Origin of the sequence: Xanthomonas hortorum (genome assembly GCF_040279205.1) — a bacterium.
Lineage (GTDB): Bacteria > Pseudomonadota > Gammaproteobacteria > Xanthomonadales > Xanthomonadaceae > Xanthomonas > Xanthomonas hortorum_F.
Genome location: NZ_JBEOLS010000036.1, coordinates 1 through 51,903 on the forward strand (window position 1 = coordinate 1; position 51,903 = coordinate 51,903).

Here is a 51,903-nt window from a genome sequence, read left to right on the forward strand (position 1 = left end):
TTTGTGGTGGGGTGTCCTCACGTTTGGGCGGACGGTGTGGCGGCATGGATGCCGCCACCGAGCCTACAGGGACGTACTTGCGGCGTGTCCCGCGAGCGGTGAGGGCACCGCGCGCTCGACTAACCAGGCTTTTGACCTAAGCATTTGACTGCATCGATGACGACGCACCGATCGAAAGATTGGTTGGCTTTGAGTAGTTGAACAATGCGGATAGATCGCTTGTAGAGCCGACGATCTTCGGCTTGGCTGCAGGGCCCTTGCCCGCCCACCATCGCGGGACACGCTGCAAGTACGTCCATGTAAGCTCTTACGTGGCATCCATGCAGCGTAAGCCCCGCGACGGTGGGCGGGCAAGGGCCAGTCGAGATGGTCGGTGTGCATGTTGAGAAAGTCGACGTGCATGGTTGCATGCAAACAACCAGCAACTTTCTTAGTCAACGGGTGGCGCTTGCGCCGTTTCGCGCTGCGCATGCGCTGCCAACCCGGCAGGCGTCAGCAGCGCGAATTGCCGCTCGCCGCGGTCTTCCACCTGGATCCAACCCGGACCAGGTTGGCCATCAAGACTGGCGCTGCCCAGCCAGGCCAATGTGCGCAGCAGCACGCTCATGCGCACGCCCAATTGCTTGCACAACCGCGCCAGCGACACGCCGTCGGGCGTGTCGGCCAGCGCGGTGAGCAGCTGCGCGGTGAGCTGTGGATCAGCGGACAAGCACGGCCCCGATATCGCGTGATGCGGCATCCGCAGTCTCGGCGCGATGCGGCAGCACTATCACCGGAATCGACTTGGAGGTGGGCGTACGCGCTTCGTCGGCGAAGCTGGAAAGCGGCACCAGCGCGTTGGTTTCCGGGTAGTACGCCGCCAGACAGCCGCGCGGGATGTTGTAGTCCACCAGCAGGAAGCGGCGCGCCTCGCGGTGCACACCGTCCTCGCACAGGCTCTCCAGATCCACCCAGTCACCGGCCTTCATGTTCAACGCTGCGATGTCTGCGCCGTTGATGAAGAGCACGCGGCGCTCGCCGAATACGCCGCGATAGCGATCGTCCAGGCCGTAGATGGTGGTGTTGTATTGATCGTGCGAGCGCGTGGTGGCCAGCGTAAACACCATCTGGTCGCTGTGGCTGCGACGTGCGCGGTGGATCGGGTTGTCGGTCGGCACTGCGTGCGGCTTGAACACTGCGCGCTGTTCGGGCGTCACCCACTGGCGATCGCGCGCGGTGTTGGACAGACGGAATCCGCCCGGCGTGCGCACGCGCTGATTGAAGTCGGCAAAGTCCGGGAATACCTGCGCGATCAGATCACGCACCCGGTCGTAGTCGCCTACCAACCAACGCCAGCGGATTGCGCTGCGCGCACCCAACGTGGCCTCGGCCAGACGCGCCACGATCGCCGGCTCGGACAACAGGTCCGGCGAGGCCGGCGGATTGATGCCGGCCGACAGGTGCACCATGCTCATCGAATCTTCCACCGTCACGCCTTGCGAGCCGGCGTCCTGAATGTCGATTTCGGTGCGCCCCAGGCACGGCAGGATCAGCGCATCACGCCCATGCACCAGGTGGCTGCGATTGAGCTTGGTGGTGACATGCACGGTCAATTCGCAATTGCGCAGCGCACGATGCGTGGCGTCGGTATCGGGCGTGGCGGCGGCGAAATTGCCACCCATCGCGAAGAACACCTTGCCGCGCCCGTCCAGCATCGCCTCGATCGCACCGACGGTGTCGAAACCGTCTTCGCGCGGTGGCGCGAACCCGAACAGCGTCTGCAACTTGTCCAGAAACGCGGCCGGCGGTTTTTCGTAGATCATCATCGTGCGGTCGCCCTGCACGTTGCTGTGTCCGCGCACCGGGCACACGCCCGCCCCCGGCCGGCCCAGATGGCCGCGCAGCAACAGCAGGTTGGTGATCATGTGGATGGTGGCCACCGAATGCTTGTGCTGGGTGATGCCCATGCCCCAGCAGGCGATCACACGCTCGGCATTGAGATAGAGTTCGCCGGCCTTGCGCAGCGCCGCTTCGTCCAGGCCGGACTCTTCGACGATGGTGTCCCAGGCTTCCGCATGCACATCGGCAGCGAAGGTGTCGAAGTTGGCAGTGTGCTCGGCGATGAACTCCAGATCCAGCAAACGCGGCGTGCCATCGCGCTGTGCCTGCGCATCGCGCTCCAGCACGTGCTTGATGATGCCCTTCACTGCCGCCAGATCGCCGCCGATCTTGAGCTGGAAATAATCCGAGGCGATGCGGGTGGAGCCGTTGTGCAGCATCTCCAGCTTGTCCTGCGGGTCGGCGAACTTCTCCAGCCCCCGCTCGCGCAGCGGATTGAATGCGGCAATTGCCGCGCCGCGCTTTGAGGCCTGACGCAACTCGCCGAGCATGCGCGGGTGATTGGTGCCCGGGTTCTGGCCAAAGATGAAGATGGCATCGGCCAGTTCGAAGTCGTGCAGCGACACCGTGCCCTTGCCCACGCCGATCTGCGAACGCAGCGCGGTGCCGGAGGGCTCGTGGCACATGTTGGAGCAGTCCGGGAAGTTGTTGGTGCCGAACTCGCGCACGAACAACTGATACAGAAACGCCGCCTCGTTGCTGGTGCGCCCGGAGGTGTAGAAGATCGCCTCGTCCGGCGATGCCAGTCCGTTGAGGTGACCGGCGATCTGCGCGAACGCATCGTCCCAGCTCACCGGCACGTAGTGATCGGTGGCCGCGTCGTAACGCATCGGATGGGTCAGCCGGCCCTGCCCTTCCAGCCAGTAATCGCTGTACTGCGACAGCAGGCTGACGCTGTGCGCGGCGAACAACTCGTTGCCGGCGCGACGCGCGGTGGATTCGGCCGCCACGGCCTTGGCGCCGTTCTCGCAGAATTCGAAGGTGGAGGTGTGATCGCGATCGGGCCAGGCGCAGCCGGGGCAGTCGAAGCCGTCCGGTTGGTTGGCGTGCAGCAGCGTCTTGGCGCCCTGCACCGCGATGTCCTGTTCCATCAGGTGCTTGGCTACCGAGCGCAATGCGCCCCAGCCGCCGGCGGGATTGTCGTACTGCTGGATGGTTTTCTTGCTCATGCGGGCTCTCCCACGCCAACGCCCAGATCCAGGCGCTGCGGATGGCTGTAAACGACACAATCGTGATCGCGGGCAAACCCGATCAGGGTCAGTCCCGCACTGTCGGCCAGGCTGATCGCCAGCGCGGTCGGTGCCGAAATCGCTGCAAGCAGCGGAATCCGGGCCTGCGCGGCTTTCATGGCCATTTCGTAACTGGCGCGGCTTGTGACAACCGCAAACCCTTGCGCTGCATCGACGCGGTCGCGCGCCAATGCACCAATCAACTTGTCCAGCGCGTTATGCCGGCCAACGTCTTCGCGCACGTAGCGCACAACCCCTTGCGCATCGGCCCAACCGGCGGCGTGCACGGCACCGGTTTGCGCGGCGATCGGCTGCTGCGCATGCAATGCATCCAACGCGCGCGCCAGAGCATCCACATCGATCTGCAGCGACGATTGCAGCACCGGCGGCACACGCAGCACCGCTTCGATGGATTCGTTGCCGCACACCCCGCAACCGCTGCGTCCATCCAGATTGCGCCGCCGCTGATCCAACGCGGCGGCGCGCTCGGGTGGAATCTCGATCTGCAACGAAGCGCCTTCTAGATACGTCTCCACCGCGACCACGCGCAGATCCTGCGGATGATCGACGATGCCCTCGCTCAACGAAAACCCGAGCGCGAAATCCTCCAGGTCCTCCGGCGTGGCCATCATCACCGCGAACGGCACGCCGTTGTAATTGAAGGCGACCGGCATTTCGGCCGCCACCATGTCCTGCACCGTGGCGCTGCGGCCGCCGCGGTGGCGACGGACCGTGCGCACCACACTACCGGGGCGCACGGAGCGGGCAGACGAAGTGGTCATCTCATCTCAATGAAACAGCACGAAGGCTTTTTGCAGCGTGACCCAGATACCAAACAGCATCGGGATACCGACCGCCAGCCACGCAAACACCACCAGTGCAGGATTACCACCATGCCCGATGCGCGCCATTTGCTCGGGCGGCAATACCCCATGCCCGCTGCGGTCCACTTTTTCGTGCGCCAGCTGCTTTTCGCGTGCCAGCTCGTCGGGCGTCATGAAGTGGCGCGCAGCCACCGGGCGCACCAACAGATTGCAGATCAGACCGAGCACCAACATGCCGGCGAGGATGTACATGGTGGTGTTGTAGACCTGTGACGGCGGGCTGCCGTGGGCCAGCTGGTACTCACGCATATAGCCGACGACCACCGGGCCGAGGATGCCGGCGGTGGCCCAGGCGGTCAGCAGACGGCCGTGGATGGCACCGACCATCTGGGTACCGAACAGGTCGGCCAGATACGCCGGAATGGTGGCGAAGCCGCCGCCGTACATCGACAGGATGATGCAGAAGATGCCCACAAACAGCGCGATGCCGCCCACGCCACCGGCCGACGGCGCGGCGGCGTACAGGCAGATGCCGAGCACGAAGAACAGTGTGTAGGTGTTCTTGCGGCCGAGCTTGTCGGACATACTGGCCCAGAAGAAGCGGCCACCGATATTGAACAGGCTCAACAGGCCGGTGAACCCGGCGGCAATGGCAGCGATGCTGGCCAGCTGGGTCGGATCCAGGCTGCCGAAGCCGACGTCCACGCCGATCAACCGGCCGCCGAACACTTCCTGCAACATCGGCGAGGACATGCCGATCACGCCGATACCGGCCGAAACGTTCAGGCACAGCACGCCCCACAGCAGCCAGAACTGCGGGATGCCCCAGACCTTGCTCACGTGCACGTGGTTGGCGGTGATCATGGCGTTGCTGCTGGCCACCGGTGCGGTCCAGCCAGCCGGCGTCCAGCCGCTCGGCGGGACGCGGTAGCCGAACGCACCGGCCATCATGAAGACGAAGTACAGCGCCGCCATCACCAGGAAGGTTTCCATCACGCCCACCGAGGTCGGCGTGGCGAAATGGCGCATCAATGCATCGGCCAGCGGGCTGCCGATCATCGCGCCGCCGCCGAAGCCCATGATCGCCATACCGGTCGCCATGCCGCGGCGGTCGGGGAACCACTTGATCAGGGTCGACACCGGGGAGATGTAACCCAGGCCCAGACCAATACCGCCGATCACGCCCGAGCCCAGCCACAGCATCCAGATCTGATGGAAGTGGATGCCTGCGGCCGAAATCACCAGGCCGCCGCACCAGCACAGCGCCGAGACCACACCAGCCTTGCGCGGACCAGCACGTTCCAGCCAACCGCCCCAGATCGCCGCCGAGCAACCCAGCAGCACGAAGAACAGCGTGTACATCCACTGCAGCTCGCTGATCTTCCAGTCGCAGGTGGTGGCGACCATGCGCGCGAACAGGCCCATGTCGGCCGGGCATGCGATCGCCTCGGTGATGCCCAGCGCCTTGGACAACGGCAGCCAGAACACGCTGAAGCCGTAGGCCATGCCGATACACAGATGGATCGCCAGCGCTGCCGGCGGAACCAACCAACGATTGAACCCCGGACGCGCAATGATGCGCTCCTTGGACAGCAGACCGGCGTCTGCGCTGGCTGTCGCCACGGTGGACCCTTGTGTCATTCCGTTCCCCAAAAAATACGATGAGTGCGATGTAGAGCGACCGACAAACAACTGCGCGAAGAGTGTGTCAGCGGCCCCGAATACGATTGATGGCTGCGATCGATTGGCGTGTTGCGATAAGGGCAGCAGCGACTACCAGGCCCAACAGGCAGTCGTCTGGCGCATCATCGGCGATCACTGGATCTTTGCAATGCTTCGACCCAGCCCCACACCCTGCCCGCGTGCCGCTACAGCCCGCGCCACAAGGCATTCGCAGAGGTTAGCGGCCGACGCTGCGACTAATTGACTAGTCCGTGCAGGCCGCGCGACGCGTGTCGCGGAATCGGCGTCGCAATCGGGCATTCCCAGGGGTGACGGGCGACGCGATGCCTGCCGTACAGTCATGCCATCCCCGCGATGGAGCCTGCAATGCACGACCACCCGCTGAGCGATCAGGCGCATGCGTTACAGGCACCCTCGCAGTTGGACGCGTTCTGGATGCCGTTCACTGCCAATCGCCAGTTCAAGGCACGCCCGCGCCTGCTGGCCTCGGCGGCCGGCATGTACTACCGCGATGTCGACGGCCGCCAGATCCTGGACGGCGTCGCCGGCCTGTGGTGCTGCAACGCCGGCCATGGCCGCGAGCGCATCGTGGCGGCGATCCGCGCGCAGGCCGGCACGCTGGATTTCGCGCCGACCTTTCAGATGGGTTCGCCGCTGCCGTTCGTGCTGGCGCAGCGGCTGGCAGCGATCGCCCCGCCCGGCCTGGGCCATGTGTTCTTTACCAACTCCGGCTCGGAGGCGGTGGATAGCGCGATGAAGATCGTGCTGGCCTATCACCGCCTGCGCGGCGAGGGCCAGCGCACCCGCTTCATCGGCCGCGAGAAGGCGTATCACGGGGTCGGCTTCGGCGGCATGTCGATCGGCGGGCTGCCCAACAACCGCAAATGGTTCGGCCCGCTGCTGGCCGGCACCGACCATCTGCGGCACACGCTCGATATCGAACGCAATGCCTACTCACGTGGCCTGCCTGCGCACGGCGCCGAGCTGGCCGACGATCTGGAACGGCTGATCACCTTGCACGACGCGTCCACCATTGCAGCGGTCTTCGTCGAACCGGTGTCCGGCTCGGCCGGCGTGATCCTGCCGCCGGAAGGCTATCTGCAGCGGCTGCGCGCGATCTGCGACCGCCACGGCATCGTGCTGGTGTTCGACGAAGTGATCACCGGCTTCGGCCGGGTCGGCGAGGCCTTTGCCGCGCAGCGCTTCGGCGTCACCCCGGACCTGATCACCGCCGCCAAGGGCCTGACCAGCGGCACGGTGCCGATGGGCGCGGTGCTGGTGGCCGATGCGATCCATGACGCCTTCATGCACGGGCCGGAAGCGGCGATCGAACTCTTTCACGGCTACACCTATTCCGGTCACCCGCTGGCCTGCGCCGCGGCGATCGCCACGCTGGACACCTACGCCGAAGAAAATCTTTTTTCGCGCGCGATCACGCTAGGCCCGCAGTGGGAAGACGCGCTGCACAGCCTGCGCGGGCTGCCGCACGTGATCGACATTCGCAACGTCGGCCTGATCGGCGCGATCGAGCTGGCACCGCGCGACGGTGCGCCGGGCGCACGCGGCTACGAGGTATTCGAGCGCTGCTTCCACGACGGCGGCCTGCTGGTGCGCGTCACCGGCGATGTCATCGCGTTGTCGCCACCGCTGATCATCACGCCCGAGCAGATCGTGCAGATCGTCGAAACGCTGGGCAAGATCCTGCGCAGCATTGCTTGATGACAGCGGCTCGATGACAGCAGCGTAAGCGCCCGCGTGTAGCGCCCGGGCGCGTCGCGGTCAAGCGCGCAAAGCCGGTGCAGGCTCACTACAATGCCGGCCCCGCACTTCCCCGCAGTTGCCGCATGAACATCGTTGTCAAAGAAGAACTCAAGGCCTATATCGACCCGCTGACGCCCGACGAACACGAGGCGCTGGAACGCAGCCTGCTGGCCGAGGGCTGCCGCGATGCGTTGGTGTTGTGGGGCGATGTGCTGGTGGATGGCCACAACCGCTACGGCATCTGCCAGAAGCACGATCTGCCGTTCCAGACCGTGCAGAACCCGCGCTTCCAGTCGATGCAGGACGTGCATCTATGGATGATCGAGCAGCACCTGGGCCGGCGCAGCGTGTCGGACTTCCAGCGTGGCGTGCTGGCGCTGCGCAAGCGCGAGATCCTGGCTGCGCGCCAACGTACCCAGCGCGATGCCGACGCCGCTGCCGAAGCGCCAGTGGTCGGCGATGACCAGCCCGACACCGGACTCGATGACAGCGCCGCACGCAGCACTGAAGACAGCGACAGCCCACCGTGGGAAGAGACCTCCACCCCGGTCAGCCGCGCCGAGCTGGCGCGTGAGGCACGCCTGAGCAACAACCAGGTGGTGATGATCGAGCGCATTCACAAACAGGCCGCCCCGGAAGTGGTGCAGGCAGTGCGCGCCGGCGAGATTTCGATCAGCGCCGCTGCCGCCGTGGCGACCTTGTCCGAGGACGAGCAACGCGCCGCCGCCCAGGCCGGCAAGGCCGAGCTCAAGCAGGCCGCCAAACGGGTGCGCGATGCCAAGCGCAAACCCAAATCCGACGAAGCCGAAGGTAGCGAAGCCGAACGCCGCGATGTGAAAGCGCTGCAGCGCCGCGTCACCGAGCTAGAAAACGAAAACGCCGCGCTGCTGGCCAAGGTAGCTGCGCTGCAGTCGCAGCTGGAGCGTCTGCGCGGCTGAGTGCACGCCCGACCGCAGCGCGTCACCCGTAGGAGCGCACCTGGGCGCGATGGGCTTTCCCGGTAACGCCATCGCGCGCAAGCGCGCTCCTACCGAACCATCACGCCGTGATCGCAAACGGCAAACTGCCCAAGACAGCTCGCTGCACCCACTCGTAGGAGCGCCCTCGGGCGCGATGAAGCTTTCCCGGTAACGCCATCGCGCCCGAGGGCGCTCCTACGGCGACGCCAGCAGCGTTGTCAGGCATCGCCGTGGACATGCCATCCGCACGCGACTGGGTACACTCAGGCCATGGAACCAAGCGTCAGCACTCCCCGCCCCATCGATCCCCGTCGTGCCCAGCTGCAGCGCATGAAGCTGTTGGCGGTGGCCCTGTTGCTGGCCATGTTTGCCGGCTTTGTCGTCAGTCACCTGATGGGCGAGCAAGGCATCTGGGCCTGGGTGTCGGCCTTCTGCGAGGCAGCCACGGTGGGCGCGCTGGCCGACTGGTTCGCGGTGGTGGCGTTGTTCCGCCGCCCGATGGGCCTGCCGATTCCACATACCGCCATCCTGCCGCGCGGCAAGGACCGCCTGGCCGACGGCCTGGCCGGCTTCGTGCGCGACCAGTTTCTCGCCCCCGATGCACTGATGGACAAGCTGCGCGTGTTCGACCCGGCCAGCCGGCTCGGCGAATGGCTGGCCAAACCCGAGCAGGCCCGCATGCTCGCGCAGATGGCGCGTGGCTGGATGCAGCAGGCGCTGGAGTTGCTGGACGAAGAAGCCGTGCGTGGCGCGATCCAACGCTTCGTCGTCGACCGCCTGCGCAAATGGAATGCCGCCGCCACTGCCGGCGATGTGATGGCACTGCTCACTACCGACGGCCGTCATCAGAAGTTGCTGGATGAAGTCCTGCTGCGGCTGGGCGAATGGCTGGACCAGGAACAGGTCAAGACGCGTGCCTCGGCATTGATCGTGCGCTATGCACGCCGCGAGTGGCCCAAGCTGGTCGGCACGGTGAACTGGGTCAAGCCGATCGAAGAGATCGGCGACAGCCTGGCCGACCGCATGGCACGTGCGGCGATCGAAGAACTGCAGGACATTCTCAAAACGCCAGAGCATCCAATCAGACTCGACTACGAGGCGTGGCTGCAGCGCTACATCGCGCGCCTGCGCGACGAGCCGGAAATGGCCGTGCGCGTGGAAGAGCTCAAGCAGCGCGCGATCGAACATCCGGCGCTGCAGGAGTATGTGCAAGGCCTGTGGGGCGAGATTCGCGATGCGCTGCGCAACGACCTGGCGCGTGAACAATCGTCGATGGCCGCGCATATGGAGCGCTCGATGCAATCGCTCGGCCAGGCGTTGTCGTCGGACCCCTCACTGCGTGAAGCACTCAATCAGCATATGTTGCAGGCTGCTGACAAACTGACCTCGCGCTTGCGTGTCTCGGTGACTGAACATATTGCTTCGACGATGAAAAGTTGGGACGAACGTCACCTCGTCGAACAATTGGAATTGGGTGTCGGACGCGATCTGCAATACATTCGGTTCAATGGAACGCTGGTTGGTGGATTGATTGGCCTTGCTCTTCATGCGCTGTCGATCTGGCTTGCGTTCTGATGCACTGGCAGTGACCTGATCACTTACTGACAGCTGCCCAATCACGGCCAGCCGCTGACGGCCACCTATTATTTGCCGGCCACCAATGGCACGTTGCAGCACAAGGGGAGTGCTGCACGGACTGGATCATCTTCAAGCGGTACCACGAGGCCGACCTCGCCGTCGGCCAGGACACTGGGCACGCAACAGCAAGGCAAAGGAAACAAGATGCCGAATGGCCGCTGGGATCTGCGCAGGAAGTACGGGCGCCGTACCTCGATCGGTGCACTGCTGATTCTCACCGCAGGTTTGATCGCCGCCATCCTGACCGGGCTTGCGGTGCATCGGCATAACGAACTCGAGCGTGAGCAGCGTTTCAACTATGTGGTGCGCAACCTGTCGCGCAACATCAGCGAGCGCATGTATACCTTCGAACATGGCTTGCGCGGCGCACGCGGCGCGGTGATCGGCGCAGGCAGCGGGCTCATCAGTCGCGATCGCTTCACGCAGTACAGCCGCTCGCGCGATTATTCGCGTGAGTTTCCCGGTGTGCTGGGTTACGGCTATATCCATCGCGTGGCGCCCGCCGACGAAGCGGCCTTTCTGCAGGCTGCGCGTGCCGACGGTGCGCCCGATATCCATCGTCGCCCGTTGGCGCCCTGGGATGGCGAACGTTTCATGGTGCTGTATTTTGAACCCGAATCCTCGGGCAACCGGCCGCTCGGGTTGGACATCGCCTCCGAGCCGCGCCGGCGTGCCGCTGCCCTGCAGGCATCGCGCAGCGGTGAGCCAATCATGACCTCGCCGGTCTCGCTGTCGGGGTATCGCATTCCCAGCGAAAGCGGTTTTCTGGTGCTGCTGGCGGTCTATCGCGAAGACATGCCGCTGCAGACGCCGCAACAACGCATGCTTGCGACCACCGGCTGGGTCTATGCGCCTTTCAGCGTCGAACAGATGGTGCAAAGCACCCTGGGCGAACGCGACGATGTTGCGCTGGATCTGTCCGACAAGAACGAGCCGACCCACACGTTCTATCGCAGCGGCACGCCGTCGAGCGACAGTGCGCGTCGTCCGCCGATTGTCCAGTTGCTGCCGATCTATGGGCGCACCTGGATCATCACCGCGCACCCCACTGCCAGCTTTCTCGCCTCGCTCCATCAGACCTCGCCGTGGTTGATAGGCAGCCTGGTGATGGGTGGCTCGGTGCTGTTCGCCGCGCTGCTCTGGCTGTATTTCAGCAACGGATTGCGCCGCGAAGAAGTGCTGCGCAAACAGATGGAACTGGCCGCACTGGTCAGCAACTCCAGCGAAGCGATCGTTGCCGAAACTCCGGATGGACGCATCACGCACTGGAATCCGGCTGCCGAGACGATGTTCGGTTACAGCTCGGAAGAGGCGATCGGCCGCACCTTGGCAACGCTGTTGTTGCCGCAACCGTATGCGGTCCCGGAAGTCGAACACCCCGACGAGCCGCATCCGGTGATGACCTCTGCAGCGCAGATCATGCGCCACCGCGATAGCCACGCAGTCTATGTGCTGGCCAGCAAGGCGCCGATCCTCGAAGGCGACGACACCCTTACCGGGCATTCGCATTTCTTCCGCGACATCTCCGAGCGGGTGCGCTCGCACCAGCGCATCGTCGAGCTCAATGCATCGCTCGAACACCAGGTGGCCGAGCGCACCAGCGAGTTGGTGAAATTCTCGGCGCTGCAACGCGCGATTCTGGCGCATGCCGGTTACGCCATCATCGCCACCGATTCCAGCGGCTTTGTCACGCTGTTCAACCCAGCCGCAGAAAAATTGCTGGGTTACAAGGCCGAAGAGGTGATCGGCCGGCGCAAGGCCAGCCAGTTCATCGAGCCGGAAGAACTGCAGGAGCGTGCGCACATGCTGGCCGACCAGACCGGCACACCGGTGGCGCACACCTTGGAAGCGGTGGCCGCGCTGACCAGCCTCGGCCGCAGCGACACCAGCGAATGGACCTACGTCAGTCACGAGGGCCGTCATCTGCCGGTGCTGCTCACGCTGAGCACCTTGCGCGACGACAACGATCAGGTGATCGGCTACCTGGGCGTGGCGGTGGATCTCACCGAGCAGAAACTGCACGAAAAACAGCTGCGTCTGGCAATGGACGCGGCCAAGAGCGCCAACCAGTCCAAGTCCGATTTCCTGGCCAACATGAGCCACGAAATCCGCACCCCGATGAATGCCATCCTGGGCATGCTGTATCTGCTTCAACGCAGCGAATTGCCTGTTGCGGCGCTGGACATGGTCGCCAAGATCGATCGGTCTGCACGCTCGCTGCTGGAGATCATCAACGACATCCTGGATTTTTCCAAGATCGAAGCCGGGCGCATCGATCTGGAACGCGCACCGTTCGACCTCAACCAGCTGTTCGACAATATCGCCGACCTGATGCGTTCTTCGCTCAGCGCCAAGCCGGTGGAAATGATTGTCGAACCGTTGCCGCGCGACAGCCGCTGGCTGCTCGGCGATGCACTGCGCATCAATCAGGTGCTGGTCAATCTGGTCGGCAACGCGATCAAGTTCACCGAACAGGGCGAGGTGGTGCTGTCGGTGCGGCGCTTCCCCAGTGGCGACCCGAACAAGCTCAAGCTGTTGTTCTCGGTACGCGACACCGGCATCGGCATTTCCAAGGAAAAGCAGAGCCTGATCTTTTCGCCGTTTCTGCAAGCCGACACCTCCACCAGCCGGCGTTACGGCGGCAGCGGCCTGGGCCTGACCATCAGCCGGCGCCTGATCGAATTGATGGGCGGCGAGCTGGAAGTGGAAAGCGTGCCCGGCCGCGGCAGCGAATTCTATTTTGTGGTGACGCTGGAAAAGTCCGCACCGCCGCAGGCACAGCGCGAGTTGCCGACGTTGCCGTTGGAGTCGATGCCACGCGTCCTGATCGCCGACGACCACGATGCGGCGCTCAACAATCTGGTGCGTATCGCCACCGAACTCGGCTGGCGTGTGGATGCGGTGGCCAACGGCCAGGCCGCGTTGCAGGCGATCGAACAGGCCAGCGAGCCTTACGACATCTTCCTGCTCGACTGGCGCATGCCCGATATCGATGGCGTGGCGATCGCGCGCCAGATACGCGCACGTGCAACACCCGGCCCGCATCCGGTCATCGTGATGGTCACCGCGTACGAGCGCCGCCTACTGGAGCAACATCCCGAGCAACAGGGTCTGGATGCGGTGATGACCAAACCAGTGACCAGTGCAGCGCTGCATCGTCTGGTGGAACAACTGTTCGACGGACGCGCCGCCGCGCGAGCCGCCACACCCGCCTTCGTCGCACGCCGGCTGGAAGGCGCGCATCTGTTGCTGGTGGACGACAGCGAGATCAACTGCGAAGTGGCACAACGCATTCTCGAAGGCGAAGGCGCCATGGTCACCGTGGCGCACGATGGCGAGCAGGCCATCAACACACTCAAGCGCGCGCCGGATCTTTTTCATCTGGTGCTGATGGATGTGCAGATGCCGGTGGTGGACGGCTATGAAGCCACGCGGCGGCTGCGGCAGATCCCTGCCCTGGCCAGCCTGCCGGTGATTGCGCTCACGGCCGGTGCGTTTCGCCCGCAACAGGAAAAAGCGCTGGAAGCCGGCATGAACGGTTTCATCGCCAAGCCCTTCAACGTGGAGGAACTGATCGCTGCCATCCGCCATTTCCTGCAGCCTGCACTGCACCGCATTCCCGCGCTTGCCCCGCAGGCCGAGCTGCACGCCGGCCCTGAGTGGCAACACGCCGATTCGGAACTATTGGATGCGGCTCGCGCACGCAGCCTGTGGCGCGAACGCGAGCCGTATGCGCGTTATCTGCTCAAACTGCTACGCGACAATCCGGACCCGGCCGAAACCGCCGCCGAGCATCTGCGCAACAACGAACTGGCCGCCATCGGTGCGCTGGCGCACAAGCTGCGCGGCGCAGCAGGGTCGCTGGCATTACCAGCGCTGGCGGGTGCCGCCGGCGATCTGGAAAACCGCATCGATGAAGGCCACGACCTCACCTCTGCGTTGACTGCGCTCAAAGACACCATGCAGCGCACCGCTACCGCGATCCATGCCTTCCTGCAAGACAGCGAGGGCGACGAAGTCATTGTCGACGATGGTCTCGCGCTGGACGACGACAGCGTGCAGATCCTGCAGGCGGCGTTTGCCAGCGACGATGCCGACAAGATCGACCACGCGTTGCTGATCTGCACCCCACAGTTGCCGGGCAACTTGCTGCAGGAACTGCAACGCGCCATCGAGGATTTCGACTTCCGTCGCGCCGAAGCCACGTTGCGCGACTGGCAGGCCACTCACTTCCGCTGACCGCCGCACGCGCCGGTTCGCAAGGATCCATCCATGCCGTCCCGTCCACTGCTCTGCGTCGACGACGAATCCAGCAACCTGGCGACCCTGCGCCAGCTGCTGCGAGACGATTTCCCGTTGGTCTTCGCCAAATCCGGCGGCGAGGCGCTGGATGCGGTCAGCCGCCACGCGCCGGCGCTAATCCTGCTGGATGTCGAATTGCCCGACATGGATGGATATGCGGTGGCGCGCACGCTCAAGCAGCAACCTTCCAGCACCACCATCCCGATCCTGTTCGTGACCTCGCGCAGCAGCGAGCAGGACGAACGCGCGGGGCTGGAAGCGGGCGCGGCCGATTACATCAGCAAGCCCTACTCGCCCGCGCTGCTCAAGGCGCGCATCGCCACCCAACTGAAGCTGGCAGAAAATGCGCGCCTGGCCCAGCAGTACCGCGATGCGATCCATCTGCTCGGCACCGCCGGCCAAGGACAGGACGCCGACACCGGCGCGCATATCTGGCGCATGGCTGTGTATGCGCGCGTGCTGGCCGAAACGGTCGGTTGGTCCACGCAACAAGCGCAGCTGCTGCAGGACGCCGCGCCCCTGCACGATGCCGGCAAGATCGCCGTGCCCGGCAGCATCCTGCACAAGCCCGATGCGCTGGACGAACACGAACGCTCGGTGGTGCTGCAGCATCCGCAGATCGGGCACGATTTGCTGCGCCACGGCCGCGGCCCGGTGTTTCAACTGGCCGCAGAAATCGCGCTGCATCATCACGAATGCTGGGACGGCAGCGGCTACCCCAAGGGTCTGGCCGGCGATGCCATTCCCGAATCCGCGCGCATCGTGTCGGTGGCCGACGTCTTCGACGCACTGTGCGGGCGGCGCGCCTACAAGGCCCCATGGACGGTGGAAGACGCCATGCGCAAGCTGGAAAGCATGGCCGGCAAACAACTGGAACCGCGCCTGGTGCAGCATTTCCGCGAGGCCTTGCCGCAGATCCTGCAGATCAAGGACGCCTGGGACGGCCCGGCTGTACAGCGTTGATTTGAAGTTGGCTGCCTTCCGCCGGACCCTCACCCCAACCCCTCTCCCGGAGGGAGAGGGGCTTTGCGATCCCTTCTCCCATCGGGAGAAGGTGGCGCGCAGCGCCGGATGAGGGTACGGCCAGCCAGGGTCGGTCAGCCAGGCGCGCCATTTAACTGCTCATCCATGTTGAATCGATCACCGGCTCGGGCGCATGGGCGATGTCGTAGCCGCCGCCTCGCGTACTGCGTGACCATCAGCCGCCTTAGCCGCCAACCTCTGCATCAACACCGACACCCGCCATCCAACATCCAACACCCAACACCCAAACCACCACATCTACATCACCACACACGCACTGTTGTTACCCACGTGCGCTTGAACCCCGCCCCACACGAGCGGACAATGCGCGTGTTGCGCCGCACAACACCGTGCGACGCGGGCCGATCCGGTTGCCGTCTGCGGCGCCAGCGATGCGACCCCGCAACCGAGAGTCCGATGTCCTCCAGCGTGTCCGAGGCCGGCGCCATGCCGCCGCCGCGTTATCCCGATTACCGCATCATCTCGCTGATCCTGGCCTGCGCCATTTTCATGGAGCAGATGGACGCCACCGTGCTGGCGACCGCGCTGCCGACCCTGGCGCACGACTTCGGCGTCGCCGCGCCGGCCATGAGCATCGCCATGACCAGCTATCTGCTGGCGCTGGCGGTGCTGATTCCGGCCAGCGGCGCCATCGCCGACCGCTTCGGCCTGCGTCGCGTCTTCGGCGCATCCATCTGGGTGTTCGTGGGCGGCTCGATCCTGTGTTCGCTGGCCGACAGCCTGCCCACCATGGTCGCCGCGCGCGTGCTGCAAGGCGCCGGTGGCGCGATGATGGCCCCGCTCGGCCGGCTGATTCTGTTGCGCACGGTCGAGCGCCGCCACCTGGTGTCGGCGATGGCCTGGACGCTGGTACCGGCCTTTATCGGCCCGATGCTCGGCCCGCCGCTGGGCGGGTTTTTCGTCTCGTATCTGGATTGGCGCTGGATCTTCTACATCAACGTGCCGATCGGCATCGCCGGCTTTTTGCTGGTGCGCCGTTTCATCCCCGACATTCCCACCGAATCGGCCCCCGCACGCTTCGACTTGCGCGGTTTCGTGCTGTGCGGCACCGCGTTGGGCTGTCTGTTGTTCGGCCTGGAAATGGTCAGCCAGGAAAACGGCATCGGCAAAGCGAGCTGGCTACTGGCGATCGGCGGCGGCGCGGCCCTGGGATATCTGTGGCATGCGCGCCACCACCCTGTCCCGCTGCTGGATCTGAGCCTGCTGCGGATCGACTCGTTTCGGCTGTCGGTGATCGGCGGCGCACTGATGCGCATCACTCAGGGCGCGCATCCGTTCCTGCTGCCGCTGCTGTTCCAGATCAGTTTCGGCATGAGCGCTGCGCACAGCGGGCGCCTGATTCTGGCCACCGCGCTCGGCGCGTTGTTGATGCGCAGCATCACCCCGCAGTTGCTGCGCCGCTTCGGTTATCGCAACAGCCTGATCGGCAACGGCGTGCTCGCCAGCCTGGGCTATATGGTGTGTGCCTTTTTCCGGCCCGACTGGCCGCATGCCCTGATGTTCGGGCTATTGCTGTGCTGCGGCGCCTTCATGTCGTTCCAGTTCGCCGCCTACAACACCATCGCCTACGAAAACGTCCCCGCCTCGCGCATGAGCCGCGCCAGCAGCCTGTACACCACCTTGCAGCAGCTGATGCTTTCGGTAGGCGTGTGCGCCGGCGCGATGATTCTGAAACTGGCGATGCTGGCTGGCGATCATATCCAGCCGCAGCAACGCGATTTCTCGCTGGCGTTCTGCGCGGTCAGCCTGATCTCGCTCAGCGCCACCTGGTGGCATCTGCGCTTCGACAAGCATGCCGGGCAGGAAATGAGCGGGCACCGCGCCTAGCGCGTTATGAACGTGGATTCGCCTGACAACACCCCACCGGGTGTTGTCAGGCATGCACTCAGCGCGCGTGCTTGTTTCGGCGCTGTGCGGCATCGGCACGTGTCACCAGCAGGAACGCCAGCGGAAAGCCGACTTCAATCGCGACCGCCGAAAAGATGCCTGCGTTGACGTGCCCGGCCCCCCACTCCGCAACGCCCAGCACTGCCAGCAGCAGGCACGCGGTGACGAAGCCTGCGATCACCGCCCGGCGGCCCGGCGACGGCGGCGCATTTCTCACCAGGACCAGCATGACGCCGATGGCGGCATACAGCGGCGCGGCGCGGCGGCCGACCAGGCCCAACGCATTGCTGTCGAACGCGACGCCCCAGTTGGCCAGCATGATCGCAGGCGCAAGCAACCAGGCGGCGCCCAAGGCGAAAAGCAACAACGCCGATAACGTGGCCAGGTAGCGGAACGCACGTGACGCGGTGGGCGTGCTCATGCGTTCACGTCCACCACGGTGCGCCCCTGCACCTTGCCTTCCAATAGCTGGACGGCAATTTGCGGCACCTCGGCCAGGCCGATGGTATGGGTTGTCGTTGCAAGCTTGTCCAGATCCAGATCGCGCGCCAGACGCGACCACGCCTGCACGCGCACGGCTTGCGGCGCGTTGACCGAGTCGATGCCGGCCAGCGTGACATTGCGCAGGATGAAAGGCAGCACCGATGCCGGCAGTTGAACACCCTGCGCCATGCCGAACGCGGTGACGACGCCGCGATACTGCGTCTGCGCCAGCGCGTTTGCCAGCGTGTGGCTGCCCACCGCATCCACCACACCGGCCCAGCGTTCCTTGCCGATCGGCGAACCGGGTTCGGACAGGCTGGCGCGGTCGATGATCTCGGCGGCGCCCAGGCTGTGCAGATACTCGGCCTGCTCCAGGCGGCCGGTGGAGGCGACCACGCGATAGCCCAGGCCCGAGAGCAAGGCAATGGCGACCGAACCGGCACCGCCGTTTGCGCCGGTGACCAGGATGTCGCCGCGTTCTGGTGTCAGCCCGCCGTGCTCCAATGCCAGCACCGCCAGCATGGCGGTGTAGCCGGCAGTACCAATCGCCATCGCATCGCGCGTGGAAAATGCCTCCGGAATCTTGACCAACCAATCCCCAGGCACCCGCGCCTTCTGCGCGAAGCCGCCATGGTGGGTCTGACTCAAGCCCCAGCCATTGGCCAGCACCCGGTCTCCAACCGCGATGCCCGGAAACGTGGACGCTTCGACCACGCCGGCAAAGTCGATGCCCGGAATCAGCGGGAACTGGCGAATAATCGGGCCCCGCCCGGTCACCGCCAGTGCGTCCTTGTAGTTGACGGTCGAGTAGTCGATGGCAACCGTGACATCGCCCGGCATCAGGTCGTCTTCGTTGAACTGGACCACGGTGGTAGCAACCATCTCGCTGGTTTGATTCGCCAGCAAAGCGTTGAAGGTCATTGCCTTCTCCTGTTCGAATTGAGGCCGCGCGCGTTATCGCGTCACGGCGGTGTATCGGCAACGGTACGCAGTCGCTGCCACTGCCGTTGCTGGTCTATGCAGCGTCTGACAAAACTTATCTGGCGTGCGTGGGTGTCTTGGCATCAACAGGCGTGTTTGCATCCAGGTGCAAATTCTTGCGAATCAGCGACTGGAACACGCCTGCCGGTGCAAACCGCCGCAACAACTGCAGTTGTCCGGCGATCTTGCCCGCGGTGTAGCGCACCTTGGGGTGCTCGGCGCGGGCCGCCTTCACCACCACGTCGGCCACCACGGATGGCTCGTCTGCAATCGCCATTGCCTGCGCGACCACTTTTCCAACTTCCGCTCGAACCTGCCGATAGGTTTCCAGCGGCGCGTCGGGGGCCAGATTGTTCGCTTCGAACTGGGTCTTGGTGTACGCCGGTTCGATGACGGTGACCCGGATCCCGTAGCTGCGCAGCTCGTGGTCCACCGCCTCGGAATACCCTTCCACCGCGTGTTTGCTGGCGGCGTACAGCGCCGCATACGGGGTGGGCACCAAACCAATGATCGAGCCGATATTGATGATGCGGCCACTGCCCTGGCGGCGCATGTGCGGCACTACCGCACGCGTCATCCGCACAACGCCGAGAAAGTTGGTGTCGAGAATGGCCTTGGCCTGCTCGATCGAGCTTTCTTCCGCCGCTGCGGGAGACACGCCGAAACCTGCATTGTTGACCAGCAGGTCGATGCGACCCTCCAGCCGCAACAGTTCCTGGATTGCAGCATCCACAGACTCATCGCTGGTCACATCCAGCGCCAGCAGCTTGAAGGCGCGCTGCCCGGATTGCGCGCCGCGACGGCTGGTGCCGTACACCGTATAGCCGGCGGCGGCCAATGCCTCGGCGCTTGCTTCGCCAATGCCGGAGGATGCGCCGGTCACCAGCGCAACAGGAGATTTGTTTGTCATGGGAATTCCTAAAGTGCAGTGAGTGACAGGCGCAGGTGTTTGGCGATCAAAAACCGCGCGGGATGCGGATGCACGTGTGTCGGGATGCGCGCGTGTCGGTTAGTTGGATGGTTGCAACGACGACAGGATCTGGTCGCGAGACACCGCGATGATTTCGTCGGCCAGTGGCGAATCGTCCGGGCACGACCGCGACAGCACGATGGCGCCGATGGCGTGCGCCATCATGTCCAGGTTGCTGGCGCGCTCAGCCGCTGCCTCGGCAGTGCCGGGCGCAGCGCCGCTGCGGTCGAGCGCAGCCAGCAGGTTTTCGACCCCGGCCGCAAACGCTTCCCGCACTTCCTCCGGCTGACGCGCGGCATCGGCGCCCAGCGCAGCCATCGTGCAACCGGTGGCAGGGCTGTCGCGGTGTCCGCGCGACAGATAGAACTTCACGAAATCCGTCTTGTCCGCGTGCTCGGTCTGCGCGGCGATGTTGGCCAGCCCGCAGGCCGCCGATTCGGCCATCAGGTCCGCTTTGGAACGGAACTGCTTATAGAAGCCGCCGTGCGTGAAGCCTGCGGCGGCCATCAGATCGGCAATGCCGATCCCTTCGTAGCCACGCTCGCGAAACAGCACCGAGGCCGTCTCGACGACGTGCGCTCGGTTCGCTTGTGCCTGTGCCTTGGTCACTTTCATCGTTGGGACACTCCGTGCTTGTGCGGGACTGGGGAGAGCGACAGCGTACATTGATGTTGCTCGTCATCAAAGTATTGACATCTTAGATTTTGATCGTAATCTTTGTCAACCACTGAATTTATGAGCACCGTCAATGACCCACTCTTCGCTGTTCGAGCCCTATGCCCTGGGCACCCTGACCCTGGCCAATCGCATCGTCATGGCCCCGCTAACCCGCAACCGGGCCGGCGCCGGCCTGGCACCTGCTGCCCTGACTGCGACCTATTACGCCCAGCGCGCCTCGGCCGGCCTGCTGATCACCGAGGCCACCCAGATATCGCCGCAGGCCCAGGGCTATCAGGACACTCCCGGCGTGTACACGCCCGAGCAGATCGCCGGCTGGCGCGCCGTCACCGATGCCGTGCATGCCAAGGGCGGGCGCATCTTCGTGCAGCTCTGGCATATGGGCCGCGTGTCGCATGTCGACCTTCAGCCGGGCGGCGCGGCACCGGTCGCGCCTTCGGCCATCCGCGCGGCGACCAAGGTGTTCGTCAACAACGGCTTTGCCGATGTTTCCGAGCCACGCGCGCTGGAGCTCGACGAACTGCCGGGCATCGTCAACGACTTCCGCCAGGCGGCGGCCAATGCGATTACGGCCGGCTTCGACGGCGTCGAAATTCACGGTGCCAACGGCTATCTGCTGGAGCAGTTCATCAAGGACGGCGCCAATCAGCGCACCGATGCCTATGGTGGCTCGATCGAAAACCGCGCACGCCTGTTGCTGGAAGTGGTGGCCGCCGTAAGCAAGGAAATCGGCGCCGATCGCACCGGCGTGCGCATCTCGCCGGTATCGCCGGCAAGCGGCATTTCCGGCAGCGATCCGCAGCCGCAATACGACTACATCGCCGAGCAGCTCGATGCGCTGGGCATCGTGTATCTGCATGTGGTGGAAGGTGCGACCGGCGGCCCGCGCGATGTGGCCCCGTTCGACTATGCCTCGCTGCGCAGCAGGTTCAAACGCACTTACCTGGCCAACAACGGCTATGACCTTGAGCTGGCCACTACGCAACTGAGCGCAGGCAACGCCGACCTGTTCGCATTCGGCCGGCCGTTCATCAGCAACCCCGATCTGGTCGAACGTCTGCAAACCGGCGCGGCGCTGGCGCCGTTGAATCCGGCCACGCTCTACGGCGGTGGCGCCGAGGGCTACATCGATTATCCGACGCTCACCGGCTGAGGCTCTCGCGCCTTCGCACATTTCGCACCTTTCGCACCTCTCTCATCAAGGAACGTTTCATGACCACACTTCCCGCTGTTCTCATCACTGGCGCTTCCACCGGTATCGGCGCTGTCTATGCCGAGCGCTTCGCACAACGCGGCCACAATCTTGTGCTTGTCGCACGCGACAAGCCGCGCCTGGACACACTGGCGGCACGTCTGCAGGACGCACATGGCGTCAACGTCGACGTGCTGCAGGCCGACCTGACCCAGCCCGCCGATCTGACCGCAGTGGAAACCCGCCTGCGCGACGATCCGCAGATCGGCATCCTGATCAACAACGCCGGCGTGGCGCAGTCCGGCGGTGTGTTGCAGCAAACCGCAGAGACGATCGAACGCCTGATCACCCTCAACATCACCGCGTTGACCCGGCTTGCCGCCGCTGTGGCGCCGCGCTTTGCGCAGTCCGGCAGCGGTGCCATCGTCAATCTCGGCTCGGTGGTGGGTCTGGCGCCCGAATTCGGCATGACCGTGTATGGCGCCACCAAGGCCTTCGTGCTGTTCCTGTCGCAGGGTCTGCATCTGGAGCTGGGAGCCAAGGGTGTGTATGTGCAGGCAGTGCTGCCAGCCGGCACGCGCACCGAGATCTGGGAGCGTGCCGGTATCGACGTCAACACGCTCAAGGACTTGATGGACGTTAACGAACTGGTCGACGCCGCGCTGGTCGGCTTCGATCGCCGCGAACTGGTCACCATCCCGCCGCTGCATGTGGCCGAACGGTGGGATGCACTGGATGGCGCGCGCCAGGGTTTGCTGTCGGACATTCGCCAGGCGAACGCGGCCGAGCGCTATCAGCCAAACGCCTGAGGGTTTTAGCCTTTGCCATGCCTGGTCGCCATCGCGACCAGTGCAGGCATTTAGGTGAGGATTTACGCATCTGCGTTTGTTGGCACCACTCCACAGATTCAATCGATTCAAACGGCTCACATAGCGGTCAAGCTGCACCCACCGATTTGCTAGCGCAACAGGTGAAGGCGGCCGGGACTCGCAGACGCCCGGCCACTCACATACAACGACAGCATGGGACTCGAACCACATGAAAGCACTGACCTTCAAACGCTATGGCAAATCGCCCGACATCGGCTTCAGCGAGTTGCCGCGTCCGACAGTGAAACCCAACGAGCTGCTGGTCGAGGTGCATGCCGCTGGCGTGAACCCGATCGACAACATGATCCCCACCGGGATCTTCAAGCCCGTGGTGAAGTTCGACTTGCCCGCCACGCTGGGCAGCGACGTGGCCGGGATCGTCGTCGAGGTCGGCAGCCGCGTCACCCGCTTCAAGAAAGGCGATGCGATTTTTGCCAGCGTGTTCGATCTGGGCCGCGGAACGCTCGCCGACTATGTCGCGGTCCCGGAAAGCGCCGCAGCGCTGAAGCCGGCCAACCTGGATTTTGTGCAGGCAGCCTCGGTGCCGATGGTCGCACTCACCTCCTGGCAGGCCTTGCAAGAACGCGCTGCGCTGCAGCCAGGCCAGAAGGTCTTCATTCCTGCCGGCTCCGGCGGCATCGGCACCTTTGCGATCCAGCTTGCAAAACACTTCGGCGCCAGCGTGGGCACCACCACCAGCACCGGCAACGTCGCACTGGTGAACAGCCTGGGCGCAGACGAGGTGGTCGACTACAAGCAGCAGGAATTCGAGACCGTCCTGCGCGGATACGACGTCGTGCTTGGCACCATCCGGGGCGATACAATCGAAAAATCCCTCGGCATTCTCAAGCCAGGCGGCAAGATCGTGTCGCTGGTCGGACCGCTGGATGCAGCCTTCGCGCGCGCACGCCGGTTGAATGTCGTGCTGCAATTCGTCTTCACCATGATGAGCCGCAAGATCATTCGTCTAGCGAACAAGCACAACGTCGCCTACACCTTTCTGTTCGTGCGCCCCGATGGCACGCAACTGGCCAAAATCGGCGAGTTGCTCGAAGCCGAACGCATCCGCCCGGTTATCGACAAGGTGTTTGCGTTTGAGCAAGCAAAAGAGGCCTTGGATTATCTTGGACAGGGCCGCGCCAAGGGCAAGGTGGTCGTCAAGATCAGATAAAGCGGTGAAATAGTCGCAGCAATCAGTGCAGACCCGCATCATGCGAGATGAGTACACTGTGTCTGCGTTGTACTGATTTCGGGAAGAGTGACCTGCGCGCTTTAGCATCTACGCTGTTCAACCACCAACGCTTCTCTTGGGGTGTACGTCGGGTCGAATCAATCGTTGAGGTTCTTCGTAGGTCAAGATCAAGTGCGGCGTTATCACCAGACCGGTGAAGATCTTAGAAGCTACGGCCTGGCTGGCGATGCAAGCCTATTTTTTAAAGAGGCACTGGTCGGGTCTACCACCGAGGCACCTGCTAGCAGGTTCACCCCCACAAACAGGCTGCCCACCAGCGATCCCATGAACAGCGAGGCAAAGAACAATCCACCGCGAGACCCGAAGCCGAGCGAGATGCCCGATGCGATGCATTTGAGCACCAGCACGATTGCCAACACCCGCAGCGTACTGCTGCCCGTCAGATCCAGGTGCAACGCGCCATGCCCGGACGACAACACCTGCGGCGAATACATTGCCAGCGGAATCAGCAGCAGGCCGCCCACCACCGGACGGCCCCAGACGGGCAGCGTGATGCGGCCGACGCCGCGCTCGATACCGCCAACCAGGCGCATCACCGCGATGCCGATCAACGCGCACGCAAGACCGAGTGCGATGTAGATGGCGTAGTCGCGCGGCTGCAATTGATAAGCCACTGCCGCCGGCAGCGAGTAGGGCGACGCGCCCAAGGCATTGGCCATGAAGGCGCCGGCCAGCGCCGCGGCAGCCACCGGCGCGAGCGCGGACGGCGTATAGGCACCAATCACGATCTCGAACTCGAACTCGAACTCGTAGAACACTCCCGCAAGCGGCGCGCCTAAGGCGGCGGAGATCGCACCCGCCGCGCCGGCACCGACCAGGGTGCGCATGTCCGCACGACGCACTCGCAGCACTCGGCCCAACTGCGAACCGGCGCCCTATCCCATCTGCGTATACGCCGCGTCAAGTCCGACCGACGCGTCGAAACCATTGGACACTAGGGTTTGCAGCGCAACGATCAGGTTGTCGCGCATCGACATGCGCCCGCCGTGCAATGCATTGGCTTCCACCGCATCCACCAGAGGCCGCTTGCGACGACGTGCCAGCAGTGCCACCAGACCGACCAGCAAGCCGCCCAGAGGCAAGACCAACAACTGAGCGGGGGTAATCGAGGTTGCCGTGCTGAGCCGCTCGTTGGGCGCAAGCGCGTAAAGCCAGCTCTGCAAGGCGTGTGCGATACCGGCCTGCCCCACCATCAGTGCCGCAGCCATCAGCCCGACAACCGCTGCCAGTGTGATGAACCAGAGATCGTTGGCACGAAATTGCCTGCGCAGCCAGTCTAGAGGCTTGAGTAGGGGCAAGCGGGTCTGGTGCGCGGCGGATACATCGGCAGAAGACAGTGGCGGCATGGGAGACCAGTGATCCGTAGGATCAGTGCGTCGACAGGCCAAGGAAATATCGAAAGTAGTGCCCAGTGTGCGCGCCTATTGCTGAGCTTGCGCCCTCTGCATTGCGTGCCGCAAATGGACTGCAACTTTCAAAAGTGACCGTCCACATGATCAGTATCCGCGCAGAAGATCGCATGCATGGCGGTCAGTAAGGCGGCAACTTTGGGGTCAGCCATGCGGTAGATGATGGACCTGGACTCGCGTCGGGTTACGACCAACTGCCGCTGACGCAGTTCTGCTAGCTGCTGGGACAACGCCGGCTGCCGGATACCGGTCGTCGCCTCCAGGCCTCCCACCGTGGATTCCCCCTGTGACAACTGGCACAACAGCAGCAGGCGTGACGGCGTGGCCATGAAGCGCAGTAGCTCAGCAACTTCTGGCACCCGCTCCTTCATGGCAGCGAGATCACTGACGGTAAGAATAGTTTCGGTCACGGGTCGTGAGGATGCGGCCTTGGGATGTAGAGCGTAGCCGGTAAGCCCTGCGGCGACTGAACAAGAAAGCAAGCGGCCCAGCAATAGTTTCATAGTTTCGTTAACCATGAAACAGTTGGATGACCTTCAATCGGCCCGCTGACCGTGACTATCCCTGCTGCAATAGATGCTTTATTGGAGACAGCTCGAACCGTCGTGAGCGACGCGCATTCCGGCGCCATGCCCACGCCGCACGTGAAGACGTTCTTCGATGCTGCGACCTTTACCGCCAGCCATGTGGTCCGAGATCCCCGCTCGTCAGCCTGCGCCATCATCGACAGTGTTCTCGACTTCGACATGGCCTCCGGCCGGACGGCAACCGGCGCTGCTGCTGCACTTGCGCAGTACGTGCGTGAGGAGGGCCTGGAGGTTCAGTGGCTGCTTGAAACCCATGCACACGCCGACCACCTGTCGGCCGCGCCGTGGCTGCAACAACACGTTGGCGGACAGCTTGCCATCGGCGAGCGCATTACTTCAGTGCAGGACACCTTTGGCAGCGTGTTCAACGCCGGTGCGGAATTCAAGCGAGATGGCAGCCAGTTCGACCACCTCTTTGCCGACGGCGCAGCATTCACTATCGGGAATCTGCAAGCGATTGCGCTGCATGTGCCTGGGCACACGCCGGCCTGCATGGCCTACGTCATCGGCGATGCGGTGTTTCCGGGCGACACCTTGTTCATGCCGGACTACGGCACTGCCCGCTGTGACTTTCCGGGTGGCTCAGCGCGCCAGCTCTATCGTTCCGTCCAGCGATTGCTGGGGCTGCCGGACGCCACCCGTGTCTTCCTTTGCCACGACTACAAAGCCACCGACCGGGACCATTTCGCGTGGGAGACCACGATCGGCGCCCAACGCACCGCGAACGTGCATGTGCATGAGGGCGTCTCCGAGGTCATGTTCGTCGAGATGCGGGAGAAGCGCGACGCCACGCTCCCCATGCCGCGCCTGCTCCTTCCGTCGGTACAGGTCAACATGCGCGCCGGTCATCTGCCCGAGCCCGACGATAACGGCGTGCGTTACCTGAAGCTACCGGTAGACCTGCTATGACTCTGCCTTCCTTGGCCTGGTACTGGCCCCTTACCGGCGGCCTGATGATCGGCATAGCCGCTGGCGCGTATCTGCTGATCGCAGGCCGCATCGCTGGCATCTCTGGTCTGCTCGCCAACGCGCTCGGCCTGCAGGCTGGCGGTGCACGCTCGCTGTCCATCCTGTTTTTGGCCGGACTTCTGGCAAGTGCAGGCGTGGGACTAGCGATCAAGCCAATTGCGCTTCCGTCACTATTGGGCACCGGGACGCCGGTGCTGATCCTGGCTGGCCTGTTGGTGGGCTACGGGACGCGCCTGGGCGCTGGTTGCACCAGTGGGCACGGGGTGAGCGGGCTGGCGAGATTGTCGCCGCGCTCCATCGTCGCCACCACGGTCTTCATGCTGCTGGGCATGGCAACGGTAACGGTCGTACGGATCGCCGCCGGAGCGGGCGCATGATCCGGCTAGCGGCCTTTTTCTCCGGGTCCTTGTTTGGCCTGGGCCTAGTGGTCTCGGACATGGCCAATCCCGCGCGCGTGCTCGCCTTCCTCGATGTCACCGGCGCTTGGGATGCCTCACTGGCATTGGTGATGGCGGGCGCGCTGATTCCTTCGGTCATTGCCTATCGATGGGCCCGTGTGCGCACCGCGCCCCTGCTTGCGCCGTCATTTCACCTCCCACAGCAACGGAAGATCGACCGAAAGCTGGTCGTCGGCGCGGCCTTGTTTGGCATCGGCTGGGGATTGGCAGGCGTGTGCCCAGGCCCGGCCATCGCCCTGCTAGCGACCGCTCAACCGTTCGCAGTGGTCTTTGCTGCATCGCTGGTGGCGGGACTGTTGCTGCACTGGCTCATCCACCGCTCCCGAACAACGGAGAAGCAGCCATGAAACTTCGACCGCTCTCGCCCGATGTGCTTGTAACTGATCAGATCCTTCCTGCCGACATCCCTGCCCTGGCCAAACAGGGTGTCGCAAGCATCGTCTGCAACAGGCCCGACGGTGAACAGCAGGACCAGCCCGATCACCTGGCCATGCAGGCAGCCTGCACAAGCGCGGGCATGCGTTTCGCCTATCTGCCCGTTGTGGCCGGTGCCATCTCCGATCACCAGGTGCAACAGTTCGGCGAGCTGCTTAAGCAGTTGCCTGGTCCCGTCGCCGCTTATTGCAGGACGGGGACGCGCTCGACGTCGTTATGGGTCCTTGATCAGGTGCGTACTGGCGGCGTCATGGCCGAGCAAGTCCTCTCCGTCGCCGCCGACGCGGGTTACGACCTTTCCTCCCTCGCTCGGCGCCTTCGCTGAGACGCGCTGTCTAGCCCTGGGTAGCCATTCGTTATGCAAACACTTTCACTGCTGCAACTGGCGCTGGGTGGGCTTTCCGGAATTATGGTCGGCTTTGTGCTGGGGCTGGTCGGTGGAGGAGGCTCCATCCTCGCTGTCCCGCTGATGCTCTATCTGGTCGGCGTCGACAATCCGCATGTGGCCATCGGAACCAGCGCGCTGGCGGTGGCTGCCAATGCGCTGTCCAACCTGCTCGTACATGCCCGCCGTGGCAATGTCAGGTGGCCGTGCGCCTCGGCCTTCGCATTGGCAGGCATCGCCGGCGCCTACCTCGGCTCTACCCTGGGCAAGGCCTTCGACGGACAGCGGCTGCTGGTGCTGTTCGCGGTGCTGATGGTGGTGATCGGCTTGCTCATGTTGCGCAGGCGCAACGCGGGAGAGGATGCGACTGTGCGGCTCGGCAAGGACAATGCGCCCGCGCTGATGGGGCTGGGAGCGATCTCCGGCGGGTTTTCCGGCTTTTTCGGTATCGGTGGAGGGTTCCTCATCGTGCCTGGCCTGATGACCGCCACCGGCATGCCGATGCTGACTGCGATAGGCAGCTCCCTGGTGGCGGTCTCCGCTTTCGGCCTGACTACGGCGCTGAACTACGCGCATTCCGGGCTGGTGAACTGGCCACTTGCTGCGGCGTTGATCATTGCGGGCAGCGCGGGTGGCGTCGGTGGAGCGCGTGCAGCGACTGCACTTGCAGAACATCGGGGAGCGCTCAACGCTGCCTTTGCGCTACTCATCTTCATCACCGCGGGCTACATGCTCTGGCGAGTGCTCTGACGTCGCACCGGGCTAATCCAACAGGCATCTTGCGTCTGCAAAGACGGGGTAAGCGCAAGCATGGAAGATTCCGAAGGATGTCAGATGGAGCGCTGGTTCACCCGTTTGGACAGCGCCTCGGCGCTTTCGACGCGTTCGGAGTAGCGGTCGGTCAGGTAGGCGGAACGGCCACGCACCAGCCAGGTGAACTTCGCCAACTCCTCGCAGACATCAACCAGCCGGTTGTAATACGCGGAGGGCTTCATCCGGCCGGTGTCGTCGAATTCCAGAAATGCCTTGGCAACCGACGACTGATTCGGGATCGTGACCATGCGCATCCAGCGGCCGAGAATGCGCATCTGATTGACCGAGTTGAAACTCTGCGAGCCGCCTGACACCTGCATCACGGCCAGTGTCTTCCCCTGTGTCGGTCGCGTGGCACCCAGCTCCAGCGGAATCCAGTCGATCTGCGCCTTCATGACCCCGGTCATGGCGCCATGGCGTTCCGGGCTGACCCACGCCATGCCTTCGGACCACTCGGCGAGCATGCGCAACTCAGCCACTTTTGGATGATCGGCTTCTGCTCCATCTGGAAGTGGCAATCCGCGTGGATCAAAGATGCGCACGTCGCAGCCGAACCACCGTAAAAGTCGAGCTGCTTCTTCCGCAAGAAAACGCGAATATGACCGCTCTCGGATCGAGCCGTACAAAATCAAGATGCGAGGCGGATGCATCGGATCTTCCGATGCAGCTAGGGCGCCCATATCGATTGGATGCAGCTGCGGCAGATCGATGTTGGGCAAGTCCGCCTCCAACCAATCAATCATGCGATGCCCCTTGCGCAGTCACCACTTCACCGTCTTCCTTGGTGAAGGAGGCGACCGGATTGGCCAGCAACGCGAAGACCTTTTCCGATGGCCTGCAGAGCGCTGCACCTTTGTCGGAGACCACAATCGGCCGGTTGATGAGGATCGGATGCGCCAGCATCGCGTCCAGCAACTGCGCATCGGACAGCGTGAGATCGTCCAAGCCCAGCATCGTGTAAGGGGTTCCTTTCTGACGTAGCAAATCGCGCGGACTTAGGCTCATCGCCTCAATCAACTGCATCAACGTTTCGCGCGATGGTGGCGTTCGCAGGTACTCAATGACATCAGGCGTTTCTCCTGATTGGCGAATTATTTCGAGCGTGTTTCGGGACGTGCCGCAGTCTGAGTTGTGATAAATGGTGATAGTCATGTTCAGTTCTCAGGTCGCGTCCGGAAAGGAATGGAATATGGCTATCAGCTGGCGCATTTTGCGTGCACCTTGCAGCGCGCAACGTTGCAGCAGCGCAGCAAACGGGTGCCAAAGTTCTTTGGATCGCTCATGAGCAAGTCTCCGCGCTGCAGGTTGTCACCAGATCGGTGAGAGAGCCGCAGATTTGCGGATTCCCGGAACAGCAGTCTTCTGTCAGAAAGGCGAGAAGTTGGCGCATATCGTCATAGCTCGCTGCGTAAAGAACACGTCGCCCGTCCCGCCAAGAACGCAGCAGGCTTGCGCGCTCGAGTGTCGAGAGATGAAAGCTCATCCGGGTGGGAGGGATTGAGAGTGCGTCGGCAATCTCGCCTGAGGGCATCCCGTTTGGCCCCGCGCGGACCAACATGCGAAACGCAGTTAGACGATCGGCGTGTGCGAGAGCTGAAAGTGCCGCAATGGCAGAATTGTCGTCCATTGATGCGACTATACAATCATCCTTGTAGAATGCAATTGTCAGTTAGGCAAGTCGCCAGACGTGTATGCGTTGCGGTAACCAATGAGCTTGAACGTTGAGCACGCAGTCAGTAGTGCTGGCCTCCTACACTCAACTAGAAGCCACAAGCGCAACAAGCACCGCTTGATGTCGATGTACGTAAAGCAGCAGCAAGTCTGCTGCCTATTGGCACGCACTTTCTATAAACGGTGGTTTCGTGCAGTGTGGAATTTAGAAATCATCACTGACGCATAGTTAAAGCCCGCCCAATTCTCTGGGCAGGCTGCTTAGAAGGTTAAACGCCTTAACCGCTCAAACTGCGGTGGTAGCGAAGCCAAGCTCCGTTACCACCGTGCAGCTTACTTACATCCCGTGCGCAGCCAACTGCCCAAGCCGCTGCACCGCCACCGACACGGTCGGGTAATCCAGCGTCTTCTGCTCGGCCACATCGGCCAGCATGGCCAGGGTGAAGCGCAGGCTGGAATCGTCGCGTGCCAGCCAGTTGGCTACCTTGTCTTCCGCACTGCTGCCGGGCATGGTCAACACCTGGCCCACCAGCGCGCGTTGATGCGCAGCCAGCTCGTCGCGCAATACGCCACGTGCCACGGCATGCCAACGGCCATTGACCTCCAACGCGTCGATCTGCTCGAACAGCCACGGCAGGCGCAGTGCTTCGCCCAGGCGGAAATGCACCTTGGACACGTCCACCGGCTTGAGCTTGCGGGTGCGCGCGGTTTCGATGATGTCGAACGCCGGCTCCAGATAGCGCAGCTCGGACAACTGCTGCGCCAGCTGCGGCGGCAGCCCCTTCTCCTGCCACTCCTGCACGCTGCCTTCGTACTGCGGGCGCTGCGTATCGGAGAGCACACCGGAAGCGACACGGATGTCGTTGAACGGGCCGTGGTAACGCTCCACTGCTGCAGTGATGCCCGGCATCTGGCCAGGACGCAACAGCAACCAACGCACGAACGAGCGTTGCAGGCGCCAGATCACTTCCAGTGCATCGATCTGCACCGACTCGGGCACCTTGCCGTCCAGCGCATCGATCTGCGTCCACAGCGCGCGCGCATCCAGCGTTTCGCGGCTGATGGTGTAGGCCTTGGCAACCTCGCCGATGCTGCGGCCGGTGTCTTCCTGCATGCGCATCAGGAAGGTGGCGCCCATGCGGTTGATGGTGGTGTTGGTCACCGCAGTGGCGATGATTTCGCGCTTGAGGCGGTGCCGCTCCATCGCATCGGCGTACTTCTTCTGCAGCGGCTGCGGGAAGTAACGCTGCAATTCCTTGGACAGATACGGGTCTTCGGGAATATCCGATTCCAACAGCTGCTGGAACGCCACCAGCTTGGAGTACGACAACAGCACCGACAACTCCGGGCGCGACAAGCCCTGCCCGCGCGCCTTGCGTGCGGACAGTTCCGCATCGGAGGGCAGGAACTCGATCTGGCGATCGAGCAGGCCCTGCAGTTCCAGCGTGCGGATGAAGTGCTGCTTGGAGCCGAGGCGCTTGACGCTCATGCGCTCCATCAGACTGATCGCCTGGTTCTGGCGGTAGTTGTCCCACAGCACCAGGTCGGCCACTTCGTCGGTCATCGAGGCGAGCAGCGTATTGCGTGCGTCGTAGGTGAGCTTCTTGGCCTGCACCATGTCGTTGAGCAGGATCTTGATGTTCACCTCGTGATCGGAGGTGTCCACGCCGGCCGAGTTGTCGATGAAGTCGGTATTGAGCAGCACGCCGGTTTGCGCGGCCTCGATACGACCGAGCTGGGTCAGGCCCAGATTGCCGCCCTCGCCCACCACCTTGCAGCGCAGCTCGCCGCCATTGACGCGCAGGCCGTTGTTGGCACGGTCGCCCACATCGGCGTGCGATTCGCTGGAGGCTTTGACATAGGTGCCGATACCGCCGTTCCAGAACAGATCCACCGGCGCCTTGAGGATGGCGTTCATCAGTTCGTTCGGCGAAAGCTGCTTGACGTTGGATTCCAGACCCAAGGCTTCGCGCACCGGCGCGCTGATGTCGATCGACTTGAGCGTGCGCGGGTAGATGCCGCCACCGGCGCTGATCAGCTTGGCCTCGTAATCGGCCCAGCTGGAACGCGGCAGCTTGAACAAACGCTCGCGCTCGGCGAACGAAGCGGCTGCATCCGGATTCGGATCCAGGAAGATATGCCGATGGTCGAACGCGGCAAGCAGACGGATATGCCGCGACAACAGCATGCCGTTGCCAAACACGTCGCCAGACATGTCACCGATGCCGACCACGCTGAATTCCTGGCTCTGGCAATCGCGCCCCATCGCACGGAAGTGGCGCTTGACCGACTCCCACGCACCGCGCGCGGTAATGCCCATGCCCTTGTGGTCGTAACCAACCGAGCCGCCGGAGGCGAACGCATCGCCCATCCAGAACCCGTGATCCAGCGCCAGCCCGTTGGCGATATCGGAGAACGTGGCAGTGCCCTTGTCGGCAGCGACCACCAGATACGGGTCGTCCTGGTCGTGACGCACCACCTGCGGCGGCGGCACGATCTTGCCGCCGACGATGTTGTCGGTGATATCGAGCAAACTCTGGATAAACAGCTTATAGCAGGCAATGCCTTCGGCCTGTACTGCGTCGCGGTCGCCACCCACTGGCGAACGCTTGACGTAGAAACCGCCCTTGGCACCGACCGGCACGATGACCGTGTTCTTGACCATCTGCGCCTTGACCAGCCCCAGCACCTCGGTGCGGAAATCTTCGCGACGGTCCGACCAACGCAGGCCGCCACGCGCCACCGCACCGAAGCGCAGGTGCACGCCTTCCACGCGCGGGCTGTAGACGAAGATTTCGCGATACGGACGCGGCTTGGGCAGATCCGGCACGATCGAAGAATCCAGCTTGAAGCTGATGCAATGGCCGTGCTTGCCGCTCTTGTCGGTCTGGTAATAGTTGGTGCGCAGCGTGGCATCGATCACGTCGATGAAGCTGCGCAGGATGCGGTCTTCGTCCAGGCTGGAGACGCGATCCATCAACTTCAGCAGCGTGGCACGGGTGGCCTCCTGCTGCGCGGCGCGGTCGCTGCCACGTGCCTGCAACACCGGCTCCAAGGCCTTGAGCGTGGCCTCGTCGCCGGCTGCGAATACCGACAATTCCTCACGCAGCCGTTCCTGGCCGGCGAAGATCTGCGCCTTGGTTTCGTTGCCGGTGGAGGGGTCGAAGCGCGCTTCGAACAATTCCACCAACAAGCGCGCCAGCAGCGGGTAACGGGTGAACGTCGCCTCGACATAGGCTTGCGAAAACGGCACCGCAGTCTGCAATAGATACTTGCAGTAACCGCGCAGCAGCGCGACCTGGCGCCAATGCAGGCCGGCGGCCAGAATCAGACGATTGAAGCCGTCGTTCTCGGCATCGCCATTCCAGATCCGCTCGAAGGCTTCGCCAAAGCCGGCATCGGCGTGGGCCGCATTGATCTTGCCCGCGGTCGATTCGACCTCGAAATCCTGGATATACACCGGGGTTTCGCCGACCTGCAGCCGGTACGGCCGCTCGGAGATCACCCGCAGGCCCATGTTCTCCATCATCGGCATCGCATCGGACAACGGAATGTCGTCGAGCTGGCGATACAGCTTCAAGCGCAGGCCTTCGCCGGCATCCAGCCGCATGCCGTCGTCGCGGCGGATTTCCTGCAAGCTCAGATGCAGGTCGTCCGGGCCGTCCAGCGTGGCCAGATGCTCGACGTCGGACACCGCCGATTCGATCGAGGAATCTTCGATATAGCCAGCCGGCAACGCACGGCCGAAGTTGGCCGCCATGCGCAAACCATTGGCTTCTCCATGCCGCGCCACCAGCGCCTCGCGCAAGGCATCGCGCCAGTTGCGCAGCAGATGCGCCAGCCGCGATTCGAGTTCGGTGGTATTGAATTCCAGCGCCTCGCCACTCTTGGGCCGCACGATCAGATGCAGCTGCGCCAGCGGCGACTCGCCCAGCACCACGCTAGAGTCGATGTACTCGCCATGCAACGCATCTTTCAACAACGCTTCGATACGCAGGCGCACATCGGTGTTGAAGCGCTCGCGCGGGATGTACACCAGCGCGGAGATAAAGCGGCTGTACTTGTCGCGGCGCAGGAACATGCGGCTACGCACGCGCTCCTGCAGACCGAGAATGCCGATCGCGGTGCGATACAACTCTTCTTCGTTGGACTGAAACAGCTCCTCGCGCGGCAGCGTCTCGAGGATGTGCCGCAGCGCTTTGCCGCTGTGGCTGCTCGGGGTCAGCCCGGACTTGCTCATCACGTATTCGTGGCGCTGACGCACCAGCGGAATTTCCCACGGGCGGCGGTTGTAGGCGCTGGAGGTGAACAGGCCCAGAAAGCGCTGCTCGCCGACGATGCGGCCCTTGGCATCGAACTCCAGGACGCCGATGTAATCCATGTAGCCAACCCGATGCACGCGCGAGCGCGCATTGGTCTTGGTCAGGATCAGCGCGTCCTTGAGCTTGGACGAGGTATTCAAGCCGTGCGCTGCCAGCGTGGTCACCGGGCGTGCCGGCGAGGTGTCGTGGCCGCGCATCAGGCCCAGCCCGGTCTCTTCCACCGGGGCCAGCACGTCCTGGCCGTCCTGCTTTTCGACGCGGTATTCGCGATAGCCGAAGAAGGTGAAGTGGTCGGCCGAGGCCCAGCGCAGGAATTCCTGCGCCTCGTGGCGGCTGATGTCGTCCATCGGCAGCCGCCGGGTGGCCAGGTCATCGGCCAGCATCACCATCTTTTCGCGCATCGCAGCCCAGTCGTGCACGATCGCGCGCACTTCGGCCAGCACCTTGCGCACCGCCGCTTCCACCTTGGGCATTTCTTCGGCGGGCTGGCGGTCGATCTCCAGCACCATCAGCGACTCGCTCTTGCCCTCGCCCACCGCGGTCAGCTTGCCGGCCTTGTCGCGCGCGATGCGCAGCACCGGGTGGCCGAGCACGTGCACGCCGATGCCCAGGTCAGACAGCGTCATGCTCACCGAGTCCACCAGGAACGGCATGTCGTCGTTGACGATCTGCAACAGCGTGTGCGGCGACTCGTAACCGTGGCTCTTCAAGGTCGGGTTGAACACCCGCACGTTGACCGTGCCGGCCTTGCGCGTGCGTGCGAATTCCAGCATGTCCGCCGCCAGCGCCGCCCATTGCTCGGGCGGATGGTTGGGGAACTCGTCCTCTTCCATGCGGCGATAGAAGCCGGCTGCGAACAGCTGCACTTCGGGCTGGCGGGCCGCCGGGTAGCGCTTGCGCAATGCGGCAAACACCGGCTCCAGAACGACCGCCTGCGGTGCGCCGGCAAGCACGGGGACGGCACGTTCGGCGACCGGCTTGGTCGGCGTCGTGGACGATTTCGAAGCGGCTTTCTTGGCTGTCATGAGAGAGCTGGGATGCTCGGTGGGAAACCTGAATTGTACCGGTGCGCGATGACGACGCCTTGCTGCATAGCGCAAATCCTGCGCCGTCAGTCGGCCCGCGCAGGCTGCAAAAGCATTACCGCTGTGTAGTTTTCCCGCAGAGGTGCGATGCGTGCTGGCGCAGGCGGCAGCTGGACCGCCAGATCCGGCAAAGTCTGGCCAGGTGCTTGTTGCATAAGGGCTTGCGCAGACCAAACTGCGACCGTCAAGTCTTTTTAAAAACTAAACTGGACGGTATAGTCTACCGCCATGACCCCCCGTTCCCACCGTGCTGCCCGGCGCTCGGACTGCGATCGCCGCATCCATGCGGCTGTGCATGCGCTGCTTGCCGAGCGCGGCATGCGGCTGAGCATGGACGCGGTGGCCGAGCGCGCCGGCTGCTCCAAGCAGACGCTCTACAGTTATTACGGTTGTAAAGAAAACCTGCTGCGCGATGTCCTTCAGGACCATGTGCATCTGGCCACGGTGCCGCTGGGCACCGCCTCGGGCGAGCTGCGCGAGGATCTGCTGGCCTTCGCGCTGGCGCATCTGGATCGCCTGAACCGCCCCGATGTGGTACAGACCTGTCGTCTGGTGGAAGCCGAGTCGCATCGGTTTCCCGATCAGTCGCAGCAGATCTTCCATGACGGGGTGGTCGGCATGCAGCAGCGCCTGGCGCAGCGCTTCGAGCAGGCGATGGATACCGGCCAGCTGCGCCATGACGATCCGCACTGTATGGCCGAACTGCTGTTGAGCATGATCGTCGGCCTGGATTTCGATCGGCAACGCTTTCAGGTTCCCCACCGCGCCGGCCTCCCCGCCAGGCAGCAGTGGGCCCAATTTGCTGTCGACACCTTCCTGCGCGCCTTCGCCACGGTCGCTGCCACGCCTTCGCTGTCCCCGCTTTCCTTTCTCGCTTCAAGACCCTAACGGAGTTCCTCCTGATGATTGCCCCGCTCCGCACATTCGGCCTGGCCTGTGCCATCACCGTAGCGCTCGCTGCCTGCAGCAAGCCCGAACAACAACAGGCGCCGCCGCCGCCGGAAGTGTCGGTGCTGGAAATGCAGCCGCAGACCCTGCCGCTGGAACGCGACCTGGTGGGTCGCCTGTCGGCGTACCGCTCGGCCGACGTACGTGCGCGCGTGGACGGTGTGCTGCTCAAGCGCCTGTACACCGAAGGCACCGACGTCAAGGAAGGCCAGCCGCTGTTCGAGATCGACCCGATGCCGCTCAAGGCCACGTTGCTGCAGGCGCAAGGCCAGTTGGCCGCCGCCCAGGCGACCTACACCAACGCCCAGGTCGCCGCCAAGCGTGCACGCAGCCTGGCGCCGCAGCAGTACGTCTCGCGCGCCGACATCGACAACGCCGAAGCCACCGAGCGCTCCTCCGGCGCCAACGTGCAGCAGGCGCGCGGTTTGGTCGAGTCCGCCCGCATCCAGCTCAGCTTCGCCAGCGTCACCTCGCCGATCACCGGCCGCGCCGGCATCCAGCGCGTCACCGAAGGCGCGTTGGTCGGTGCCGGTGAAGCGACCCTGCTGACCACGGTCGACCAGATCGACCCGCTATACGTGAACTTTGCGATGAGCAGCGAAGAACTGGCTGCCCTGCGCCAGGCCCAGAGCAGCGGCAACGTGCAGCTCAGCGGCGACGGCAAATCCACCATCAACGTGGAACTGGGCAACGGCACGCAGTACCCGCACCCGGGTACGCTGGATGTGTCGGCGGTGACGGTCGACCCGAGCACCGGTGCGGTGTCGCTGCGTGCGACCCTGCCCAACCCGGAGCAGGCACTGTTGCCGGGTGCGTTCGTGACCTTCAAGGCCAGCCTGGGCCAGCGCAACAACGCGTATCTGGTCCCGCAGCAGGGCTTGCAACGTGACGCCCTGGGCGCCTTCGTGCTGGTGCTGGGCAAGGACGGCAAGGTGGCGCGCAAGAACCTCACCGTCGATGGCCAGCAAAAGGGCCAGTGGATCGTCACCGGCGGCGTGGCCCCCGGCGACCAGGTCATCGTCGATGGCGTGCAGAAGGCGAAGGAAGGCCAGCCGGCCAAGGGCGTAGCGTGGAATCCGAACAAGCCGGCGCAAGGCGGCCAGCCAGGTGCGCCAGGTGCGGCTCCGGCCGCAGCGCAGGGCGGCGACGCACCGGCAGCCGACAAGGCCGATGCAGCCGCACCCGCGGCGCAGCAGCAGCCCAAGCCGGATGCGGCGGCGCCGCCGGCCGACTCCCAGTCCAAGCAGCAGTGACGGAAACCGGACATGCCTAAGTTTTTTATTGAACACCCGATCTTTGCCTGGGTGGTGGCGATCCTGATCTCGCTTGCGGGCGTGATCTCGATCCTGAATCTGGGTATCGAGTCGTACCCCACGATCGCCCCGCCGCAGGTCACCGTCACCGCCAACTTCCCCGGCGCCAGCGCCGATACCTCCGAGAAGGCGGTGACCCAGGTCATTGAGCAGCAGCTCACCGGTATCGACCACCTGCTGTACTTCAACTCGTCCTCGGCCGCCAACGGCCGCGTCACCATCACCCTGACCTTCGAAACCGGCACCGACCCGGATATCGCGCAGGTGCAGGTGCAGAACAAGGTGTCGCTGGCCACGCCGCGTCTGCCCTCGGAAGTCACCCAGCAGGGTGTGGTGGTGGCCAAGGCCAACGCCGGCTTCCTGATGGTGGCCGCGCTGCGCTCGGACAACCCGTCGATCAACCGCGATGCGCTCAACGACATCGTCGGTTCGCGCGTGCTCGAGCAGATCTCGCGCGTGCCCGGCGTGGGCAGCACCAACCAGTTCGGCGCCGAGTACGCGATGAACATCTGGTTGAACCCGGAGAAGCTGCAGGGCTACAACCTGTCGGCGACCCAGGTACTGACCGCGGTGCGCAACCAGAACGTGCAGTTCGCCGCCGGTTCGGTCGGCGCCGACCCGACCCCGGAAGGCATCAGCTTCACCGCCACCGTGTCGGCAGAAGGCCGCTTCAGCTCGCCCGAGCAGTTCGAAAACATCATCCTGCGTACCGACAACAACGGTGCCACGGTGCGCTTGAAGGATGTCGCACGCGTCACCGTCGGGCCGAGCAACTACGGCTTCGACACACAGTACAACGGCAAGCCCACCGGTGCATTCGGTATCCAGCTGTTGCCGGGCGCCAACGCACTGAATGTGTCCGAAGCGGTCGGTGCCAAGCTCGACGAACTGCAACCGACCTTCCCGCAGGGCGTGACCTGGTTTGCGCCTTACGAGTCGACCACCTTCGTGCGCATTTCCATCGAGGAAGTGATCCACACGCTGGTGGAAGCCATCGTGCTGGTGTTCCTGGTGATGCTGCTGTTCCTGCAGAACTTCCGCGCCACCGTGATTCCCACGCTGGTGATTCCGGTCGCGTTGCTGGGCACGTTCTTCGGCATGTACATGATCGGCTTCACCATCAACCAGCTGACGCTGTTTGCGATGGTGCTGGCGATCGGCATCGTGGTGGACGATGCGATCGTGGTGATCGAGAACGTCGAGCGCATCATGAGCGAGGAACATCTGGAGCCCAAGGCGGCCACGCAGAAGGCGATGACCCAGATCACCGGCGCGGTGGTGGCCATCACCGTGGTGCTGGCAGCGGTGTTCATTCCCTCCTCGCTGCAACCCGGCGCCTCGGGCGCGATCTACAAGCAGTTCGCGCTGACCATCGCCATGTCGATGGGTTTCTCCGCGTTCCTGGCGTTGAGCTTCACCCCGGCGTTGTGCGGCGCGTTCCTCAAGTCGACCCATTCGACCAAGAAGAACTGGATCTACCGCACCTTCGACAAGTACTACGACAAGCTGGCGCATCGCTATGTGGGCGTGGTCGGCAATACCCTGAAGCACTCGCCACCGTGGATGATCGTGTTCGTGGTGCTGGTGGTGTTGTGCGGTTTCCTGTTTACGCGCATGCCGGGCAGCTTCCTGCCGGAAGAAGATCAGGGCTTTGCGTTGGCCATCGTGCAGTTGCCGCCGGGCGCCACCAAGATCCGCACCAACGAGACCTTTGCGCAGATGCGTGCGGTACTGGAGAAGCAGCCGGCCGTGGAAGGCATGCTGCAGATCGCCGGCTTCAGCTTCCTGGGCTCGGGCGAAAACGTCGGTATGGGCTTTATCCGGCTCAAGCCGTGGGAAGAGCGCGATGTGACCGCAGAGGAGTTGATCAAGCAGCTCAACGGCATGTTCTACGGCATCAAGGGCGCGCAGATCTTTGTGGTCAACCTGCCCACCGTGCAGGGCCTTGGCCAGTTCGGCGGCTTCGACATGTGGCTGCAGGACCGCTCCGGCGCAGGCCAGCAAGCCCTGACCCAGGCGCGCAACATCGTGCTGGGCAAGGCGGCGGAAAAGCAGGACACCATGGTGGGCGTACGCCCGAACGGCCTGGAAGATGCGCCGCAGCTGCAGCTGTCCGTGGACCGTGTGCAGGCGCAGTCGATGGGCCTGGAAGTCAGCGATATCTACAGCTCGATCCAGCTGATGCTGGCGCCTGTGTACATCAACGACTACTTCTCCGAAGGCCGCATCAAGCGCGTCAACATCCGTGCCGACGACCAGTTCCGTACCGGCCCCGAGTCGCTGCGCAGCTTCTTCAGCCCCAGTGCGACAGCCGTCGGTGCCGATGGGCAGCCGGGAATGATTCCGCTGAGCAATGTGGTCAAGGCCGATTGGACCTACGCCTCGCCAGCACTGAACCGCTACAACGGCTATTCGGCGGTGAACATCGTCGGCAATCCGGCTCCGGGCGGCAGCTCCGGCCAGGCGATGACCGCGATGGAGGAGATCGTCAACAACGATCTGCCGCCGGGCTTCGGCTTCGACTGGAGCGGCATGTCGTATCAGGAAATCATCGCCGGTAACGCGGCCACGCTGTTGCTCGCGTTGTCGGTGGTGGTGGTGTTCCTGTGCCTGGCCGCACTGTACGAAAGCTGGTCGATTCCGGTGGCGGTGCTGATGGTGGTGCCGATCGGTGTGCTGGGTGCGATCGTCTTCTCGATGCTGCGTGGCCTGCCGAACGATCTGTACTTCAAGATCGGCATGATCACGGTGATCGGTCTGGCGGCGAAGAACGCGATCCTGATCGTGGAGTTCGCAGTGGAGCAGCGTGCGGCGGGCAAGACCCTGCGCGATGCGACGATGGAAGCGGCACACCTGCGCTTCCGCCCGATTCTGATGACCTCGTTCGCCTTCATCCTGGGCGTGCTGCCGCTGGCCATCTCGACCGGTGCCGGCGCCAACTCGCGTCACTCCATCGGTACCGGCGTGATCGGCGGCATGGTGTTCGCCACCGTGCTCGGCGTGATCTTCATCCCGCTGTTCTTCGTGGTGGTGCGCCGCATGCTGGGCGACAAGCTGGACGAGCAGTCGAAGGAATACGTCGCGGCACAGGGCGACGCTGGATCGCATCGTCCGGATCGCTGAGTCAGGCGTTCGCTGTAAACCAAAAAAGCCCCGGCATTGCCGGGGCTTTTTTTGTGTGCTGTAGCGACGAAACGCGATACCCCGTAGGAGCGCCCTTGGGCGCGATTGGGCTTTACCGGCTAAGCGTATCGAAGCGATTCGACAGTGCGGATAGATCAGTTGTAGAGCTGCTGATCTGCGGCTTGGCTGCAAGGCCCTTGCCCGCCCACCGGCGCGGGACACGCTGCAAGTACGTCCTTGTAAGCGCTTACGCGGCATCCATGCCGCGTAAGGTCCCGCGCCGGTGGGCGGGCAAGGACCTGTGGGGATGGTCGGTGTGCGGAGTTTTCTAACAGAGCAACCGTTAACCGTGTGCTGGAGTGTCTTCGCTCTTCAAATAACGTCACCAGCCAACTGTCTGATGCGGTGCCCTCGCCGATTGCGGGACCGTATGGCGGCATGGATGCCGCCACCGAGCCCCCAGGGACGGGTTCACGGCGTGTCCCGCGAGCGGTGAGGGCACCGCACGCGCGACGAGCCAGGATTTTTGGCCGGCGCTGGGCGCTACTTCGGGACAGTTAGATACCCGGCCTACGCGCGCCGGTGGAGCCGCGCACCACGCAGCGGCCGGTCATGACCAGGCGGCGAATCGGCAACTGCGGCGCTTTGAGCCGTTCCAGCAGCAGCGACATCGCCGCGCGGCCCATGTCCTCGACCGGCTGCTCGACCACGGTGATGCCTGGCTCGACCAGATCGGTCCAGCGCTCGTTGTCGAAGCCGGCCAGGGCCAGATCATCGGGAATGCGCAGGCCGGCGGTGCGGGCGGCCTTGAGCGCGCCCATCAACAGCAGGCTGTTACTGGTGACGATGGCTTCGGGCCTGTCTGCGCTGGCCAGCCATTGGCCGACTTCGGCAATTGCCGCTTCGGCGGTGGGCGCCACTTCGCGGTACGCAGGCGTCAGCCCTTGCGCGCCCATCGCGGCCAGATAGCCGTTGCGGCGCTCGGCCGCAGTGGTGCTGGTGCCGAACAGCCCGCCGATGCGTTCATGGCCCTGCGCCTGCAGATGCGCGACCAGTTCTCCCATCGCTGCTGCGTTATCTAGCACCACGCTGTCGTAGCGGCTGCCGGGGCCGGCGCGGTCCACCAGCACGGTCGGGTAATCCAGCGCAAGTTCGTGCATGCGCCCCACCGTGACCCGGGTCGGGGCGAAGATCAGCCCGGTGATGCGTTCTTCCTGCATCAGTTGCAGGTACAGCGCCTCGCGCTCGGGGTCTTCGTCGGTATTGCACAGGGTCACGCGCATGCCGGCGCGATAGGCGACCTCTTCCACCGCGCGGATCAACGCGGTGAAGTACGGGTTGCGGATATCGGCCACGATCACCCCCAGGATGCCGGACTGCTGGGAGCGCAAGCGCCGCGCCATCAGGTTGGGCCGGTAACCGGTCTGACGCACCGCCGCCTCGACCTTGGCACGCACCTCCTCGCTCACCGGGCCGGTGCCCAGCGCGCGCGAGACGGTGGATTTGGACACTCCGGCCACCCGGGCCACGTCGTTGATGCTGATGCTCACTGGGACATACTCACTGGGACCGTTCCCGCTCCATTTGGCGCACCTTGACCCAGGCGCTGCGTCGGATTCGATGCTAACCCGAAAGCACTACAGCGCTTTTGTGCAGTGCACATTGACCTGAGTGTGGGAACGTTCCCACACTACCGCCCAGCCCGTTCTTACTCCCCGGAGTCCCTCTTGTCCTCTCCGTCGCCTGTCGCTCCCGTCACTCCCGAACTCGTACGCCTGCGTGCGCATGCCCGCGACAAGGACGACGCCATCGCCCAGGCCGCCCAGCTGCTAGTCGCCGCCGGCTGCGTTGCGCCGGGCTACGACGCCAGCATGCGGCGCCGCGAAGGCCTGGCGAATACCTTCCTCGGCCACGGATTGGCGATCCCGCACGGCGTGGGCGAAGACCGCCATCTGGTGCGCCGCGACGGTATCGCGGTGCTGCAGTTGCCTGAAGGCGTGGAATGGAACCCCGGCCAGACCACCCGGCTGGTGGTCGGCATCGCCGCCCAGTCCGATACCCATATCACCCTGCTGCGCCGGCTGACCCGCCTGATCCAGGACCCGGCGCAGCTGGAAGCGCTGTTCACCACCGACGACCCCGGCGTGATCGTGGCCGCGCTCACCGGCGACCGCGCGCCCGACACCAGCGCCACGCCGGCCACCGATCTGGCCGAAAAATTTGACTGGACCATCGCCTACCCCAGCGGCCTGCATGCCCGCCCGGCCACGCGTTGGGCCGAGACCGCACGCGGCTTTTCTGCGCGTGCGCAAGTGCGTGCCGGCGAGCAGGCGGCCGATGCCAAGAGCCTGGTCGGCCTGTTGCAGCTCGGTCTGCGTGCCGGCGACAGCATCACCGTTTCGGCCGAAGGCAGCGATGCAGCCGCGCTGCTCAAACGCCTGCGTGCTGTGATGGACAGCCTGACCGCACAGGAAAAGGCCGATGCCGAACGCGCCGCGCAACGCCGCGCCGCCCCGGTGGTCGGCTGGACCCCGCCACAGGCGCAGCCGGCCATCGTCGGCATCGGCGCCAGCCCGGGCGTGGCGATCGGCATCGTGCATCGCCTGCGTGCGGCACAGACCGAAGTGGCCGATCAACCGGTCGGCCTGGGCGATGGCGGCGCATTGCTGCACGACGCGCTGACCCGCACCCGCCAGCAGCTCGCGGCGATCCAGGACGACACCCAGCGCCGGCTCGGCGCCTCGGACGCGGCGATCTTCAAGGCCCAGGCCGAACTGCTCAACGACACCGACCTGATCACCCGCACCTGCCAGCTGATGGTCGAAGGCCACGGCGTGGCGTGGTCGTGGCATCAGGCGGTGGAACAGATCGCCTCCGGCCTGGCCGCACTCGGCAACCCGGTACTGGCCGGCCGTGCGGCCGATCTGCGTGATGTCGGCCGCCGCGTGCTGGCCCAGCTCGACCCGGCAGCCGCCGGTGCCGGCCTGACCGACCTGCCCGAGCAGCCCTGCATCCTGCTGGCCGGCGATCTGTCGCCGTCGGACACCGCCAACCTGGACACCGCACGCGTGCTCGGCCTGGCCACCGCGCAAGGCGGGCCGACCTCGCATACCGCAATCCTGTCGCGCACGCTCGGCCTGCCGGCGCTGGTCGCTGCCGGCGGCCAGTTGCTGGATATCGAAGACGGCGTCACCGCCATCATCGACGGCAGCAGCGGCCGGCTCTACATCAACCCCTCCGAGCTGGATCTGGACGCCGCCCGTACGCATATCGCCGAGCAGCAGGCAATCCGCGAGCGCGAAGCCGCGCAACGCGCATTGCCGGCCGAAACCACCGACGGCCACCACATCGACATCGGCGCCAACGTCAACCTGCCCGACCAGGTTGCGATGGCGCTAGCCCAGGGCGCAGAAGGCGTCGGCCTGATGCGCACCGAATTCCTGTTTCTGGAAAGCGGCCGCACGCCCAGCGAAGACGAGCAACACGCCACCTACCTGGCGATGGCGCAGGCGCTGGAAGGCCGCCCGCTGATCGTGCGTGCGCTGGACATCGGCGGCGATAAACAAGTGGCGCATCTGGAATTGCCGCACGAGGAAAACCCGTTCCTGGGCGTGCGTGGCGCGCGCCTGCTGCTGCGTCGCCCCGACCTGCTCGAACCGCAGCTGCGTGCGCTGTACCGCGCCGCCAAGGACGGAGCGCGGCTGTCGATCATGTTCCCGATGATCACCTCAGTACCTGAGCTGATCACCTTGCGCGAGATCTGCGCACGCATCCGCGCCGAGCTGGACGCACCGGAAGTCCCGATCGGCATCATGATCGAAGTGCCCGCCGCCGCCGCGCAGGCAGACGTGCTGGCACGCCATGCAGACTTCTTCTCCATCGGCACCAATGACCTGACTCAATACGTGCTGGCGATCGACCGCCAGAACCCCGAGCTCGCCGCCGAAGCCGACAGCCTGCACCCGGCGGTGCTGCGCATGATCCGCAGCACCATCGAAGGTGCGCGCAAGCACGACCGCTGGGTCGGCGTGTGCGGCGGTCTGGCCGGCGATCCGTTCGGCGCTAGCCTGCTGGCCGGGTTGGGCGTGCAGGAACTGTCGATGACGCCCAACGACATCCCGGCTGTGAAGGCACGCCTGCGCGGCACCGCGCTGAGCACCTTGCAGCAGCTGGCCGAGCAGGCGCTGGACTGCGAAACCGCAGAGCAAGTACGCGCGCTCGAAGTCAAACGCGAGGGCCAGGCATGAGCCTGCAGGCCATCACCGTCACGCTGAATCCGGCGATCGATCAGACCATCCAGCTCGAGCACTTGCAGCCGGGCGCGGTGCATCGCGCCAGCAGCGTGCGCAACGACGCCGGCGGCAAGGGCATCAACGTGGCCGCCTGCCTGGCCGACTGGGGCACTGAGGTCGCCGCGCTCGGCGTGCTCGGGGCAGGCAATGTCGGCGTGTTCGAGGCGCTGTTCCGCGAACGCGGCATTACCGATCACTGCCAACGCGTGGCCGGCGAGACCCGTACCAATCTCAAGCTGGTCGAAGCGCGCAGCAACGACACCACCGACATCAACCTGCCCGGCCTGCGCCTGGGCCAACCGCACCTGCAAGGCGTGGCCGATCAGCTCGCCCCGCTGCTGCGCCCCGGCCTGCCGGTGGTGTTGTCCGGCAGCCTGCCGGCCGGCTTGCCGGACGACAGCTGGGCACAGTTGCAGGCGCAGGCCAGCGCAGCGGGTGCACGCGTCCTGCTCGATACAAGCGGCGCGCCGCTGGTGGCCGCACTCAATGCCGCACGCGACGCGCTGCCTTACGCAGTCAAGCCGAACCGGCACGAACTCGAAGCCTGGACCGGCCGCCCGCTGAGCGATCGCGCCGCGCTCAGCGCCGCCGCGCACGAATTGATCGCACGCGGTATCCAGTTGGTCGTCATCTCGATGGGCACCAAAGGCGCCTTGTTCGTGCAGCGCGACCAGCGCCTGATTGCGCGGCCGCCTCGGCTGGCACAGGGCAGCAGCGTGGGCGCCGGTGACGCGATGGTGGCCGGCCTGGCCGCCGCGCTGCTGGATGCCGCCACCGATCTGGAGCAGTGCGCGCGGCTGGCCACGGCGTTTTCGATGTGCCGGCTGGAAAGCGGCGACGCGCGCAGGCTCAGCGCCGACGGCGTGCGCCGTGCTGCGGCCGACGTCGTGATCGAGACGCTGTCGTGAGCGCTGCCTTGCACTTGCCGGCGACCGCCATGCAGGTCTGCGCGCGTCATTCCGGCATGCGCCACCCGCACGCGTAACGCCCACATTCCCCCCGCCGGCCTCACCGGCGACCGCAATACAGCAGGAGTTTTGCCATGTCCTCTTCCATCGTGGTCATCGCCGCCGGCGAACGCAGTACCGAAGCCGTTCTGGCGGCCGAAGCGCTGCGCCGCGCGGCCACCGCCGCCGGACGCAGCGTGACGATCGAAATCCGCAGCGACCAGGGCGTGCTCGGCGCACTGCCGACCGAGCTGACCAACGGCGCCGCGCACGTCCTGATCGTCGGCGATGCCGATGCCGACAGCGCGCGCTTCGGCGACGCGCAACTGCTGCATCTGAGCCTGGGCGCGGTACTGGACGACCCGGCCGCCGCCGTCAGCCAGCTCGCTGCCACCACCGCACCAGCCAGTACATCGGCAACGACCGACGTATCTGGCGCAGTCGGCAAGCGCATTGTTGCGATCACCTCCTGCCCCACCGGCATCGCGCACACCTTCATGGCGGCCGAAGGCCTGCAGCAGGCGGCCAAGAAACTCGGCTACCAGATGCGGGTGGAAACGCAGGGTTCGGTGGGCGCGCAGGACGCATTGACCGACGAGGAAATCTGCGCGGCCGACGTGGTCATCATCGCTGCCGACCGCGAAGTGGACCTGGCTCGTTTCGGTGGCAAGCGGCTGTTCAAGAGCGGCACCAAGCCGGCGATCAACGATGGCCCGGCGCTCATCCAGAAAGCCTTGGCAGAAGCCGGCGTGCACGGCAGTGCAGCTCCGGTTGCGGGCGCCAGCGCCACATCGGACGCCAAGGGCAATGCCCGCACCGGCGCCTACAAGCACCTGATGACCGGCGTCTCGTTCATGCTGCCCTTCGTCACTGCCGGCGGCTTGCTGATCGCGCTGGCCTTCGCGCTGGGCGGCATCTATGCCGGCGACGACGCGCACCAGGGCACGCTGGCCTGGTCGCTGTTCCAGATCGGTGCAAAGGCCGGCTTCACCTTGATGGTGCCCGCGCTGGCCGGTTATATCGCCTACTCCATCGCCGACCGCCCCGGCATCGCGCCGGGCATGATCGGCGGGCTGGTCGCGGCCAATCTCAATGCCGGTTTCCTCGGCGGCATCATTGCCGGCTTCATCGCCGGCTACGGCGTGGCCGCGCTCAACCGCTACATCAAGCTGCCGCGCAACCTGGAAGGGCTCAAGCCGGTGCTGATCCTGCCGGTGCTGGGCACACTGCTGGTCGGCCTGGCGATGATGTATGTGTTCGGCCAACCGGTGGCCGACCTGCTGGCCTGGCTCACCGCCTGGCTGCGCGGCATGCAGGGCAGCAGCGCGCTGCTGCTGGGCCTGTTGCTCGGCGGCATGATGGCCTTCGACATGGGCGGGCCGGTCAACAAGGCCGCCTATGCGTTCTCCACCGGCCTGATCGCCAGCCAGGTCTACACCCCGATGGCGGCCGCCATGGTCGCCGGCATGACCCCGCCGCTGGGCATCGCGCTGGCCACCTGGGTGTTCCGCAACCGCTTCACCGTGGAAGAGCGCGGCTCGGCCACGGCCGCCGGCGTGCTCGGGCTGGCCTTCGTCACCGAAGGCGCCATCCCGTATGCCGCGCGCGACCCGCTGCGCACCATCCCGGCGCTGGTGATTGGCTCGGCCGTGGCCGGCGCGATCTCGATGACCGCCGGTGCCGAGTTGAAGGCACCGCACGGCGGCATCTTCGTGCTGCTGATCCCCAACGCGGTGACCCACCTGCTCAATTACGTGCTGGCCCTGGTGGTCGGCGTGGTGGTCACTGCGGTAGCGCTGCGCCTGCTCAAGAAGCCGGTGGCCGACGTGGTCGCCTGACCTTCGGCCGCCCCGCCCCGACCGATTCCACACCGCGCATCCGGCGCATCTGATCGCTGATCTGCGTCACCCCTGACTGGTTTCACCGCTGCGCTGCGCACCTTCGTGCGCGGCCAGCGGCTTGCCCACCCCTTAGCTGTCGCGTCCGCCTTCTCGGCCACGCCCTCTTTGTTCGGAGTCCTGCCATGACCGCCCTCGCCCCCCGCCATGCCCGTCCCCGCCTGCTGTGCCTGTCGCTGGCACTGGCGCTGACCCCGCTCGCCCACGCGCAGGATGCCGCCGATGCTTTCAAGCTCAAGCTGGGCTACACCGGCGAAGCGGCCTCGATGATCGATGGCGGGCGCAAGAACGGCGACGCCTACGCTGGCCAGCTGATGGTCGGCACCGATGTCGACATGGACCGCCTGTTCGGCTGGGGCGGCGCCACGGTCAAGCTGTACGTCACCAACCGCCACGGCACCAACTTGTCCAACAGCAGCATCGGCAACAGCACCTCGGTGCAGGAAATCTACGGCGGCCAGGGCACGCGCCTGGCCAACTTCACCCTGCTACAAAAGCTCTTCGACGACCGCCTGGAACTGGAAGCCGGCCGCAGCGTGGCCAACATCCACTTCCTCGGCTCGGACCTGTGCCAGTACTTCCAGGGCAACTCGGCCTGCGGCAACCCCACCTTCGTGTTCCGCACCAGCAACTTCACCTACTGGCCTGTCTCCAGCTGGGCCGCGCACGCCACCGCCTGGGTCACGCCCAAGGTCTATGTGCATGTCGGCGCCTATGAAGTGAACCCGGTGCAGGCCCAGGACGGCCAGCACGGCCTGAAATGGAGCACCGACGACGCCACCGGCGTGGTGGTGCCGTACGCGGTCGGCTACAAGAACAAGGGCGGCGACGGCAGCATGGCCGCGATGTACGAACTCGGCGGCTGGCAGGACAACTCCGACTACACCGACCCGCTGCGCGACCGCAACGGCAATCCGGCCGTGCTCAGCGGCCTCGGCTACGAAAACAAGCAGGGGCGCTCGGGCCTGTTCGCCCGCTTCGAACAACAGGTCACCAACCCCGACCCGTCCGGCACCCGCGGCCTGACCGTGTTCGGCGCCATCCTCAAGAGCACCGGCGGCCAGGCGATCGAGGACCACTTCGTGCAACTGGGCCTGGTGCAGAAAGGCACCTTCGCCAGCCGCCCGCAGGACAACATTGCGTTTGTGATCACCCAGCAGAAGTACAGCGACGAAGCGATCGAAAACCTGCGCCTGGCCCGCGCCTCGGCCGGCGGCACCGGCACCCCAGCCGACAACCAGATCATGATGGAGCTCAGCTACGGCATCCAGGTCACCAAGCGCCTGCGCATCGCGCCGAACCTGCATTACGTGATCAACCCCGACCAGTTCAACGAGCCGACGCGCACCAACGATCTGAAGAACGCATTGATCGCGGGCATGCGGATCGACTGGAATCTGTGACCCGTCGAGAAGCTGCGCGCGTTGCGCGCATGCTTGGCGGGCACCACTGTCTAAAGTGAGTGGCGGGTGCGTTGCATCTGACTGCAGTGCAACGCATGGCATCGATTCGGTTGGCCTGCGCATTTGCCGGATATGGCCGACGAGTTTGATGAGCCGCGTCGGTACGCAATCGCACGTAATGAGGCGGTATCGGCCCACCTGGTCGCGCGTAAGCCAGTCGCTGGACACGCAAGATACGCGACAGCGGATGCCGAAGCTGTAATGCCCCACCACTGCCTAACGCCTGAATTAAGCCGACTGGCGAAGCCAGTTCGGCTTGAATGAATTGTTAGGCATCACTCTGAGTAGCTGTACTCGCGGCCCTCAAGAAGCCCGCCAGAAGAAAGGGTCAGGCTAAATCTCTTGAAAAGTGAGAAGAACTCTTCAGGGGAAATATCTTGTGCAACCTTCCTGAGGTTGATAGGACCTCCTCCGTGCACATTTTCAGCGAAGGAGTCCACGCCTCCGCTGGTAGCAAGGAGGAACGTGGTGGAGATGGTTACGTTGCTAGATGCTCCCGACAGCAGTGGAGATACGTAAATCTCGTAACCGACCAAGATTTCATTGCTGTTGATAAGTGCTTTAGCCTTGAGCCAAGTGCTTGCATCCGACATGTCGGCGCGGTCGGCCGCCGAGCTGCCTGTAAGATCGTTGTACTGTACTGAAGCCTTCAATGTGTCAGTGCTCATAATTCTCCCTGATGGTTGCCGATGTGTGTGATGTGATTGCCTAACGCCTGAATTAAGCCGCCACGCGAAGCGGTTTCGGCTTGAATGAATTTTTAGGAGTTACGCCCCGCCTTCTGCGAGCGCGAATCTGCATGGGGTGTCAGACCACGTTGAGCTGAAGGAAGGTCGGAACGGTGCAAACTCCTGAAAGGCTTTGAACGGCTTGAACTCCTTGAAGGCTTTAAATGGCTCAAACTCGGCTTGCTGCATCCGCTCTTCTGTCGCACATGCCGCGTCGCCGTTATGGTCGCGTATCACTCCGCCGACGAACCAACCCAAGTGCTTGCCGTTAAAGCCGTAGACGCCGTAGCCACCCGCATCATCTCTATCAAGATAAGCAACGGGCTTTCCATTCCACATGTAGATAGTCATCTCGTCGTTTAAGGCAATGTACGCGATGGCCCTACCGCGGCCGTCAAAAAGCGCAATCTCCTCGTCATCCGCGAATGCGTCAAGAGGGGTTAGGGCAGCGAATGCCAAAGCTAAAACTGCGACGATTTTCACCGTGACCCCTAACGCCTGAGTTAAGCCGAGTTGCGAAGCAACTTCGGCTTGAATGAGTTGTTAGGCGGCTGATCCATTAATGGACGCCGCCGGGCGGACTAATCAGGCAGTCAATTCCCTCATCCCGAATAGTGCGCAACGCCTCGTCGAGTGCGGCCTGGTCCGTTGCGAATAGGTCATCCCAGACAGTGGAGTTGTTGAACTCATCAACAGCCTCAAGGGTCCAGTCGGTGTCGAGCCCGCGATAGATCTCTAGGCGAACAGTGCGGCCATCGGTCGTGACGGAGCGGCATAGGGGCGATGTAACAAGCTGATAGTTGTCCATGAAAAGTCTCAGTTGCGATTGTCTCTGCTCATCTGCCTAACGCCTGAGTTAAGCCGTGCCGCGAAGCGGCATCGGCTTGAACGATTTGTTGGGCATCACTTGCGTCTGGCGCGCAGAAAAAGAGATGCAGCCAATGCGGAGGGTAGAACTACGAAAAAATAGCTAATAGCTCTGCGATACTTACTGCGCTTCACTACACGTGCGAGTCTAGGGCCGTTCTGATAATACCAACGAATGAATGCTTCGCCCGCATAAGATCCAGATAGTATTGTTGCTCGGAATTCCCGCAGCAGGCTAACGGTTGGATGGTTCTCATCTCCCATAGTCGCTGTCACAACAAAACATGCGTCAGCCTTCTTCTTCTCAATAGTGGGGGCTATGTAATCGGGATTGAGTGATTTCAGCTTTTCTGAGGCGGAATCAAGTTTTTGCTGGAGCATTCGCTCGTAATCTGGAGACAGGGTCCATCCCTTTGGGGCATTGTTGTCGAATCGACGTCCACCCAATTTTGAGTAGCGCCTCAGTTTGGAGTCCAATTCCCTACCCCGAGGAGATTGGACGTGAAGAAACGTTTTACTGACGAGCAGGTCATCGGCTTTCTGCGCGAAGCCGAAAGCGG

General features: G+C 64.1%; 39 protein-coding genes and 1 pseudogene. 21 read left to right on the plus strand and 19 right to left on the minus strand.

The window, feature by feature from the left end:
- Positions 1-430 precede the first annotated feature (430 nt).
- From ABS769_RS14240 to ABS769_RS14255, 4 genes are read right to left on the minus strand one after another with little or no spacing between them, the layout of a single operon-like run.
- Entirely contained in the window at positions 431-709 is a 279-nt protein-coding gene (locus ABS769_RS14240) for a hypothetical protein (RefSeq protein WP_006449705.1), read from the minus strand.
- On the minus strand, positions 699-3,047 hold the full coding sequence (locus tag ABS769_RS14245; protein WP_317060367.1) for an FdhF/YdeP family oxidoreductase: 2,349 nt from the start codon (positions 3,045-3,047) through the stop codon (positions 699-701). Before ABS769_RS14245 ends, ABS769_RS14240 begins: the two co-directional genes overlap by 11 nt.
- Positions 3,044-3,889 (minus strand): formate dehydrogenase accessory sulfurtransferase FdhD, encoded by an 846-nt coding sequence (fdhD, locus tag ABS769_RS14250; protein ID WP_104551728.1) that lies wholly within the window; start codon positions 3,887-3,889, stop codon positions 3,044-3,046. The genes ABS769_RS14245 and fdhD overlap by 4 nt, the downstream gene beginning before the upstream one ends.
- A 6-nt stretch (positions 3,890-3,895) precedes the next feature.
- The gene (locus ABS769_RS14255; RefSeq protein WP_317060365.1) at positions 3,896-5,572 is read right to left on the minus strand and encodes an OFA family MFS transporter; all 1,677 of its coding nucleotides are present in this window, start codon (positions 5,570-5,572) and stop codon (positions 3,896-3,898) included.
- Positions 5,573-5,968: 396 nt separating this feature from the next.
- Here ABS769_RS14255 and ABS769_RS14260 point away from each other — a divergent pair, with 396 nt between their 5' ends.
- The 6 genes from ABS769_RS14260 to ABS769_RS14285 all read left to right on the plus strand — a co-directional run bounded on the left by ABS769_RS14260 (position 5,969) and on the right by ABS769_RS14285 (position 17,145).
- The gene (locus tag ABS769_RS14260; RefSeq protein ID WP_350498185.1) at positions 5,969-7,333 is read left to right on the plus strand and encodes an aspartate aminotransferase family protein; all 1,365 of its coding nucleotides are present in this window, start codon (positions 5,969-5,971) and stop codon (positions 7,331-7,333) included.
- A 125-nt stretch (positions 7,334-7,458) separates the two neighbouring features.
- Complete coding sequence (locus ABS769_RS14265; RefSeq protein WP_350498186.1) at positions 7,459-8,313, plus strand: plasmid replication/partition related protein; 855 nt, start codon at positions 7,459-7,461, stop codon at positions 8,311-8,313.
- 291 nt (positions 8,314-8,604) lie between these two features.
- Positions 8,605-9,909 carry a DUF445 domain-containing protein gene (locus ABS769_RS14270; protein WP_074057291.1) on the plus strand — a complete coding sequence of 435 codons (1,305 nt, stop codon included), beginning with the start codon at positions 8,605-8,607 and terminating at the stop codon, positions 9,907-9,909.
- Between the two features lie 207 nt (positions 9,910-10,116).
- Positions 10,117-14,211: a response regulator gene (locus ABS769_RS14275; protein WP_317060361.1), complete on the plus strand. Its 4,095-nt coding sequence runs from the start codon at positions 10,117-10,119 to the stop codon at positions 14,209-14,211.
- A gap of 33 nt (positions 14,212-14,244) precedes the next feature.
- A complete protein-coding gene (locus tag ABS769_RS14280) occupies positions 14,245-15,237 on the plus strand; it encodes a response regulator (protein WP_317060360.1) in 993 nt (330 codons plus the stop codon).
- Between the two features lie 477 nt (positions 15,238-15,714).
- Positions 15,715-17,145, plus strand: coding sequence for a DHA2 family efflux MFS transporter permease subunit (locus tag ABS769_RS14285; protein ID WP_317060357.1), 1,431 nt, complete (start codon positions 15,715-15,717; stop codon positions 17,143-17,145).
- Between the two features lie 58 nt (positions 17,146-17,203).
- Here the strand turns inward: ABS769_RS14285 and ABS769_RS14290 are convergent, their stop codons facing one another.
- From ABS769_RS14290 to ABS769_RS14305, 4 genes are all read right to left on the minus strand, one after another.
- Entirely contained in the window at positions 17,204-17,626 is a 423-nt protein-coding gene (locus ABS769_RS14290; protein WP_317060356.1) for a hypothetical protein, read from the minus strand.
- Positions 17,623-18,609 (minus strand): acrylyl-CoA reductase (NADPH), encoded by a 987-nt coding sequence (acuI, locus tag ABS769_RS14295; protein WP_317060355.1) that lies wholly within the window; start codon positions 18,607-18,609, stop codon positions 17,623-17,625. Before acuI ends, ABS769_RS14290 begins: the two co-directional genes overlap by 4 nt.
- Before the next feature lie 115 nt (positions 18,610-18,724).
- Entirely contained in the window at positions 18,725-19,579 is an 855-nt protein-coding gene (locus ABS769_RS14300) for an oxidoreductase (protein WP_317060353.1), read from the minus strand.
- A gap of 99 nt (positions 19,580-19,678) precedes the next feature.
- A complete protein-coding gene (locus ABS769_RS14305; RefSeq protein WP_317060352.1) occupies positions 19,679-20,254 on the minus strand; it encodes a TetR/AcrR family transcriptional regulator in 576 nt (191 codons plus the stop codon).
- A gap of 133 nt (positions 20,255-20,387) precedes the next feature.
- On the opposite strand from ABS769_RS14305, the gene ABS769_RS14310 reads away from it, so the two are divergent.
- The 3 genes from ABS769_RS14310 to ABS769_RS14320 all read left to right on the plus strand — a co-directional run bounded on the left by ABS769_RS14310 (position 20,388) and on the right by ABS769_RS14320 (position 23,549).
- Positions 20,388-21,470: an alkene reductase gene (locus ABS769_RS14310; RefSeq protein ID WP_350498187.1), complete on the plus strand. Its 1,083-nt coding sequence runs from the start codon at positions 20,388-20,390 to the stop codon at positions 21,468-21,470.
- A gap of 59 nt (positions 21,471-21,529) precedes the next feature.
- Positions 21,530-22,318, plus strand: coding sequence for an SDR family NAD(P)-dependent oxidoreductase (locus ABS769_RS14315; RefSeq protein WP_317060348.1), 789 nt, complete (start codon positions 21,530-21,532; stop codon positions 22,316-22,318).
- A gap of 229 nt (positions 22,319-22,547) precedes the next feature.
- Positions 22,548-23,549: an NADP-dependent oxidoreductase gene (locus tag ABS769_RS14320; protein ID WP_317060347.1), complete on the plus strand. Its 1,002-nt coding sequence runs from the start codon at positions 22,548-22,550 to the stop codon at positions 23,547-23,549.
- Between the two features lie 239 nt (positions 23,550-23,788).
- Here the strand turns inward: ABS769_RS14320 and ABS769_RS14325 are convergent.
- Positions 23,789-24,976, minus strand: a pseudogene (locus tag ABS769_RS14325) (chloride channel protein); the annotation flags it as partial.
- A 128-nt stretch (positions 24,977-25,104) separates the two neighbouring features.
- Complete coding sequence (locus ABS769_RS14330; protein WP_316698423.1) at positions 25,105-25,410, minus strand: metalloregulator ArsR/SmtB family transcription factor; 306 nt, start codon at positions 25,408-25,410, stop codon at positions 25,105-25,107.
- A gap of 258 nt (positions 25,411-25,668) precedes the next feature.
- Between ABS769_RS14330 and ABS769_RS14335 the strand changes: the two genes are divergently transcribed.
- From ABS769_RS14335 to ABS769_RS14355, 5 genes are read left to right on the plus strand one after another with little or no spacing between them, the layout of a single operon-like run.
- Positions 25,669-26,535, plus strand: coding sequence for an MBL fold metallo-hydrolase (locus tag ABS769_RS14335; protein ID WP_317060410.1), 867 nt, complete (start codon positions 25,669-25,671; stop codon positions 26,533-26,535).
- Positions 26,532-26,972, plus strand: a complete 441-nt coding sequence (locus tag ABS769_RS14340) for a YeeE/YedE family protein (RefSeq protein ID WP_317060346.1) — start codon at positions 26,532-26,534, stop codon at positions 26,970-26,972. Before ABS769_RS14335 ends, ABS769_RS14340 begins: the two co-directional genes overlap by 4 nt.
- Positions 26,969-27,400 carry a YeeE/YedE family protein gene (locus ABS769_RS14345; RefSeq protein WP_317060345.1) on the plus strand — a complete coding sequence of 144 codons (432 nt, stop codon included), beginning with the start codon at positions 26,969-26,971 and terminating at the stop codon, positions 27,398-27,400. The genes ABS769_RS14340 and ABS769_RS14345 overlap by 4 nt, the downstream gene beginning before the upstream one ends.
- Positions 27,397-27,813 (plus strand): TIGR01244 family sulfur transferase, encoded by a 417-nt coding sequence (locus ABS769_RS14350; protein WP_317060343.1) that lies wholly within the window; start codon positions 27,397-27,399, stop codon positions 27,811-27,813. The genes ABS769_RS14345 and ABS769_RS14350 overlap by 4 nt, the downstream gene beginning before the upstream one ends.
- A gap of 48 nt (positions 27,814-27,861) precedes the next feature.
- Entirely contained in the window at positions 27,862-28,623 is a 762-nt protein-coding gene (locus ABS769_RS14355; RefSeq protein ID WP_317060409.1) for a sulfite exporter TauE/SafE family protein, read from the plus strand.
- An 80-nt stretch (positions 28,624-28,703) separates the two neighbouring features.
- Here ABS769_RS14355 and arsH read toward each other — a convergent pair whose 3' ends face one another.
- The 4 genes from arsH to ABS769_RS14375 form a co-directional block, all read right to left on the minus strand.
- A complete protein-coding gene (gene arsH, locus ABS769_RS14360) occupies positions 28,704-29,429 on the minus strand; it encodes an arsenical resistance protein ArsH (protein ID WP_317060342.1) in 726 nt (241 codons plus the stop codon).
- Positions 29,422-29,838 carry an arsenate reductase (glutaredoxin) gene (gene arsC, locus ABS769_RS14365; protein WP_317060341.1) on the minus strand — a complete coding sequence of 139 codons (417 nt, stop codon included), beginning with the start codon at positions 29,836-29,838 and terminating at the stop codon, positions 29,422-29,424. The genes arsH and arsC overlap by 8 nt, the downstream gene beginning before the upstream one ends.
- Positions 29,839-29,965: 127 nt before the next feature.
- Positions 29,966-30,313, minus strand: coding sequence for an ArsR/SmtB family transcription factor (locus ABS769_RS14370; RefSeq protein WP_317060340.1), 348 nt, complete (start codon positions 30,311-30,313; stop codon positions 29,966-29,968).
- 381 nt (positions 30,314-30,694) lie between these two features.
- A complete protein-coding gene (locus ABS769_RS14375) occupies positions 30,695-35,704 on the minus strand; it encodes an NAD-glutamate dehydrogenase (protein ID WP_317060338.1) in 5,010 nt (1,669 codons plus the stop codon).
- A 288-nt stretch (positions 35,705-35,992) separates the two neighbouring features.
- Between ABS769_RS14375 and ABS769_RS14380 the strand changes: the two genes are divergently transcribed.
- From ABS769_RS14380 to ABS769_RS14390, 3 genes are read left to right on the plus strand one after another with little or no spacing between them, the layout of a single operon-like run.
- Positions 35,993-36,652 (plus strand): TetR/AcrR family transcriptional regulator, encoded by a 660-nt coding sequence (locus ABS769_RS14380; RefSeq protein ID WP_317060337.1) that lies wholly within the window; start codon positions 35,993-35,995, stop codon positions 36,650-36,652.
- A gap of 14 nt (positions 36,653-36,666) precedes the next feature.
- Complete coding sequence (locus ABS769_RS14385; RefSeq protein WP_317060335.1) at positions 36,667-37,965, plus strand: efflux RND transporter periplasmic adaptor subunit; 1,299 nt, start codon at positions 36,667-36,669, stop codon at positions 37,963-37,965.
- A 12-nt stretch (positions 37,966-37,977) separates the two neighbouring features.
- Positions 37,978-41,148: a multidrug efflux RND transporter permease subunit gene (locus ABS769_RS14390; protein ID WP_115040345.1), complete on the plus strand. Its 3,171-nt coding sequence runs from the start codon at positions 37,978-37,980 to the stop codon at positions 41,146-41,148.
- Positions 41,149-41,705: 557 nt separating this feature from the next.
- Here ABS769_RS14390 and ABS769_RS14395 read toward each other — a convergent pair.
- Positions 41,706-42,698, minus strand: a complete 993-nt coding sequence (locus tag ABS769_RS14395) for a LacI family DNA-binding transcriptional regulator (RefSeq protein WP_317060333.1) — start codon at positions 42,696-42,698, stop codon at positions 41,706-41,708.
- Between the two features lie 177 nt (positions 42,699-42,875).
- Here ABS769_RS14395 and ptsP point away from each other — a divergent pair, with 177 nt between their 5' ends.
- The 4 genes from ptsP to ABS769_RS14415 all read left to right on the plus strand — a co-directional run bounded on the left by ptsP (position 42,876) and on the right by ABS769_RS14415 (position 49,688).
- Entirely contained in the window at positions 42,876-45,395 is a 2,520-nt protein-coding gene (ptsP, locus tag ABS769_RS14400) for a phosphoenolpyruvate--protein phosphotransferase (RefSeq protein WP_317060332.1), read from the plus strand.
- Positions 45,392-46,348 (plus strand): 1-phosphofructokinase, encoded by a 957-nt coding sequence (pfkB, locus tag ABS769_RS14405; protein ID WP_317060331.1) that lies wholly within the window; start codon positions 45,392-45,394, stop codon positions 46,346-46,348. Before ptsP ends, pfkB begins: the two co-directional genes overlap by 4 nt.
- A 134-nt stretch (positions 46,349-46,482) precedes the next feature.
- A complete protein-coding gene (locus ABS769_RS14410; RefSeq protein ID WP_317060330.1) occupies positions 46,483-48,225 on the plus strand; it encodes a PTS fructose transporter subunit IIC in 1,743 nt (580 codons plus the stop codon).
- Positions 48,226-48,410: 185 nt separating this feature from the next.
- The gene (locus ABS769_RS14415; protein WP_317060329.1) at positions 48,411-49,688 is read left to right on the plus strand and encodes a carbohydrate porin; all 1,278 of its coding nucleotides are present in this window, start codon (positions 48,411-48,413) and stop codon (positions 49,686-49,688) included.
- 335 nt (positions 49,689-50,023) lie between these two features.
- On the opposite strand, the gene ABS769_RS14420 is transcribed toward ABS769_RS14415, so the two are convergent.
- The 4 genes from ABS769_RS14420 to ABS769_RS14435 all read right to left on the minus strand — a co-directional run.
- On the minus strand, positions 50,024-50,416 hold the full coding sequence (locus tag ABS769_RS14420; RefSeq protein WP_317060328.1) for a hypothetical protein: 393 nt from the start codon (positions 50,414-50,416) through the stop codon (positions 50,024-50,026).
- Positions 50,417-50,515: 99 nt separating this feature from the next.
- On the minus strand, positions 50,516-50,959 hold the full coding sequence (locus ABS769_RS14425; protein WP_317060327.1) for a 4-fold beta flower protein: 444 nt from the start codon (positions 50,957-50,959) through the stop codon (positions 50,516-50,518).
- Positions 50,960-51,035: 76 nt separating this feature from the next.
- Positions 51,036-51,284, minus strand: coding sequence for a hypothetical protein (locus ABS769_RS14430; protein WP_317060326.1), 249 nt, complete (start codon positions 51,282-51,284; stop codon positions 51,036-51,038).
- A 95-nt stretch (positions 51,285-51,379) separates the two neighbouring features.
- A partial coding sequence (locus tag ABS769_RS14435) for a CFI-box-CTERM domain-containing protein (protein WP_434801685.1) occupies positions 51,380-51,903 on the minus strand: 524 nt, incomplete at its 5' end.

Bases quoted from the DNA above. Each gene is read 5' to 3' on its own strand.
- ABS769_RS14245 (WP_317060367.1), bottom strand. From the start codon at position 3,047: ATGAGCAAGAAAACCATCCAGCAGTACGACAATCCCGCCGGCGGCTGG.
- fdhD (WP_104551728.1), bottom strand. From the start codon at position 3,889: ATGACCACTTCGTCTGCCCGCTCCGTGCGCCCCGGTAGTGTGGTGCGC.
- ABS769_RS14255 (WP_317060365.1), bottom strand. From the start codon at position 5,572: ATGACACAAGGGTCCACCGTGGCGACAGCCAGCGCAGACGCCGGTCTG.
- ABS769_RS14260 (WP_350498185.1), top strand. From the start codon at position 5,969: ATGGAGCCTGCAATGCACGACCACCCGCTGAGCGATCAGGCGCATGCG.
- ABS769_RS14265 (WP_350498186.1), top strand. From the start codon at position 7,459: ATGAACATCGTTGTCAAAGAAGAACTCAAGGCCTATATCGACCCGCTG.
- ABS769_RS14270 (WP_074057291.1), top strand. From the start codon at position 8,605: ATGGAACCAAGCGTCAGCACTCCCCGCCCCATCGATCCCCGTCGTGCC.
- ABS769_RS14275 (WP_317060361.1), top strand. From the start codon at position 10,117: ATGCCGAATGGCCGCTGGGATCTGCGCAGGAAGTACGGGCGCCGTACC.
- ABS769_RS14280 (WP_317060360.1), top strand. From the start codon at position 14,245: ATGCCGTCCCGTCCACTGCTCTGCGTCGACGACGAATCCAGCAACCTG.
- ABS769_RS14285 (WP_317060357.1), top strand. From the start codon at position 15,715: ATGTCCTCCAGCGTGTCCGAGGCCGGCGCCATGCCGCCGCCGCGTTAT.
- ABS769_RS14290 (WP_317060356.1), bottom strand. From the start codon at position 17,626: ATGAGCACGCCCACCGCGTCACGTGCGTTCCGCTACCTGGCCACGTTA.
- acuI (WP_317060355.1), bottom strand. From the start codon at position 18,609: ATGACCTTCAACGCTTTGCTGGCGAATCAAACCAGCGAGATGGTTGCT.
- ABS769_RS14300 (WP_317060353.1), bottom strand. From the start codon at position 19,579: ATGACAAACAAATCTCCTGTTGCGCTGGTGACCGGCGCATCCTCCGGC.
- ABS769_RS14305 (WP_317060352.1), bottom strand. From the start codon at position 20,254: ATGAAAGTGACCAAGGCACAGGCACAAGCGAACCGAGCGCACGTCGTC.
- ABS769_RS14310 (WP_350498187.1), top strand. From the start codon at position 20,388: ATGACCCACTCTTCGCTGTTCGAGCCCTATGCCCTGGGCACCCTGACC.
- ABS769_RS14315 (WP_317060348.1), top strand. From the start codon at position 21,530: ATGACCACACTTCCCGCTGTTCTCATCACTGGCGCTTCCACCGGTATC.
- ABS769_RS14320 (WP_317060347.1), top strand. From the start codon at position 22,548: ATGAAAGCACTGACCTTCAAACGCTATGGCAAATCGCCCGACATCGGC.
- ABS769_RS14330 (WP_316698423.1), bottom strand. From the start codon at position 25,410: ATGAAGGAGCGGGTGCCAGAAGTTGCTGAGCTACTGCGCTTCATGGCC.
- ABS769_RS14335 (WP_317060410.1), top strand. From the start codon at position 25,669: ATGCCCACGCCGCACGTGAAGACGTTCTTCGATGCTGCGACCTTTACC.
- ABS769_RS14340 (WP_317060346.1), top strand. From the start codon at position 26,532: ATGACTCTGCCTTCCTTGGCCTGGTACTGGCCCCTTACCGGCGGCCTG.
- ABS769_RS14345 (WP_317060345.1), top strand. From the start codon at position 26,969: ATGATCCGGCTAGCGGCCTTTTTCTCCGGGTCCTTGTTTGGCCTGGGC.
- ABS769_RS14350 (WP_317060343.1), top strand. From the start codon at position 27,397: ATGAAACTTCGACCGCTCTCGCCCGATGTGCTTGTAACTGATCAGATC.
- arsH (WP_317060342.1), bottom strand. From the start codon at position 29,429: ATGATTGATTGGTTGGAGGCGGACTTGCCCAACATCGATCTGCCGCAG.
- arsC (WP_317060341.1), bottom strand. From the start codon at position 29,838: ATGACTATCACCATTTATCACAACTCAGACTGCGGCACGTCCCGAAAC.
- ABS769_RS14370 (WP_317060340.1), bottom strand. From the start codon at position 30,313: ATGGACGACAATTCTGCCATTGCGGCACTTTCAGCTCTCGCACACGCC.
- ABS769_RS14375 (WP_317060338.1), bottom strand. From the start codon at position 35,704: ATGACAGCCAAGAAAGCCGCTTCGAAATCGTCCACGACGCCGACCAAG.
- ABS769_RS14380 (WP_317060337.1), top strand. From the start codon at position 35,993: ATGACCCCCCGTTCCCACCGTGCTGCCCGGCGCTCGGACTGCGATCGC.
- ABS769_RS14385 (WP_317060335.1), top strand. From the start codon at position 36,667: ATGATTGCCCCGCTCCGCACATTCGGCCTGGCCTGTGCCATCACCGTA.
- ABS769_RS14390 (WP_115040345.1), top strand. From the start codon at position 37,978: ATGCCTAAGTTTTTTATTGAACACCCGATCTTTGCCTGGGTGGTGGCG.
- pfkB (WP_317060331.1), top strand. From the start codon at position 45,392: ATGAGCCTGCAGGCCATCACCGTCACGCTGAATCCGGCGATCGATCAG.
- ABS769_RS14410 (WP_317060330.1), top strand. From the start codon at position 46,483: ATGTCCTCTTCCATCGTGGTCATCGCCGCCGGCGAACGCAGTACCGAA.
- ABS769_RS14415 (WP_317060329.1), top strand. From the start codon at position 48,411: ATGACCGCCCTCGCCCCCCGCCATGCCCGTCCCCGCCTGCTGTGCCTG.
- ABS769_RS14420 (WP_317060328.1), bottom strand. From the start codon at position 50,416: ATGAGCACTGACACATTGAAGGCTTCAGTACAGTACAACGATCTTACA.
- ABS769_RS14430 (WP_317060326.1), bottom strand. From the start codon at position 51,284: ATGGACAACTATCAGCTTGTTACATCGCCCCTATGCCGCTCCGTCACG.